The sequence below is a fragment of the Micromonospora sp. NPDC049240 genome (genome assembly GCF_040647835.1).
In the GTDB taxonomy this organism is placed as follows: Bacteria; Actinomycetota; Actinomycetes; order Mycobacteriales; family Micromonosporaceae; genus Micromonospora.
On sequence record NZ_JBEZCX010000009.1, the window covers coordinates 111,523 to 165,852 of the forward strand.

Here is a 54,330-nt window from a genome sequence, read left to right on the forward strand (position 1 = left end):
GGATCGCCCGGCTGATCCGGCTGGCCGAGACCACCGGCGCCGGGGTGCTGGCCCGCTGCGGCGGCTGGCGTCCGCCGTACGCGTTGCTGCGCGCGCTGCGGCCGAGCATCCGCTGGATGCTGTTCGGCGACCGCTGCGACCCGGCGGACATCCGGCTGGTCACCTCCGCGGTGGCGCGCGCCACGCTGCGCTCGATCGGTGGGTTCCGCGCCTCGATCGGCGCCCAGCACCGGCTGGAGACGTTGGCCGCGTTGGGCGGATTGCCGGCCGCCGCGCTGGTCGGCGACCGGGACCGGCTCACGCCGCCGCCCTGCGCCGAGTCGATCGCGGCGGCGCTGCCCACCGCGGAGCTGACCGTCTGCCCCGGCGCCGGTCACATGCTGATGATGGAACGGCCCGACGTGGTGAACGCCGCCGTGGCCGGGGTGCTGCGCCGGGTGCTGGCCGGCATCGCGGTTCCAGGCCCGGCCGCGGCCTGACGGACGGTCCCGGCACCGGTCCGGGCCGGCGCGGAGGCAGGCCCCGACGTGCGGCTTGCCGGCGGCCCGTACCCTCATTCAGCCCGTCGTGCCGTCCGACCACAGGAGCACCGCGTTGACCGACCAGACCACGCTGGACCGGGAGATCGCCGCCGAGCAGCGGCATCTCGACCGGGTGTACGCCCGGCTGGCCGAACTGCGCCGGTCGGCGGCCGACGCCGAGCGGGAGGGCTACCGGCTGGCCCGGGTCGGCACGTTCGGCGCGCTGGTCGAGCGGGACGCGATGGTCTTCCACGCCGCGCAGCGCCGGCACGTGCTGGACGCCGAGCACGAGGGGCTGGTCTTCGGGCGGCTGGACCTGCGCACCGGGCAGGTGCTGCACGTGGGCCGGCTCGGGGTGCGCGCCGACGACGCGGAGACGCTGGTGGTGGACTGGCGGGCACCCGCCGCCGCCGCGTTCTACCAGGCCACGCCCGCCGAGCCGCGCGGCGTGGTGCGCCGGCGCACGATCCAGTCCGCCGCCGAGCGGGTCACCCGGATCGAGGACGACCTGCTGGACCCGGAGGCCGCGCCGGCGGACATGGCGGTGGTCGGGGACGGCGCGCTGCTGGCCACGTTGTCCCGGGCCACCGGTCGCGGGATGCGGGACATCGTCGCCACCATCCAGCGGGAGCAGGACGAGGCGATCCGGTCCCCGGGCAGCGGCGTCACGATCGTCTCCGGCGGCCCGGGCACCGGCAAGACGGCGGTGGCGCTGCACCGGGCCGCGTACCTGCTCTACTCCGACCGGGCCCGGTACGCCGGCGGCGGCATCCTGGTGGTCGGCCCGTCCGGCGTGTTCGTCGAGTACATCGCCTCGGTGCTGCCCTCGCTCGGCGAGGAGACCGCCACGCTGCACTCGCTCGGGTCGCTGTTCCCGGGCCTGTCGGCGACCCGGACCGACCCGCCGGAGGTGGCGGCCGTGAAGGGTTCGCTGCGGATGCGCCGGGTGCTGGAACGCGCCGCGCGGGACGCGGTGCCGGACTCGCCGGCCGAGCTGCGCCTGCTCTACCGCGGTGAGCTGCTGCGGCTGGACCGGCCGGCGCTGGACGCGGTGCGGGACCGCACGCTGACCCGGGGCGCGCGTCGCAACGAGGTGCGTCGGGCCGCGTTCGACGCCGTGCTCGCCGCGCTCTACGCGCAGGCCCGGACGCTGCGGGTGGGCCGGCTGCCGGAACAGCCCGCGTTCGAGGACGAGATCATCGAGCGGCCGGAGTTCCGCGAGTTCCTCAAGGCCTGGTGGCCCCGGCTGCACCCGCGTCACGTGCTGGGCTGGCTGGCCCGGCCGGAGCGGCTGCGCCGGTACGCCGGCGGGGTCCTCTCCGCGGCCGAGATCCGGCTGCTCACCGACGCGTACCGGACGCTGGACACCGACGGGTTGACCGTCGCCGACATCGCGCTGCTGGACGAGCTGGACGCGCTGCTCGGCAAGCCGGTGCGGCGGGCCCGGCCGAAGCGGGACCCGTACCAGTTGGCCGGCGGCGTGCGCGAGCTGAGCACGTACGCCGATCGGCAGCGTGCGGCCCGGGCCGCCGCCCGGGAGCGCCCGGTGGACTACCGCGACTTCGCCCACGTGGTGGTGGACGAGTCGCAGGACGTCTCGCCGATGCAGTGGCGGATGGTCGGTCGGCGCGGCCGGCTGGCCTCCTGGACCGTGGTCGGCGATCCGGCGCAGACCGCCTGGACCGGCGATCCGCAGGAGCTGGACCGGGCGCGTGACCAGGCGCTGGGGCGGCGGCCCCGGCGTCGCTTCGAGCTGACCACCAACTACCGCAACTCGGCGGAGATCTTCGCGGTGGCGGCGGCGGAGATCCGCCGGCGGTATCCGGATCTGGCGCTGCCCGTCGCGGTGCGCTCCACCGGCGTGCCACCGGTGGAGCGGACGGTGGCCGCGGCCGAGCTGCCGGCGGCCACGGTCGAGGCGGTTCGGGCGCTGCTGGCCGAGGTGGAGGGCACGGTCGGCGTGATCACGCCGGTGCCGCGCCGGGACGAGGTGGCCGGTTGGCTGGGCGACCTCGACGCGGGCCGGCTCCAGGTGGTCACCAGCCTCCAGGCCAAGGGCATGGAGTACGACGGGGTGGTGCTGGTCGCGCCGAGCGAGATCCGGGCCGACCCGGGTTCGGGTGTCCGCACGCTCTACGTCGCGCTGTCCCGGGCCACCCAGCGCCTGACCACGCTCGATCCGGTGGGCTGACGCCACAGTTACTTGCACACATAGCGATGTGAGCATAGATTGGGCCCGTCCGGGATCCGGGGCGGGAGGGTGGGTGCGTGGGCGCAGGTCATGACCACAGCGCTGCGGTGGCCAACGCGGCGCACCGGCACTCCGGTCGGCTCTGGGCGGCGTTCGCGCTGCTCGCCGTGCTGATGGTGGTCGAGGCGGTGGCCGCCGTCACGACCGGTTCGCTCGCGCTGCTCTCCGACGCCGGCCACATGTTCACCGACGTGCTCGGCATCGGCATGGCGCTCGCGGCGATCACCGCCACCCGGCGCGCCCGGACCGACCCGCAACGCACGTTCGGGCTCTACCGGCTGGAGGTGCTCGCCGCGCTGGCCAACGCGGTGCTGCTCGGCGCCGTCGCGGTCTACGTCCTGATCGAGGCGGTACGCCGGTTCGGCGAGCCGCCGGAGGTGCTCGCCGGACCGATGCTGGTGGTGGCCGTGCTCGGCCTGCTCGCCAACATCGCCGCGTTCGCGCTGCTGCGCTCCGGCGCCCAGGAGAGCATCAACCTGCGCGGCGCGTACCTGGAGGTGCTGGGCGACCTGCTCGGCTCGCTCGGCGTGATCGGCGCCGCGCTGGTCATCGCGGTCACCGACTGGTGGTGGGCCGACCCGCTGGTCGCGGTGGCGATCGGTCTGTTCATCCTGCCGCGCACCTGGCGGCTCGGCCGGGCCGCGGTGCGCATCCTGGTGCAGGCCGCGCCGGAACACCTCCAGGTGACCGCCGTGCACGACCGGCTGACCGCCGTGCCCGGCGTGGCGGAGGTGCACGACCTGCACGTCTGGACGCTCACCTCCGGCATGGACGTGGCCTCGGCGCACCTGACCACCGATCCGGGCGCGGAGGTCGCCACCGTGCTGGCCGCCGCCCGGGCCGCGCTGCACGAGGACTTCTCGATCGATCACGCCACGTTGCAGATCGAACCCGGAGCGTCCGCCGGCGCCTGCGGCCCGACCGGCTGGTAGTTAGGACAGACTTAAATTCGAGTGGCTATTGTTAGCTTATGCCGGTTTTGCCCGGTATCCGGTTCCGGGTGACGGAGCCGGCTCCGGGCAACGCCGGTAGGCTCGGTCGCGGCCGACCCGCAGGCGTCATCCGGCGCCGACGGAGCGGCCGTCGCCTAATCGCCCGCGGGGCGAGCCGGGGAACCACGTACGTGGGGTGCATCCGCGTCAGCGGTAGGGATCTTCCGTCCCGAACCCGTCAGCTAACCCGGTCGGCGGTTGACGGAAGGACACGTGAATGCCCCCAGTGGCACCTGTACGACGGACGGCCGCCCGGATGGCGGCCCTGCTCGTCGCGATGCTGACCCTCGGCCTCGTGACGGCGCCGGTCTCCCCCGCCTCGGCGGCGCCCCCGACCGGCCGGCTCGCCGCCGCGCCCGGTGACGACGACGAGGGCGGCACGCCGGCGCTGCGCGCCAAGCTCGATGCCGCCAGCAAGGGCTGGCTGGAGGCCAAGGCCGCGCTGAGCCGGTCGGTGACCCGGCAGAAGCAGCTCAACGAACGACTCGTGACGATCGACGCGGAGCTGGTCGAGCGCGACGCCAAGGTCGGTGAGATCGCCGAGGTGGCGTACCGTACCGGCCGGATGGGCACCGCCGCGGCGCTGCTCGGCAGCACCAGCCCGGAAGGCTTCATGGACCGGGCCGCCGCCCTGGAGACGGTCGCCGCGCACGAGGACCGGACGCTGCGCGAGCTGATCACCACCCGCGACGAGGCGATCCGCACCCGTACCGCGCTCGACGGCGAGGTCCGCGAGCAACGCAAGCAGGTCACGGTGATGGCCAAGCGCAAGGAGCAGGCCGAGCAGGCGCTGGAGGAGGCCAACAACCGGCCGTCCGCCAGCAGCGGCGGCGGCAGCAGCAGCGGCAGCGGGATCCGGGGCACCTCCACCGCGAACGCGAAGCCGGCCAAGCGCAACTCCGACGGCTCCTGGCCGGCCGAGTCGTGCAGCGTCAACGACCCGACGCCGGCCAGCGGCTGCATCACCCCACGTACGCTGCACGCGCTGCAACAGGCCAAGGCCGCCGGCTTCACCCGGTACGTCTCCTGCCACCGGCCCAGTGGCTCCGGCGAGCACCCGAAGGGTCGGGCCTGCGACTTCGCGGCCCAGAAGAGCGGCTTCGGCGGCGTGGCCAGCGGCGGCGACCGGACGTACGGCAACAACCTGGCCGCGTACTTCGTGCGCAACGCCGACCCGCTCGCCGTGCTCTACGTGATCTGGTTCAAGCAGATCTGGCTGCCCAGCAGCGGCTGGAAGTCGTACAGCGGGGGCAACGGCGACCCGTCCAGCGACCACACCAACCACGTGCACCTGTCGGTCTACTGAGCACTACGCCCCACGACGTACACCGGGTGTCGTCGCGCGGCCCACGACGTGGGCCGCGCGACGGGGCGACGATCGGGACATGAGACGACTCTCCCCCGCCGGCCGCAAGGCGCTGCTCACCGCGCACCTGGCCACCTCGCTGGGCTGGCTCGGCACCGACCTGACGCTGCTCGCGCTCGGCGTCGCCGGGCTGCGGGGCGCCGATCCCGACGTGGTCTACCCGGCGGCGGCGCTGCTGGTCACCTGGCTGTTCGCACCGCTGAGCGTGGCGGTCTGGCTGATCGGGACCGCCAGCGCGCTGCTCACTCCGTGGGGCCTGCTGCGCTGGCGATGGGTGCTGGTGAAGTTCGCGCTCACCACCGTCATGCTCGGCCTGGTGCTGCTCCTGCTGACCCCCCGGGTCCGGCACCTCGGCGCGCTCGCCGGGGCAGCCGACGCGCACCTGCGGGTCGACCTGGTGGTGCCGCCGGCCGTCTCCACCACGCTGCTGCTGATCGCCACCGTGCTGTCCGTCTGGAAGCCGTGGGGGCGGATCAGGCGGGCCGGCCCTCCAGCGTCGCGCCGAGGCGGGCGGCGAGGCCCAGGTGAGCGGCCCGCGCCTGGCGGAACGCATAACCGAACAGCGGCGCCGGCGCGGTGAGCGTGATCTCCACGTCGATCCGCACCACGCCGTCGGGCTCGTCGCGCAGCCGGGTGTGGTTACGCACCGTCGTGGCCGGCTGCTGCCGGGCGACGGTGACCACCTCGTCCTCGGTGGCGACCAGCACGTCCGCCTGGTAGGTGACCGGGAAGTGCAGCGGACCGAGCTCCAGCCGGTCGGTGATCGCGAAGCTGGCCAGCGCGCCCGGTCGGGGCGGCAACTGCCGGACCCGCACGATCAGCGGATGCAGCTCGCCCTGCCGGCTCAGGTCGCCGAGCAGGGCCACCGCGTCCGCCCGGCTGCACCGGGCCTGCACGGTGTAGCTGAAGCTGTCGCTGCTCTGCAACCGGTCCCCCTCGCCGTCGTGGGTCCGGACGATCGTCCCGTACCGGGGCCGGCCTGGCAACGGGTCGAAGGTCCCCCGGCCGGCGAGGGGCCGGACGCAGGATCGGTGCGCGGGCGGGTGGCGCTCAGGCGCCGGGGAGCACCTCGGGAGCCTCGTCGGCGAACCAGGGCTCCGGCGCGCCGAAGAGACCGAGCAGGCCGGTCACCCAGAGCTGCCGGTGCACGAACCGGCTCGGCTCGGTGACCACGAGCTTGACGCCGCTGACCTCGCAGGTCTGGAAGCCGGCGACCATGGCGCTGATGCCGACCGAGTCGATGAACGTGACGAGCCGCATGTTCAGCTCGATCCGGACGGGACGCGCCTTGGCCAGCACCTCGGCGATCGCTTCCCGCACCTCGTACGCGGTGTCGACGTCGATCTCCCCACGGGGCGCGATCTGGACGACACCACCCGGACGCACCGATTTCACGATCGACAGGCTCACGCGAGCACCTCCACTCGCCCCAACGGGCGCCTCATCAGTACGCGGGCCGCGACCGAGAGTATTCCTCCAACGGCCCCGGTCGCCACCCCCCGGGATGAGCAATTCGCGGACTGGGCACACCTGGGTGAGCCCAAACCGCACCTCCGGGTTCCGATTTCCCCTTCGACGCGGACCAGCGACCGGCCGAACGACCGGACCGGGTCGGCCGATCCGCCGACCCAGGGTAGCGGGCCCGCGCATCCCGCAGGCACACCCGGTCCCCGGCGCGTACGGGTGATTCCGCCCACCCCGTCCGTTTCCCCGCCACTCGACTGACGGAGCGGGCGGGGTTTGGCGCGGGAGCGGGCGGGGCACTGCCCGGGGAAGAACCGTGACGCGCCGGATGACCACCGGAGTCCGACGTGGCCGCCGGGCTTCGGCACCCGAGGAGGTAGAACGATGTTCGGATCCAGCCTGTTGGACCGCCGCAGCAAGCCCGAGCGGGTCGCGGACCAGGCCTGGCAGCACCTGCTCGACGCGGTCGGCACCGCCGGTGACAGCGTGCGGGACGCCACCCGCGTCGCGCGTCGCAGCTCCTCCGGCCTGGCCGACGAGGCCACCGACCTGGTCGGCTCCGCCGCCGACGAGGCACGCCGCCGGGCCGGCCTCGCCTTCGAGGCGCTCGCCGGCCGGCGGCCCGCGCTGCCGTGGACGCTGCTGATCGCGGCGGCCCTGGCCGGCGCGGCGATCGGCTGGGCCGCCGGCACCGCCGCCCGCGCCGCCGGCAGCCGGGAGCGTGCCGCCGACGAGATCGAGTTCGTCGACGTCGACCGCCCCAACTCCCCCGCCGGCCTGGACGGCTGACCGCACCCGCACAGAACGAACGGTGGCCGTCCCCGACGAGGGGGACGGCCACCGTCGCGTCAGCGGGCTTCGATGATCATGAGGTTGACGGGCGGAAGAGCGCTGTCCAGTTCGGTCAACCTCATGGTCATCTCGTGGTACCGCCCGCGGAACCCGTCAGCGCGCGGCGCAGGAGACGGTCGGTGTCCGGTTGCCGTTGGGGGCGGTGGCGGTGAAGCCGACGGTGGTCGACGCGCCGACGCCGAGGTTGCCGTTCCAGCCGGCGTCGGTCACCGTGACCGCCGAGCCGGTCTGGGTGTACGTCCCGCTCCAGAGCTGGGCGATCCGCTGACCGTCCGGATAGGTCCAGGTCAGCGTCCAGCCGGCGATCGGCGTGGTGCCGGAGTTGCGTACCGTCACCTCGCCCTGGAAGCCGCCGGGCCAGGAGTTCGTCACCGCGTAGGTGGCGGCGCAGCCGCGTCCGGTCGGCGTCGGGGTCGGTGACGTCGGCGTCGGTGACGGGCCGGTCGGCGTCGGGGTCGGACTGGTCGGCGACGGGGACGGGCTCGTCGGGGTGGGCGACGGGCCGGTCGGGGTGGGGCTCGCCGACGTCGGCGTGGGCGTGGGCGTGCCGCCGAGGCGGTCCGCGACCAGGATGCCCCGGCCGTTGGTGCCCAGGTAGACCCGGCCCCAGACGCGCGGGTCGCCGGTGAGCGCCTCGCCCGCGTTGCCGTACTGGTGCTGGTCGTCGTTGATCCGGACCCAGGTCGCGCCCGCGTCGTCGGAACGGTGGACCCCGTGCGTGCCGCCCACCGTGCCGACGGTGAACAACGCCGGGTACGTCTTCCCGGGCGCCGCCTTGCCGAAGCCGACGTTCACCGCCGTGGACACGCCGGTCAGCTTCGTGAAGCTCGCGCCGGAGTTGGTGGAGTGCCAGAGGCCACCCTCGCCGGCCAGCCAGACGTCGCCCTCGACGCCTGGCAGCGCCTTGAACTTGACGCCGGTGGTGGGCAGGCCGGTCGCCGCGGTGGCGGTGAACGCCGCCCCGCCGTTGGTGCTGACGTAGAACTTCCCGGCGCTGACACCGTAGAACTTGTTCGGGTTGACCCGGTCGGACTCGACGACGGCGTTGGCCGGGATGCCGGTGGCGGCGGTCCACGAGTTGCCGAAGCCGACCGAACGGACCACCTGCTGGCCGGCGTCGCCGGGCGACCAGACGAACTGGCTGCCGTCGGCGGACGCGGCCACCGTGCCACCGTTGTTGATCCCGCCGGGCTCGGTGCCCTGGAACCAGTTCGCACCGCCGTCGGTGGAGAACGCCACGTGGCTGTCGTTGGGGCGGTCGGCGTCGGTGAAGTTGCCGGCCCGAACCATGACCGCCGGCTTGGTCTCCGCGTAGTCGAGGCTGGTGGTGCTGGTGAAGCCCGGCTGGGTGAACATCATCGGCGGCACCGCCGCGAGGTCGGTGTGACGGAAACCGCCGATGTCGCCGAGGCCGCTGATCAGCGGCGCGCCCGACGGCGGGCTGACCAGGTCGAGCACGGCGGTCTCCTCCAGCCCCTTCACCATCGGCGTGATGGTGAACGTGCCGCCGGTGTCCCACTTCGTCAGGCCGGTGGTGCCGTAGATCGTCGCGCCGGTGCCGTACATCATCCGGTCGCTGTCGAACGGGTCGATCTCCAGCGACTCGTTCATCCAGCCCAGTTTCGGGGTCTCCTCCGGCGGCGCCGGATTGGTGCCGAACGTCAGCCACGGCACCGAGCTGACGTCCATCGTGTACTTCTTGGTGCGGTTCGGGTAACTGGCCCAGTCCCAGATCCGGGTCCAGGTCGCGCCGCCGTCGGTGCTGCGCCAGAAGATCGCGTCCGGCCACCAGGAGACCTGGGTGGCGACCATCAGCGTGTTCGGGTGCTGGCGGTCGATGGTCAGGCCGGAGTAGCCGAAGTACGCGTCGCCGCTGGACGACGGCACCGGGCTGATCTGCGTCCACGCGCCGGTGGCCCGGTTGAACTTCCACACGTCGCCCTTGCCGCCGTCGTACGGGCCGCCGGTGTCGCTGGTGGCGAGGTAGAGGAAGCCGCCGACCGGGTCGACCACGCCCTTGTGCGCGAGGTAGCCGGTGGGCTGGCCGGGGATCCGTTCCCAGGTCGCGCCGGCGTCGGTGCTGCGGTAGACCGGGTTCTGCTTGTCCGCCACCCCGACGTAGATGGTCTTCGTGGCGGTGCCGGCCGTGCCGGTGCCCTTGTCGAAGCTGACCCAGGTGAGGCCCTGGTTCTGGCTCTGGTAGCCGCTGCTGTCGTTCGGGTCGGCCCGGTAGTTGCCCACGTTCGGGAAGTTGGCGACCTTGGCCCAGGTCGCGCCGTAGTCGGTGCTGCGCCACAGGCCGTTGCCGCCCTCGGCGCCGTAGTAGAGCACGCTGTTGCGGTTCGGGTCGACCGCCAGCCGCTCCCCCATGCCCCGGCCGGGCATGTTGCCGCCGTTCTTGAACGGCAGCTCGGTGGCCTGCCAGGTGGCGCCCTTGTCGGTCGAGCGCAGGATCGCCCCGTGGTTCGGGTCCCAGTCGTTTGTGTACATGCCGACCGCCGCGTACACCCGGTTGGTCTGCACCGGGTCGGTGGCGAGGCTGACCACCCCGTTCCAGCCCCACCGGTCCGCGCCGACCCAGTCCAGCAGCGGCGTCCACGACCGGGTGGCCTGCTCCCAGCGGTACGCGCCGCCGATGTCGGTCCGCGCGTAGATCAGGTTCTTCTCGGTCGGGTTGAAGACGATGCCGGGGACGAAGCCGCCGCCGTCGATCCGGACGTTCTTCCAGGTGTACGGCTCGGCGGCCGCGGCGGCGGCCGGGGGTACGCCGGTGGCGACGAGCGGCACGACGACGGTCGCCACGGTGGCGGCCAGCGCGACGGCCGCCAGGCCGGCGAGTTTTCTGCGCATGGGGCGGATCCTCTCGGTTGCCCTTGGGGGCGGGGAACGGGAGCAGGGGGTGGCGCTTCGAGGAGGGGAGCTGCCCGGGCTCCCCGTCGGCGTACTGGCTCCCGCAGCCGAGGGACCCTCAGCGTACGCCGATCAACCGCGCCATGGAAGCGCTCCCATGTCACCCGTTCCGGGTGCGGTGGGATCACCCGGTCGCGCGCAGGATCGCAGGGTGCGGGGACCGCCCCGCGCGTCGACCACCCACCGGAAGGAGAACCGGATGACCACCGGGACGATGACGCGTACCGACCGGGAGATCCGGTCCGCGGTACGCGACGAACTGGCCCGGGCGGGCCTCGACGGCATCGGGGTGAGAGTCGACGGCGGCGTGGTGACGCTGACCGGCCCGGCGGCCGATCCCGCCACGCGGTGGGCCGCCGAACGGGCCACGCACCGGGTGGCCCGGGTCCGCGCGGTCGCCGACGACCTCGCCGTCCCGACCGTCCCGACCGGCGCCGGCCGGGACGACGCGGGGCTCGCGCTCGCGGCCGTCCGGGCGTTGGAGTGGGACGCGTTCCTGCCGGTCGGGGCGCTGCGGGTGACCGTCGCCGACGGCTGGGTCACGCTGCACGGCGAGGTCGAGTGGGAGTACCAGCGGCGGGCCGCCGAGCGGTCGGTCGCCCGGCTCACCGGCGTACGCGGACTGAGCAACGGGATCACGGTGCGGCCGTGAACCGAACCACCCGGCCCGGGTGAGCCCGGCTCACCCGGACGCCCGGCAGGGTGGACGGTATGAGTGATCCGAACGGGCTGATCACGCCCGGGCAGACCGCGCCCGGGTTCACGCTGCCGGCGTCGCCCGACGCGCGGGAGGTGGGCCCCGGGCAGTTCCGTGGCCGGCCGGTCGTGCTGGCCTTCTACCCGGCCGACTGGACGCCGGTGTGCGGCGACCAGATGGCGCTCTACCAGGCGGCGCTGCCCGAGCTGGAACGGTACGACGCGGTGCTGCTGGGCATCTCGGTGGACAGCGTCGACTCGCACCGGGCGTTCGCGCAGAGCCGGGGCATCCGGTTCCCGCTGCTCGCCGACTTCGAACCGAAGGGCGAGGTGTCCCGCCGCTACGGCGCGTACGCCCCGCGCGGGCAGTCGGACCGGGCGCTCGTGGTGATCGACCCGGACGGCCGGGTGGCCTGGAGCCACCTCTCCCCGCCCGAGGTGAACCCGGGGGTGGACGGCATCCTCGACGCCCTGGAGCAGCTCGGCACCGATCGGCGGGTGAGCACGCGATGACCACCCCGTTGCAGGTCACCACCGCCCGGCTGCGGGTCCCGGTCAGCGACCGGGACCATGTCCGTGGTCCGGCCGACGCCCCGGTCACCGTCGTCGAGTACGGCGACTTCCAGTGCCGGTTCTGCGGCGCCGCATACCCGAACCTGGCCGAGGTGCTGCGCCAGCGGGCCGACGTGGTGCGGTTGGTGTACCGCCACTTCCCCATCACCAACGTCCACCCGTACGCGGAGCACGCGGCGGAGACCGCCGAGGCGGCCGGCGCGCGGGGCCGGTTCTGGGAGCTGCACGACTGGCTCTACGAGCACCAGGACCAGCTCGACCCGGTGCACCTGTCGCTCGGCGTCGAGCAGGTCGGGCTCTCACCCGACGAGATCGACGCGGAGGTGGGGCGGCAGGCGTACGCCGACCGGGTCCGGCAGGACTTCGTGGGCGGCATCCGCAGCGGCGTCAACGGCACGCCGACGCTCTTCGTCAACGACATCCGCCACGACGGCGGCTACGACCTGGCCGAGCTGCTGGCCGTGGTGGACGCCGTCGCGCCTGCCTGACCGGGCCGGGCCCGCCCGCGACCGGTCAGATCAGCCGCAGCTCGCGCGCCCGCCGGACCGCCTCCCGCCGGCGGGTCGCGTCGAGCTTGCGGTAGACGTTGCGCACGTGCGTCTTCACCGTGTTGACCGAGAGCGACAGCTCGGCGGCGATCTCCACGTTGGTCAGGATGCTCTGGAGATACCGCAGGATGGTCAGCTCCCGTTCGGTGAGCGGCTCGTCCAACGCCCGCGCCGGCCCGTCCGGTGCCCCGTCGGCCCCGGACGCGTCGACGCCCCGGACCAGGTCGCTGACGGTCGCCCAGTACGCGGTGCCGGAGTCCAGGTGGGCGGCGAGCAGGTCGCGTACCCCGGGCTCGGCCCGGGTGAACACGCGCCGGCAACCGTCCGGCTCGGCCAACGCCAGCGTCTCCTCCAGCAGCCGCCCGGCCCGCCGACCGTCGCCGGCCGCCCCGGCCAGCGCCGCCTCCAGCAGCCCCGCGCCCAGCCGGACCGGCAGCGGCCAGCCCTCCGCGCCCGGCCCGGTCCAGTCCGGCAGCGCCCGCTCGGCCGCCCGGGCGTCGCCGGCCCGCAGCCACAGCCGGGCCGAGACCAGTGCGAGCGCCGGATCGGTGGGATCGTCACCGGCCGCGTCCAGCAGCGCGCGGGCCCCGCCCGGGTCGCCCACCGCGGCGCGGAGCTGGGCCTCGCCGGCGGTCAACCACGCGCCCAGCTCGGGCCCCGGCGCGACCGACCGGGCCGCGGCGAGCGTGTGCAGCCCGGCGGCCGGTTCCCCGCCGTCGGCCAGCAGCCCGGCCCGGCAGAGCGCCGCCAGCGCCGCCCCGCCCGGCTCCGCGCCGGCCGGACCGGCGAGCGCGAGCTGCGCCGCCGCCTCCGCCGGCCGGTCCCGGTGCCAGGCCACCAACGCCAACGCCAGGTACGCGTAGCCGCAGTCCCGCCGCGACGACCAACCCTGGCAGGGCGGCATCGACAGGGCCGCCCGGGCGCGCTCCTCGGCGGTACGCAGCGCGCCCCGGGCCGCCTCCAGCAGCGCCGACCGGCTGGCGCAGAGCAGCTCGACGCGGGACCGGCCGGCCCGACGCGCCGCGACGAGCGCCGCGGAGAATTGTCCGCCCGCCTCCCGCAGGTTCCCCTCGGCGAGCGCGACCAGCCCGTGCGCGGCCCCGGCCACCGCCCGCACGTCGTCGGCGTCGACGGCTCGGGCACCGGGATCGGCGCCGGCGTCGGCGACGTCCGGGCTGGTGGGGTCGTCGTGCGGGGCGGTGGCGAGCAGCCGGTCGGCGGCGCGGCGTACCTCCGCGTGGTCCCCGGCGAGCCGGGCCAGGCTCAGCTCGACCGCGGTGGCCAGCCTGCGGAACCGGTCGCGGCGCGGTGCCGGCAGGTCCGTCGCGTGCCCGACCGCGCGCCGCAGCAGCGCGTCGGCGGCGGCCGGATCCCCGGCGTACGCCCGTTCGGCCGCCGCGGCCAACGCCAGCTCCGGGTCCCGGCGTACCGCCTCGGCCGGAGGCTCGGGCGGCGCCGGCGGGACGGGCCGGGCCGGCTCGTCCGGGGCCAGTTCCGGCCAGCGGGTGACCAGCAGCTCCGTGGCATCCGTCCACTCGCCGGCCGCCAGCGCGTGCCGCAGCGCCTCGGCCGGCCGGTCGTGCGCGGCGAACCAGCCGGCCGCCCGCCGGTGCAGTTCGCCCAGCTCGCCGACGGGCAGCCGGGCCAACTCGTCGCGGAGCAGGTCGGCCAGCAGCGGGTGCGGCCGGTACCAGGGCGGGCTGCCCCCGTCCTGCTGGACGAAGCCGCCCTCCCGGGCCGCCTCGGCCAGCAGGCGCCCGGCGTCGGCCCGCCCGGTCACCGCGGCGGCCAGGTCGGCGCGGACCGCGACCGCCACCGCGCTCCGGCGCAGGACGTCACACACCGCCGGGTCCAGCGGCGCGAGCACCTCGTCCCGCAGGTACGCGGCGATGTCCGGCTGGTCGCCGGCGACGTGCGCCACGGCCCGCGCCGGGTCGGCGCCCAACGCCAGGGTGGCCAGGCGCAGCCCGGCCGGCCAGCCGGCGGTCCGCTCGGCGAGCCGGGGCACCGCCTCGGCCGGCACCGGCACGCCGTACGCGACCAGCAGGTCGGCCACCTCGTCGGCGGTGAACGCCAGCTCGTCCGGGCCGAGCACGGTCAGCTCACCGGCCAACCGCCACCGGTGCAGGGCCAGCGGCGGTTCCCGCCGCGCGCCGGCCACCAGCCGGAGCCGCCCGTCGCCGTGCCGGAGCAGGAACTCCAGCCCGGCCAACGCCTGCGCGTCGGTCACCCGGTGCAGGTCGTCCAGGACCAGCAGCACCGGGTGCTCTCGGGCGGCCAGCGCGGCGGCGAGCGCTTCGAGCTGCGCCGGCCGGGGCGGGTCCACCGGGACCGGCGGGTCCGCCCCCGGGTCACCGGCGACGGCGGTGCGCAACGCCGCGGCCAGGTACGCCCACAGCCGCTCGGTGGTGTCGCCCTCCGCCACGGAGACCCAGACCGGCGCCGGACCCGCCCGTTCCGCCCGCGCCCAACCGGACAGCAGCGTCGTCTTGCCCCACCCGGCCGGGGCGAGAAGCAACGTGACAGGTCCCGCCACGCCCCGCTCCAGCCGGTCCAGCAGCCGGGGACGCCGCAGCAGCGGCTCGGGCGACGCGGGCGGCGCCAGCCGGGACGCCAGCAACGGCGGCCCCGGCCGCTGCGGCGGACCGGCGTCGGCGGTGAGCGGTTCCGGCGTCCCGACGGCCGTCGGCGCGTCCGCGTCGGTCGGCGCGGCGGCGAAGCGGACCCGGTCGACCTGCTCCGGCATGCGTCCCTCCCCCCGTCGGTGCGGGGGGCGGTTACCCGGACCGCGCCGGTTCACCCCTTCCGGGCGAACCCGCGTCACCCGGACCGCCGCCACGCTGGGGACACGCGGACGGCCGGCCGCGCACCGCCGGCCGCCCGGGTGACCCGCGACCTCGGGGAGGGCCTGTGACCCGGACCGGACGGCTGGCCGTCGGCGTACGCGCCCTGGCGGCCGGCGCACTGGCACTGGTCCACCGACGGCGGGCCGCAACCGGGGCCCGGCCCGCGCGCTGGCAGGTGGTGACCGTCTCCGGGCAGCCCGAACAGGTGCTGCCGGGCGGGCGGTGGCCCGAGCCGCTGCGCCGGCTCGACGGCGCGGTGGAGGTCTGGGCCCGCCCGGCGCCCGGCGGGCGCGGCACCGAGCTGGCGGTACGCCCGCTGGGCGGGACACCGGCGCTGGCCGGGTTCGCCGCGCACCTGGTCGGCGACGACCCCGGCCGGTACCTGCGGCAGGTGCTGCGGCAGACCCGGCAGCTCCTGGAGACCGGTGAGGTGCTGCGGGCGGACCGCTCGCCGCTGGACCGCCCGGCGGCGCGGCGGACCCGCCGACCCGGATCGGAGGCGACCGGGTGAGGGCCCTGTGCTGGGAGGGCACGGACGCGCTCGCCGTGCGCCAGGTCCCCGACCCGGAGCTGCGCAACGCCCAGGACATGATCGTCCGGGTGCGACGCAGCGCCACCTGCGGCGGAGACCTGCCACTGCTGGCCGGCCGGGTGCCCGAGGCGGCCACCGGTGAGGTGCTCGGGCACGAGTTCGTCGGCGAGGTGGTCGAGGTCGGTCCGGAGGTACGCCGGCACCGGGTCGCGGACCGGGTGGTGGTCGGCGCGGCGATCGCCTGCGGGGCCTGCTGGTTCTGCCGGCAGGGGCTGCTGGCCTGCTGCGACAACGGGACCAGCGACGCGGCCACCGAGCCGGAGTGGGGAGCGCCCGCCGCCGGGTGCTACGGCCGGCCGGCCCGCCTCGGTGGTTTCGCCGGCGGCCACGCCGAGTTCGTCCGGGTGCCCTACGCCGACGTGGGCGCGTTCGCCGTGCCGGACGGGGTCGACGACGACCGGGCGGTCTTCGCCGCGGACGCCGCGCCGGCCGGCTGGCACGGCGTCGAGCTGGCCGGTGTCGCCCCCGGAGACGTGGTGGCGGTCTGGGGCGCGGGCGCGGTGGGACAGCTCACCGCGGCGGCGGCCGTGGCGCGCGGCGCGGCCCGGGTGATCGTGGTGGACGAGCACGCCGACCGGCTGCGGATGGCGGCCCGGCACGCCGGCGCCGAGCCACTCGACCACCGGTCCGTCGACGTCCTCGCCGAGCTGCGGGAACGCAGCGGCGGCCGGGGGCCGGACGTGTGCGTGGACGCGGCCGGCCCGCCGACCGGTCCGATCCGCTGGCCGGCCGCCGGGCCGGACGCCGGGATGGCGCTGCGCGAGGCGGTGCACGCCTGCCGCAAGGGCGGCACGGTGGTGGTGCTCGCCGGCGGGGCGACGTTCGTGGACCGGTTCCCGCTCGGCGCGGTCACCGAGAAGGGGCTGGCGGTACGCGGCGGCGCCCGGGTCGGCCCGGACGCCATCCCGGCGCTGCTGGACCGGATGGCCCGGGACGAGCTGGTCACCGAGCACCTCGCCACCCACCGGCTGCCGCTGGACCGGGCCGCCGAGGGGTACGCGTTGTTCCGGGACCGGGCGGACGGCTGCGTCCGGGCGGTCTTCACGCCGTGAGTCCGGCCGGCGGGTGGCACACTCGGCGGATGCCCGCAGACCGCGCGTACGACCTCGTCCTGTTCGGCGCCACCGGCTTCACCGGCGGCCTCACCGCCGAGTACCTGGCCCGGCACGCGCCGGACCGGCTGCGCTGGGCGCTCGCCGGCCGCAACCCGGCCAAGCTGGCGGCCGTCCGCGACCGGCTGGCCGCCATCGATCCCGGCCTGGCCGAGCTGCCCCTGCTCACCGCCGACGTCACCGACGCGGCGTCGCTGCGGGCCGTGGCGGACAGCGCCCGGGTGGTCGCCTCCACCGTCGGCCCGTACGTGCACCACGGCGAGCCGCTGGTGGCCGCGTGCGCCGCCGCCGGCACCGACTACCTGGACATCACCGGCGAGCCGGAGTTCGTCGACCTGATGTACGTGCGGCACCACGCCGAGGCGGTGCGCACCGGGGCACGTCTGGTGCACGCGTGCGGCTTCGACTCGATCCCGCACGACCTCGGCGTCTGGTACACCGTCAAGCAGCTCCCCACGGACGGGCCGGTCACGGTGGACGGCTACGTGCGGGCCGGCGGCCGGTTCTCCGCCGGGACGTACCACTCGGCGCTGACCGCGTTCTCCCGCACCGGTGAGACGAGCCGGGCGGCGAAGGCCCGGCGGGCGGTCGAGCCCCGGCCGGACGGGCGGCGGGTGCGGGCGGTGCCCGGCCGGGTCGGGCGGGTCCGCGAGTTCGGCCAGTGGGCGGTGCCGCTGCCCACCATCGACCCGCAGATCGTGCGCCGGTCGGCGGCGGCCCGCCCCGAGTACGGCCCGGACTTCCGGTACCGGCACTTCGCCGCGCTGAAGCGGCTGCCCACCGTGCTGGTCGCCGGCGTGGGCCTGGCCGGCGTGGTTGGGCTGGTGAAGGTGCCGCCGACCCGGCGCTGGCTGCTCGGCCGGCTCGCCTCCGGTCAGGGGCCGAGTGCCGCGCAGCGGGCGAAGTCCTGGTTCCGGGTGCGGTTCGTGGGCGCCGGTGGCGGCCGGCGGGTGGTGACCGAGGTGGCCGGCGGCGACCCCGGCTACGACGAGACCGCCAAGATGCTCGCCGAGTCGGCGCTCTGCCTGGCCTTCGACGAGCTGCCGGAGACCGCCGGCCAGCTCACCCCGGTCGCCGCGATGGGCGACGCGCTGCTGGACCGCCTGATCCGCGCCGGCATCACGTTCCGCACGCTGAAGGCGTAAGGCGGGGCCCCTTCTTAACGCTTTCGGTAGAGGCGGGGCCCCCGCTTAACACTCGGACGTTGACCCTCGACCTGGTGCAGGGCACAGGATGGCGGCCGTGGAGAGCGAGCTTCGCAGCATCGGTGAGCTGGCCCGGGCCAGCGGGTTGACGGTCAGCGCGTTGCGGTTCTACGACCGCACCGGCGTGCTGACGCCGGCCCGGGTGGACCCGGTGACCGGCTACCGCTGGTACGCCGACGACCAGGTGGGCCCGGCCCGCCTGGTCGCCGGCCTGCGCCGGGTGGGCATGCCGCTGGCCGGCATCGCCGAGGCGCTGCGGCACCGGCGTCACCCGGCCGAGGTGCACCGCCTGCTGGACGCGCACCTGCGCCGGCTGGAGGACGGCCTCGCCGACGCGCGTCGCGAACTCTCCCGGATCCGTAGCCTGATCGACCCGGAGGAGACCACCGTGACCACCCGACTCGTGCTGTCCCGCACCGACCTCGCCGCCGCCGTGGACGCCGTACGCTTCGCCGCCGGCGCCGACCCGGACCTGCCGGTCCTGTCCGGCGTGCTGCTGGAGGTCGAGGCGGCCGGCGTACACCTGGTCGCCACCGACCGGCACCGGCTGGCGGTGGCCCGGGTCGACGCCACCGTCGACGGCCCGCCGGTGCGCGCGCTGGTGCCGGTGGCGGCGGTCGACGAGCTGCGCGCGCTGCTCGACGGCGGCGGGGCGAGCGCGGAGGTGGTCGTCGCCGCGGACCGGGTCACGGTCGCGGTGGCCGGGCGCACGCTGACCACCGCCCCGCTGCCGTACGACTTCCCGGACCACCGCCGGCTGCTGGGCGCGCGGCTCGGGGCCGCGCCCGCGTACCGGATCCCGGTGGACGGCGCGGCGCTGCGCGCGGCGCTCACCGCCGACGACGTGCGGGTGTGCCACCAGACACACGACGGCGTCGAGCACCCGGTGGTCGCGCTCGGCCTGGACCACGGTGGCGAGTTGCGGCTGGTCGACCCGGCCGCCGTCGGGGACCCGGACGGCGGGTTGCGGGTCGGGTTGAACCGGGAGTACCTGCTCGACGCGCTGGACGCCGGCGGCAGCCAGCTCGTGCTGGAGCTGGACGGCCCGATCACCCCGCTGGCGGTACGCCGGGCGGACGACGCGCACGCGTTCTCGGTCTTGATGCCGGTCCGACTCTGACCGCTTCGTCGCGCACGGCGGGCCGGTCCGGGCGGGAGAGCCCGGGCCGGGCTGGCGGGGCCGCGACGGTAGCATCTGTGGGTTCCACCTGACGGCCCGGACGAAAGGCGTACGAGCAGCATGCTCGACATGGAGTTGATCCGGAAGGATCGCGAGGCGGTGGCGACCGCGCTGGCGAAGCGTCTGGATCCCGCCGAGGTCACCCGGGCGCTGGACGACATCCAGCGACTCGACCAGGAGCGGCGCGCCCTGATCACGGAGATCGATGCCGAGCGGCAGCGCCGCAAGGCCGAGGCGCGCGCGTACGCGGAGGCGAAGCGCTCCGGCGCCACGCCGCAGCCCGCCGCGCCGGAGGCCGAGCGCAAGCAGCTCGCGGAGCTGGAGTCCCAGCTCGACGACGTGCAGTCCCGGCTGCGCTCGGCGATGAGCGAGCTGCCCAACCTGCCCGCCGACGACGTGGTCGCCGGTGGCAAGGAGGCCAACCGGGTGGTGCGGACGTTCGGCGAGGCGCCGGCCATCGAGCAGGTGCGCGACCACGTGGAGCTGAGCCGCGCGCTGGGTCTGGTCGACCACGAGCGGGGCGTGAAGCTGGGCGGCTCCGGCTTCTGGATGTACACCGGCGTGGGCGCCCGGTTGGAGTGGGCGCTTGTCAACTGGCTGATCGAGCGGAACATCGAGGCCGGCTACGAGTTCCTGCTGCCGCCGCACCTGCTGCTCGACACCGCCGGCTTCGCGTCCGGGCAGTTCCCCAAGTTCTACGACGACGTCTACCGCATGGACAAGCAGTCCGCCCCGCGCGGCCAGTTCCTGCTGCCCACCTCGGAGACGGCGATCCTCGGCGCCTACCAGGACGAGATCCTGGAGACGTCGAAGCTGCCGCTGAGGGCGTTCGCCTACACGCCGTGCTACCGGCGCGAGGCGGCCGGCTCGCACTCCGACGAGCGCGGCACGGTGCGCGGCCACCAGTTCAACAAGGTGGAGATCTTCCAGTTCACGCTGCCGGAGCAGGCCGACGCCGCGCTCCAGGCGATGGTGGGTCACGTCGAGGGGCTGGTCGAGCAGCTCGGCCTGCACTTCCAGACCAGCCTGCTCGCCGCCGGCGACGCCAGCGCCTCGATGAAGAAGACGCTCGACATCGAGGTGTGGATGCCGAGCACCGGCAAGTACAAGGAGGTGTCGTCGGTCTCCTGGGCGGGCGACTACCAGGCCCGCCGCGCGGCCATCCGCTACCGGGAGCCGGGCGGCAAGCAGACCCGCTTCGTGCACACGCTCAACGGCTCGGCGCTGGCCACCAGCCGGCTGTTCCCGGCCATCCTGGAGCAGTGCCAGCAGCCCGACGGCTCGGTGGTGGTCCCCGAGGTGCTGCGCGACAAGCTCGGCACCGACCGCCTCACCCCGACTCGCTGACGGCCTTCCGCGCGGGGGTCGCGCCGCTCGCGGGGGTCTCGCTGTCAAGCGGGGCCCCCGCCTCTACCGGAGGCGTTGACAGGGGGCCCCGCCTTACCAGCAACCCGAGCGCGAGCAGGGTGAGGGAGAGGGCGGCCAGGGGGGCGGGGCCGGCGGTGTTCAACGCGCTCACCAGCGCCTGCTGGACGGCGGCGGCAGCGCGTACCACCGGGTCGCCGAACGCGTCGTGGCGGCCCAGGGCCAGCCGCACCTCGTACCAGCCGTACCAGGCGACGTAGCCGCCGGCGACCAGCAGCACCAGGCCGCTCAGCCGGGACACCCACGCGCCGGCGCCGCGCAGCCCGGCCACCACCCGCCCGCGCAGCAGCGCCACGGCGAGCGCGGCCACGCCGGCCACCAACGCCATTCCGAGCGCGTACGCGCCGAAGAGCGCCAGCCCGCGCAGCGGCGAGCCGGCCCGCAGGCTGGTCACCACGATCGCCAGGAACGGCGCGATCGCGCAGGTCAACGACGTGAGCGCGTACGCCGCGCCGAACAGCGCCATGGACGGCCAGGTGCGGATGAGCCGGGGCGCGGTGCGCCACGGGCCGGGCGTGGGCAGCCGCCGGCCGGCGAGCAGCCACAGACCGGCCAGCGCCAGCAGCACGCCGAGCGTCACGGTCAGCCAGGGCAGCCGGGGGCGCAGCCAGTCCGCCGCCGGTGCCACGGCCAGCCCGAACGCGCCGAAGACGGCCGCGTACCCGAGCGTCAGCCCGGCCGTCGCGGTGAGCGCGCGGCCGACCGCGCCGCGCCCGTCGCCGGGGCCGGCCACCAGCACCGAGAGGTACGCGGGCAGCATCGCGAAGCCGCACGGGTTGACCGCGCCGAGCATGCCGGCGGTCAGCGCGAGCAGCAGCGCGCCGGTCATCCCCGAGCCAGCGTCTCGACCTGCCGGGTCAGCGCCTCGCCGTCGAGGAAGCCCTGGTGGACCACGGTGCCGTCCCGGTCGACGATGACGAACGTGCTCTGCTCGGTCACCTTGAACCGGCGCCACAGCGTGCCGGCGCGGTCGTCGAGCTGCGGCGTGCCGGCCAGGTCGAACTCGGTGACGAAGTCCCTCATGGCCCGTTGCTGGCCGAGGCCGGCGACGCCGACGATCGGCACGGTGTCCCGGTAGGTCGGGGCGATCTCGGCGACCGTCCACGCCTGGCTGGCGCAGGTCGCGCACCAGGGGGCCCAGAACCACAGCACGACCGGCCGCCCGGCGAGGGCGGCGGCGGAGAATGTCGTACCGTCGAGCGTCTTCGCGGTGAACGCCAGCGTCTCCGGCACCCGGGCCGGCGGCGTCGACGGCGCACCGGCGGACGGGGTCGGGGCGGACGCGGCCGGGGCGGTGGTCGACCCGGCGGTCGCCGCGCCGGCCGGCGTGGCCCGCTCGGGGCCGACCGCGCAGGCGGCCGTGCCGGCGAGCGTGGCGGCCAGTACGGCGGCGACGCCGAGACGGCGGGCGGTACGGGGTGGCATCGGCGCCTCCTGGGCGGGACGGCTACTCGGCCTTGACCAGCCGGAGCGCGAGTTCGGGGCAGACCTTGACCGCCTTGAGCGCGCCCTCGCGCAGCCAGGTCGGCACCGGGGTGGGCGGGAAGGCCGGGTAGCCGTTGCCGTCGAGCCGGATGAAGTCCGGCACCACGTGCGCGCAGAGCCCGTGCCCGTCGCAGCGGGACCAGTCCAGGGTGAGTCTCTGCGGGTTGCCGTCGGGCGCGCCGGGCAGGCCCATGGTGCCCTTGACGCGTTTGCCGCAGCCCTCCCCGGTGGCGTGCAGCCGCAGGTCGTCGGCGAACACCTCCATGGCGGACAGCGCGAACCGGGCGGTGCCGTCCGGGTGGCTGCACGCGCCGCGTCCCTTCACGTCGCCGGCCGCGGCCCGGACCAGCTCGATCGGCGCGCTGCCGGAGACCGCGAGGTCGACGGAGCGGGCCAGGTCGGGCAGGCCCATCTTGCACGGGCCGCACTGGCCGGCGGACTCCCCGGCCAGGTAGCGGACCACCTGGGCGACCTCGCCGAGCGGACAGGTGTCGGTGCCGAGCGGCACGATGATGCCGGCGCCGAGCGTGCCGCCGATCGCGGCCAGCCCGTTGCGGGAGACCTCGGCCCGCTCCGCCGCCTCGGCGGTGATCCACTTGCCGTGGTAGCCGCCCATCAGGATGCCCGGCCCGGGGGGCACCTCGCACAGGTCGAGGATCTCGCGCAGCGGGGTGCCGGCGGCGCACTCCACCACGGCCGGTCGCTTCGCCGACCCGGTGACGGTGAGCAGCACGGTGCCCGGCTCGTCGTCGGTGCCGAGCGCCGCGTACTCGTACGGGCCGATCCGGGCGGCGACCGCGAGCTGGGCGTACGTCTCGGCGTTGGAGAGCAGGGTGGGCAGCCCGCTGACGCCGGAGTCGCTTGACCGCTTCTTGGTGCCGGGTGGGATGTGCGGCAGCCCGTTGATGCCGTTGACGAGCGCGCCGCCCTCGCCGGAGATGAACCGGTGCGGCACGGTCACGATGGTGGTCGGCACCGGCATCCGCCGTTCCTGCAACGCCTCGGTCAGTGAGGGCCGGCCCACGTCGTCGTCGGCCACCCCGATCACGATCTCCTCGGCGTCCAGCGCGAACGCGGCGAGCGCGGCGCCGTCCAGGACGAGGTGCGGGGCCCGGGTGAGCAGCACCTTGTCCTTCCAGCTCGCCGGCTCGCCCTCGGTGGCGTTGACCACCACGACGGTGGCGAGGTCCTGCCGTTCGGCGGACTCCAGCACGGCGCGCATCTTGCGGGCGAACGGGAAGCCCGCCCCGCCCTTGCCCTTGAGGTCGATCGCCTCGGCGAGCCGGAGCAGCGCGGCCGGCTCCATCGGGCCGATCGGGCCGTGCACCTCCTCGTGGGCGAGCAGGTCGAGCCGGCCGAACTCGGCGAACCCGGCGGTGAGCCGGGGCTCTCCGACGCAGGCGACCGGGGGGACAGCCGTCCGCTTCACCGGGCCTCGCCCCGCAACCCGGCCCAGTACGCCCCGTCGACCGCGTCCGCGTCGGCCTTGCGCCGGCGGCTGGGGCGGCTGTCCTTGGTGGCCCGCATCGCCCGGCGGGAGGCGAGGTCGACAAGCGTGGGGGTGTCGTCGACGAACGCGTCGTCGTCGGCGGTGTATCGGGCCGGCGGACGCCAGTAGTCGGGCTCCTCCGGCACGTCCTCCTCGTCCCGGTAGCGTCGCCCGGTCCCGCTGCGCGGCTCCGCCGAGAACGGGGTGCCGGAGATCGGGCCGGCCGACACCGGGCCGGCCGAGATCGGCTCGCTCGCCCAGCGGCGCGGGCTGTCCCACGGCTCCTCGGCCTCGTCGGTCGGGCGCGGCGGGGCCGAGTAGCGGGCCACCTCGGCGGGGGTGGCGTAGCGGCCGCTGTCCGGCGGCGCGGAGTGCCGGCCCCCGGTGTCCGGCGGCGCGGAGTGCCGGCCGCCGTTCTCCGGCGGCGCGGAGTACTGGGCGGCGACCTCCTCGTCGACCCGGGACCGGCGGCTGACCCGCTCCTCGGTGTCCCGGCGGCGCCGACGGGACCGTTCCCCCTCGCGCCGGCCGGCGACCGGCTCCATCTCCTCGTCCCGGCTCCGGCGCACCGGTTCGCCTTCGGAGTCGCGGACCCGGGTGGAGGTGCTCACCCGCTCGGTGTCCCGGCTCCGGGTGGACCGCCGGGCGGCCGGGACCTCCTGCGTGCGGGCGCGCCGCGCCGGCTCGGCCGGCTCCTCGGCGCGCCGCCGGGCGGCGGCGGCGCGGACCGGCTCCCGCAGCGATCCGGGCTCCGGCACCACCGGTACGGCGAACCGCTCGGGGTCCCGCTGCCGGGCGGTGCCGGCGGGCGCGGTCCAGGTGGCGGTGGTCTCGGCCCAGCGCCCGCCCCGACCCCGGCCGGCGGCGCTCTCGTCCTTGTCCGCGGTCTTCTTGCGGGCCAGCGCCGCGAACACGCCGGTACGTTCCTCCCCCTTGCCGGCCATCGCCTTGTTTAGGGCGGCGGCCTGGTGCTGCTCGCGGCTGCGCTTGCCGAGATGGACGGAGAGGCGCACCAGCAGCGCCATCACCACGAGCAGCACGCAGGCGAGGTAGCTGAGCACCACCCAGCTCTTCGCGGTCCGGCCGGCGTTGAGGCCGTGGAACAGCGCGAACGGCCAGGACACGTACGCCATCGAGTGCAGCGCGCGCCAGAACCACTTGGGACCGACGCCGGCGAACCGGACCCGGATCAGCCCGGTCCAGAGCACGCCCACCATGAGCAGCGCGGCGACGGTGCCCAGCCCGACGTAGAGGCCGCTGCCGCCGAGGAACGGCACCACCGCGTCGGTCGGTCCGGCCCGGCCGATCGCGATCTTGGTGATGACGTGGAAGACCAGCCCGACCACGCCGAGCACGCCGGTGGCGCGGTGCGCGGACTGGAGCAGCACCCGGTGCCGGATGAGCAGCACCAGCCGGTCGGTGGCGAGCAGCCCCAGCATCACGGTGAGGCTGAGCGAGACCAGGGTGACCACCCCGGCGAAGAACTCGGTGAAGAAGAATCCGTACGCGTACACGGCGCCGCCGGCGCCGGCCAGCTCCACACCCGCCCACGCGAGGCCGAGTGCGGAGGCGGTGAGTGCCACCATCGCGGACTTCGACACGGTCCGGACACCACGGCTGCTGGTGGTGGTCCGGACGGTCGTCGCCTTCTCGTTCTGCTGTGCCCGGGCCATCTGCTCCTCGATCGTCTCGCGGCGGCGCCCCCACCGGCCGACCCTGCTCCCACCTCAGGTACGGAGCGACGGCTCGGACGGATCACCTCCGGTGGCGAATTTCTCGACCGGTTCCTCGAACCATCCGGGCCCGACGCGCGTTATAGCGCCCCACACAACGACGGATGCCCATGCGTTGACATTTCTTGCAACATGCTCGTAACCTTGCGGAAAATTTCAGTGCCAGCTGCAAGAAGCCGGCACTGAAGCCCTCCCAGGCTCCACTCCCCCACATCCCCCGTCCCGTAGGAGTCCTGATGCAACGACGTCGACGCCGCGCCGCGGCGCTCGTCCTCGGCCTCGCCGCCAGCCTGCTCGTCCCGACCACGGTGGCGGCACCCCCGGCCGCCGCCGCCACGCCCGGCGGCAAGAAGGTCATCGTCCAGCTCTTCGAGTGGAACTGGACGTCGGTGGCGAGCGAGTGCACCAGCACGCTCGGCCCGAAGGGCTACGGCTACGTCCAGGTGTCCCCGCCGCAGGAGCACGTCAACAGCAGCCCCTGGTGGGTGTCCTACCAGCCGGTCAGCTACCGGATCGAGTCCCGCAAGGGCACCCGCGCCCAGTTCCAGTCCATGGTGAACACCTGTCACAACGCCGGCGTCAAGGTGATCGTCGACGCCGTGGTCAACCACATGTCCGGCCAGGAGAACGGCGGCACCGGCTGGGCCGGCACGTCGTACGGCCACTACAACTACCCGGGCACCTACTCGGCGCAGGACTTCCACTACTGCGGTCGCAACGGCAACAACGACATCGCCAACTACAACGACCGGTACGAGGTGCAGAACTGCGAGCTGGTCAACCTGGCCGACCTCAAGACCGAGTCGGACTACGTCCGCACCCGGCTCGCGACGTACCTCAACGACCTGCTCTCGCTCGGCGTGGACGGGTTCCGGCTGGACGGCAGCAAGCACATGCCGGCCGCCGACATCGCCGCGATCAAGGCCAAGCTGTCCCGGCCGGCGTACCTCGTGCAGGAGGTCATCTACGGCGCGGGTGAGCCGGTCCAGCCGACCGAGTACACCGGCAACGGCGACGTGCACGAGTTCCGGTACGGCAAGGACCTGGCCCGGATGTTCAACAACGAGCGGCTGGCGTACCTGAAGAACTTCGGCGAGTCCTGGGGCTACCTGCCGGGCGGCTCGGCGGTGGTCTTCACCGACAACCACGACACCCAGCGCGACGGCGGCGTGCTCACCTACCGCGACCGCGGCGAGTACGCGCTTGCCAACGCGTTCATGCTGGCCTGGCCGTACGGCACCCCGGCGGTGATGTCGAGCTTCACGTTCAGCAACAAGGACCAGGCCCCGCCCTCGGACGGCAGCAACAAGATCACCAACACCACCTGCTACTCGGGCTGGGAGTGCGAGCACCGCTGGCCGGTCATCGCCAACATGGTCGGCTTCCGCAACGCCACCGAGGGCGCCGCGGTCGCCAACTGGTACGACAACGGCTACCAGCACATCGCGTTCAGCCGGGCCGGCAAGGGCTACCTGACGATCAACGACGAGGACTCCGCGGTGAGCGGCCGGTCCTACTACACCGGGCTGCCCGCCGGCCGCTACTGCGACGTCATCCACGGCACGTTCAGCAACGGGTCGTGCAGCGGTCCGGTGCTCACCGTGGACTCGTCGGGTTGGTTCGCCGCGACCGTCAACGCGCACGACGCCATCGCCATCCACGTCGGAGCGAAGGTGAGCTGACCTCGCCCGTACCCCGTGAAGCCCCCGTGCCGGCAGTTCCCGGCGCGGGGGCTTCGTCTCGGTTAGAGTCGCTTTCGTGCATTATGACCACGTCACCGGGCGGCGGATTCCCGGCTGGCTGTTCGCCGCGCTCGGCGTACCGCTGCTGTTGGCCACCGCGCTGCTGGTCGGTCACGCGCTCACCGGCACGCCGGCGCCCACATTGGTCGGCGCCGGACCGGCCCCGACCGGGCCGGCGTCACCGCGGCCGTCGCCTGTGGAGTCCGTGCCGCCCGCCGCGCCCGCGCCCGCCGACCTGCCGGTGGTCACCTACGACCCGGCACCACGCGGCTTCCCCGCCGACCCGACGCCGACCGACACCCGGCAGCTCCGCGAGGGGGCGCGGCCGGACCGGAAGATCCCCGCGTACGACGCGCCCGGCGGCCGTCCCCGGGCCTTCCTCGCGCCGACGATCAACGACGTCCCGCTGACCGTGCCGATCGTCGAGCGCCGCGCCGGGTGGACCGCGGTGCTGCTCCCCTCCGCGAACCGCACCGTCGCCTGGCTGCCGGAAGGCGGCTGGACCACGGTCGCGCTGCGCGACCAGATCGTGGTGGAACGCCGCACGCACCGGCTCACCTGGCTGCGGGACGGGCGCGCGGTGCACACCTGGCCGGTCAGCCTCGGCATGCCCGGACAGCTCACCCCGCTCGGCCGCACGTTCATCCTGGGCCGCACCCCGCCGCCGCAGGACGTCTACGGCGGCGTCGACATCTTCGCGCTCGGCGCGATCCCCGACGACCCGGACGCGGTGCCGACCGGCCTGCGGGGCGCGCACATCGGGCTGCACACCTGGTACAACGACGACACGCTCGGCAAGAACGTCACCAACGGCTGCATCCGGCTGACCCGCGCCGCCCAACGCCAACTCCTCGCCGAGCTGTCCCCCGGCACCGCCCTCGTCATCGTCGACCGCCGGTAAGGAGGGGCCCCCTGTTAACGCCTCCGGTAGAGAAGGGTTCCCCTCTCACACCGTGCGTTGACAGGGGGCCCTCCTTCAACCCAGCAACCAGCCGTTGGCCTCCGCGACCCGGACCGCGTCGGCGCGGTTGCGGGCGCCGGTCTTGCCGATGGCCGACGAGAGATGGTTGCGGACGGTGCCCTCGGAGAGGTGCAGCGTCGCCGCCAGTTCGGCCACCGTGCCGCCGCCCCGGGCCGTACGCAGCACCTCGGTCTCCCGCTCGGTGAGCGGACTCGCGCCGGTGGCCAGCGTCTCGGCGGCCAGCGTCGGGTCGACCACCCGCAGGCCGGCGTGCACCCGGCGGACCGCGTCGGCGAGCTGGCGGGCCGGGGTGTCCTTGACCACGAAGCCGTTCGCGCCCGCCTCCATCGCCCGACGCAGGTAGCCGGGCCGGCCGAACGTGGTCACCACCAGCACCCGGCATCCGGGCAGCGCCGCCCGCAGCGCCGCCGCGGCGGCCACCCCGTCCAGGCCGGGCATCTCCACGTCGAGCAGCGCCACGTCCGGGTGGGTACGCAGCGCCTCCGGCACCACCTCGTCACCGCGGCTCACCTCCGCCACCACGGTCAGATCCGGTTCCAGCGAAAGCAGCGCGGCCAGCGCGCCGCGGACCAGCGCCTGGTCGTCGGCGAGCAGCAGTCTGATCGGCGTGGTCATCCGGGTGTCCTTCCGTCGGGGTGCGGCACCGTGACCCGGAGCAGGAAACCGCGCCCGCCGGACGCCCGGGCCACCGTCACGGTGGCGTCCAACCGGGCCGCCCGCTCCCGCAGCCCGACCAGCCCGTGCCCGGCGCCCGCCGACTCGCCGGCCGGTCCCCGGCCGTCGTCGCGGACCTCCACCCCCGCCGGGTCCACCCGGATCACGCAGCGCCGCGCGCCGCTGTGTCGCACCACGTTCGTCACCCCTTCGCGGACCGCCCAGCCGAACAGCTCGTCCCGGTCCGCCGGCAGCTCCGGCACCGACTTCGGCAGCTCCGCGACGATGCCCGCGGCGGCCAGCGCCGACCGGGCGCCGGCCACCTCGGACGCCAGATCCACCCCGCGGTACGCCCCGACGGTGCCCCGCACGTCGGCCAGCGCCTCCCGGGCCAGCCGCTCCACGTCGGCGATCTCGACGGCCGCCCGCGCCGGGTCCAGCTCCAGCAGCCGGCCGGCCAGCTCGGCCTTCACCGCCACCACGGTCAGCGAGTGCCCGAGGATGTCGTGCAGGTCGCGGGCGGTGCGGGCGCGCTCCTCGGCCACCGCGAGCCGGCGGATCTCGGCCTGCGCGGCCTGAAGTTCGCCGTTGCGCTGGGCCAGCCGACTCACCCCGAACATGGCGAACGAGGCGAGCAGCACCGCGAAGACGACAGTGCTCTCCGACTCCCAGCCGGGCACCAGGCGCGAGGTGACCGGCGGGGTCGCCGCGGCCAGCACCACCACGACCAGCGCCTCCACCGACGGCAGCAGGAACACCGCGGCGGCGGCCACGAAGACCAGTGTGGTCAGCCAGTCGCCGCCGGTGCCCGGGATGCCGGCCAGACCGAGCGCTAGCAGCACCGCGATCAGCAGCCGGGCCCGGTCGGCCGGGATCGGGCGGTGCTGCTGCCGGCGGGCCCGACCCCACTCGAAGATCAGCACGTACGCCACGGCGAACGCGATCACCGAGGCGAGCCCGAGCAGCCGCCGCCACAGCTCCGGCTGGTGCAGGGCGGTGACGAACGGAATGTTGAGGAAGAACAGCCAGACCGCCGCCAGCAGCCAGCCGGTGAACCGCCAGTGGGGACGGTTCACCGGCCGGGCCGGGACGGTCGGCAACGTCACGCCCACCACGCTAGTGCTCGCCGCCCCGGTCAGACCCGGGTGGTGTCGCGGCGGAACAGGCGGGCCGCGCCGAGACCGAAGAACGCGGTCCAGGCGGCCACGTTGCCGACCGCCGCCCAGTCCACCCCGGTGCCGGTCAGCGGCGCGCGAGCGAGCTGACCGACCCCGTACACCGGGGTGAACGTGGCGATCTGCCGCATCACGTCGGGCAGCAGATCGAGCGGAACGAACAGACCGCCCAGCATGGCCAGGATGGCCAGTGCCGGGCCCATGAACTGCATGACGTTCTCGGCCGGGGCGAGGTAGCCGACGAACAGGCCGAACGCGGCGAAGACCAGCGAGCCGATCCACGCGGTCAGGCCGGACTCCAGCCACACGTGGGCCGGCAACCGCACCCCGGAGGCGGCGCCGACGCCGAACTCGACGAGCACGCCGAGCAGCCCGAGCACCATCGCGGTGGCCACCTTCGTCGCCACGTACGCGGCCGGGCGCAGCGGGGTCAGCCGCAACTGCCGGCTCCAGCCCAGCGCACGCTCGGTGGCGACGGCCGCGCCGGCGCTGGTGGTGGCCACCATGGCCGCGTACACGGCCAGGCTGATCATGATCCAGCCGGTGACCGGCAGGCCGTTGTCGAGCTTCTCGCCGCGCGACGGCAGGCCGAACAGGAGGAAGAAGACCGCCGGCATGACCAGGATGAACATCAGCGTGCGACGGTTGCGCAGGACCCGGCGGATCTCGATGGCGAGCACGGCGGTGGAGAAGCCCCCCAGGGCGGGCGGCCGGCGGTCGGGCCGGCGCGGGCCGGTGGTGGTGTCGGGTGAGGTGGTGGCGGTCATGCGAGGCTCCCGGGCAGGTCGGTCAGGCGGCGGTCAGGGCGAGGAACGCGTCCTCGAGGTTGCGTGAGGTGATCTCCAGGTCCCGGGCGTCGGTGCGGGTCAGCAGGTGCCGGGCGACGACGTCGGAGTCCTCGCTGTGCACGAGGATCGCGTCGCCGCGTACCTCGACGGAGCGGACGCCGGGCAGCGCGGCGAGCGCGGCCTGGTCGGCGCCGGGCAGCGTGGCCCGGACCACCCGGCCGGCGGCCAGGTTCTTGATCTCGGCGGTGGTGCCGTCGGCGACCACCCGGCCGGACCGGACCAGCACGATCCGGTCCGCGTACGCGTCGGCCTCGTCCAGGTAGTGGGTGGCGAACAGGACGGTCCGGCCGGAGCGGGCGTCGGCCCGGATCGCCTGCCAGAAGTCGCGCCGCCCCTCGACGTCCATGCCGGTGGTCGGCTCGTCCAGCACCATCAGGTCCGGGTCGGGCAGCAACGCCAGGGCGAACCGCAGCCGCTGCTGCTGGCCGCCGGAGCACTTGCCGACCGGCCGGTCGGCGATCTCGGCGATGCCGGCGCGCTCCAGCACCTCGGCCACCGGCCGGGTGTGGCCGTAGAAGTGCGCGGTCATCCGTACCGTCTCGGTGACGGTGAGGTCCTTGAGCAGCCCGCCGGTCTGCATCACGGCGGCGACCCGGCCGTGCCGGACGGCGTCGGTCGGGCTGCCGCCAAAGAGCCGGACCGTGCCGGCGTCCGGTCGGGCCAGCCCGAGCAGCATGTCCACGGTGGTGGTCTTGCCGGCGCCGTTGGGGCCGAGGAAGGCCACCACCTCACCGGGGGTGATCCGCAGGCTGAGCCCGTCCACGGCGGTCACCGGGCCGTAGGTCTTGGTGAGTCCGGCCAGTTCCACGGCCGGTGCGGTGTCGGTCATGCCAACGATGCTCCGGCCCGCGACGTCCGGGTCCCGGGAACAGGCGTCACCTTCCGCCCGTGACATTTGTCAGGCAGCCGCAGCCTCGTCCACTTACCGCGATCTTGGAGTTGCGGCGCCAGAGAATGTCGGTTTAGTGCCGTTATCGGAGGTGCCACAACTCCAAGATCGATGTGGGCTGGCCGGCCCGGGGGCGCCGGGTGGGAGTGAGGGCGGGCGGGTTGGGTAAGCCGCGGCATGGGGGTACCTACCGGACGCGTCGACACGATCGTGCTCATCCACGGGCTCTGGATGACGTCGCGGAGCTGGGAGCGCTGGGCCGACCGCTACACGGCGCGCGGCTTCCGGGTGCTCACCCCGGCCTGGCCCGGCATGGACCGTGAGGTCGAAGACCTGCGGGCCGACCCCACGCCGATCGCCGGCCAGCGGATCGCCACCATCGTCGACCACTACGCGACGATCATCCGGGAGCTGCCCCGGCCGCCGATCATCATGGGGCACTCGTTCGGCGGTCTGATCGCCCAACTGCTGCTGGACCGCCGGCTCGGCGCCGCCGTCGTCGGCGTGCACCCCGCGCCGGTCAAGGGCGTGCTCAAGCTGCCGCTGAGCACGTTGCGCTCCGGGTTCTCCATCCTGCACAACCCGGCCAACCGGCACCGCGCGGTCCCGTTCACCGCCGAGGACTTCCGGTACGCCTTCGGCAACACGCTCACCCGGGCGGAGTCCGACGCCGCCTGGCAGCGGTACGCCGTACCCGGCGCCGGGCACGTGCTGTTCGAGGGCTCGTTCGCCAACCTGGACCCGGACTCGGCCACCGAGATCGACAAGAAGCGCAGCGACCGGGCACCGCTGCTGATCACCGCCGGTGGCGAGGACCATGTGATCCCGCCGTCGCTGGCCAGCAGTCTCGCCAACCTCTACCGCGGTTCCACCGCGATCACCGGCTACCGGGAGTTCCCCGGCCGGTCGCACTTCGTCGGCGGCGAGCCGGGCTGGGAGGAGGAGGCCGACCACGCGCTGGAGTGGGCGGTCGAGGCGGCCAACGAGTTCTCCCCGACCGTGGTCAGTGAGGCGCCCCGACGCAACCGGGCCGGGTAGCGGTCACCGGGGATCACCAAGATGCTCCAGATCCCGCCGAACGCCACCCCGAACCAGCCGACGGCCATGACCGGCTTCGGACTGGCCGGGGTGAAGCCCTACTTCTGGCTGATCGACGGCGGCACGGTCGGCACGAACATGCACCTGGCCCTCACCGTCGACACCCGCGAGGATGTCGCCACCTTTACCGGGCCGCGCTCGACGCCGGTGCCACGTCACTGCTGACGCCCGCCGTGCATCCCGAATACCACGACGACTACCACGGCACCTTCGTGCGGGACCCGCACGTTCGACGTCCTCGTCGGTCACCCGGTAACCGCGCTCGGCCCACCGGGCCCGCAGCCCGTCCGCCCGCATCTTCCGTCGCAGGGCGTCCGCGATGAAGCCAGACATCCTGGCGGCTGAGCGCTCGACGTAATCGGCGACGTCGTCGGGCAGGCTGATCGTGATCCGCCGCGTCATGCTCCCGGCATCGTGGGTGCCTACCTCGTGGCGAGCGCGGCGCGCTGGGCCGTTCGGGACTGGTGTGGGCGCGGGTGGGGCGGGTATGACGGAGCGATGAGGGCGAGTTTCCGGCTCGGCCGGGTCGCGGGCGTACCCGTCGGCGTCAACTGGAGTGTCCTGGTCATCTTCGTGCTGATCGCCTGGACGCTGTCGGCCAGCCTGTTCCCGCGCTCGTACCCCGGCCACTCCACGATCGCCTACGTCGCGGCCGGCCTGGCCGCCGCGGTGGTCTTCTTCCTCGGGCTGCTCGCCCACGAGGTGTCGCACGCGGTGGTGGCCAAGCGCAACGGCATCGAGGTCGAGGGCATCACGCTCTGGCTCTTCGGCGGCGTCGCCGAGCTGAAGGGCGAGGCGAGGGATCCCGGCGCCGAGCTGCGGATCGCCGGCGTCGGACCGCTGGTCAGCCTGATCATCGGTGTGGTGTTCGGCGCGATCGCGGTGGCCGTCGCGGTGGCCGGCGGGCACGGTCTGCTGCTCGGCGCGCTCTCCTGGCTGGCCGGCATCAACGTGCTGCTGGCGCTCTTCAACGTGCTGCCGGCCGCGCCGCTGGACGGTGGCCGGTTGCTGCGGGCGGCGGTGTGGAAGGCCACCGGCGACCGGACCCGGGCCTCGGTGGTGGCCGCCGGCGCCGGCCGGGTGCTGGGCATCGTGCTGATCGGGCTCGGGCTGTGGCGGTTCCTCAGCGGCGCCGGGTTCGGCGGACTCTGGCTGGCGCTGATCGGTTGGTTCCTGATCGGCGCGGCCGGGCAGGAGGAGCGGCAGGCGCGCGTCGGCGACGCGCTGCGCGGCGTCCGGGTCGGCGACGTCATGACGCCGCAGCCGCAGACCGCGTCCGGCGACCTGACCGTGGCCGACTTCGTCGACCACTATCTGTTCGCGTACCGGCACTCGGCGCTGCCGCTGACCGCCGACGGTCGGCCGGTCGGTCTGGTCACCCTCGACCGGGTACGCGGTACCGCGCCGGACCGCCGCGCCTCCACCACGCTGGCCGAGGTGTCCTGCCGGGCCGACGAGCTGGTGCTCGCCCGCCCGGAGGAACAGCTCACCGACCTGCTCCCCCGGCTCAACGAGTGCACCGACGGCCGGGCGCTGGTGGTGATCGACGACCAGTTGGTCGGGATCGTCTCGCCCAGCGACATCAGCCGCGCGGTGCAGCGCGGCAGCCTGCGCCAGCAGACCTCCACCGGTCGCTGACCGCGCGCCGTGGGCCGTCAGTCGCGGGGGAAGTAGCGGTCCAGCTCCGCGGTGCGGAACTTCCCGGCCGGGTCGAACTCGCGCAGCAGCGCGACGAAGTCGGCGTGCCGGGGGTACGCGGCGGCCGGGTCCCGGTCGAACAGCTTGCCCCAGTGCGGGCGCGGCGCGAACGGGGCGAGCCGCTGCTCCACCTCGGCCAGCACCGGCGCGACCGCCTCCGGGTCGCCGATCCAGGTGAAGTGCAGCGCCAGCGTGTCCCGGCGGAAGTTCGGGCTCAGCCACAGCTCGTCGGCGGCCACCGTACGCAGCTCGCAGATCTGGAGCACGGCGGCGATCCGCTCGGCGACCGGGTCGAGCGCGGCGAGCGCCGCCGCCGCGTCGGCGCGGGCCACGTGCCACTCGGACTGCAACTCGTCGCCGCTGCTCGGGGTGAAGCCGAGCCGGAAGTGCGGCAGCCGCTCGTGCCACGGCCCGGGCTCGCCGAACTGGGCGGTGCAGTGCTCGGGTGACATGCCCGGCACCGGGTGCTGCGGCGTCTCGGCCGCCTCGGTGTCCAGCCAGTCGGCCGGCGGCGGCGCCTGGTCGGCACGCTGCTTGACCCACACCTGGTCGAAGCGCGCCGACCGCCAGCCGGTGAAGACGCTGACGCTGTACGCGGCGTCCAGCGCCTCGTCGAGCGCGGCGCGGGGCAGGCCGAGCCGGACGTACTGCCGGACCGTGAACGTGGGGACCATGTCGAGCGTGAGCCGGGTGACCACGCCCAGCGCGCCGAGGTTGACCACCAGGCCGGCGAACCGGCTGTCGGTCCGGTCGACGGTGAGCAGGTCACCGTCGGCGGTGACCAGTTCCAGCGCGGCGACGGCGGCGGCCAGGTTGCGGTTGGCGACGCCGGAGCCGTGGGTGGCGGTGGCGACCGAGCCGGCCACCGAGATGTGCGGCAGCGAGGCGAGGTTCGCCAGCGCGTACCCCTGGGCGTGCAGTGTGGTGGCCAGGTCGCCGTGGCGCAGGCCGGCGGCGACCGTGACCGTGCCGCGGTCGGGGTCGAGCGCGACGGTGGGCGGCAACCCGTCCAGCGCGACCTGGACGCCCGTGGTGTCGCCGAGCCGGTTGAACGAGTGGCCGGTGCCGACGGCCCGGACCCGGTCCGCCCCGGCGACCAGCCGGCGCAGTTCGTCGAGGGAGGTCGGCCGGTGCCGGGTCCGGGCCGACCAGCGGACGTTGCCGGCCCAGTTGGTGTCGGTCATGCGCTGCATCATCCGCCATCCGGCGCGGGCAGGGTTGCTTCGGGGTCGCAGCGGGAATCCTGGACGGATGAGCAGCTACCGCGACCCGAGCCTCCGCGGCGACGTGTACCCGTCGGAGGAGGAGATCGACCCGACCGGCGTCGGCCCCGACCTGGCCGGGGCCGGTGCGGACCTGACCGCGCCGGCGCCGACGCCGGAACCCGAGCCCGACCCGGTGCCCCACCCGGGGCCGCCGCCACGCGAGGGGCCGGGCCGGTCGATCGTGACCCGGCATCTGGACGGCTCCGTCGAGGTGGTCACCGACCTGGACGGCGACGGCGTGGCCGACGTGGTGCAGGTCGACCTGGACGGCGACGGTGTCCCGGACCTGACGTACCTGGACAGCGACCGCGACGGCCGACTCGACACGATCCGGCGGGCGACGGCGGGCTGACCGCCCCCGGCCCTGGTCGCGGGTCCGCGCTCAGAGCTGCGGCATCACCTCGGCGGCGACCAGTTCCAGGTGGTCCAGGTCGGTCAGGTCGAGCACCTGGAGGTAGATCCGGCTGCTGCCCGCCTCGGCGTACCGGCCGAGCGTGTCGACCACCTCGGCGGGCGTGCCGGCGGCGCCGTTCGCGCGCAGTTCGGCGGGCTCCCGGCCGATCGCCTCGGCGCGCCGGGCCACCTCGGCGTCGTTCCGGCCGCAGCAGAGCACCAGCGCGTTGGACCAGGTCATCGTGGCCGGGTCCCGGTCGATCTCGGCGCAGGCGTCCCGCACCCGCCGGAACTGGGTCGTCGTGTCGTCGACCGAGGCGAACGGCATGTTGAACTCGTCGGCGTACCGGGCGGCCAGGCCGGGCGTGCGCTTCGGGCCGCGACCGCCGAGCAGGACCGGTGGGCGGGGCCGCTGCACCGGCTTGGGCAGCGCCGGCGAGTCGGTGACCGGGTAGTACGTGCCGGGGAAGTCGAACGTGGCACCGGCCGGGGTGGACCAGAGTCCGGTGATGACCGCGAGTTGCTCCTCCAGTCGGTCGAACCGCTCGCCCACCGGCGGGAACGGGATGCCGTACGCGGCGTGCTCCTCGGCGTACCAGCCGGCGCCGATGCCCAGCTCGACCCGGCCGCCGCTCATCTGGTCGACCTGCGCCACGGTGATGGCGAGCGGCCCGGGCAGCCGGAACGTGGCGGCGCTCATCAGCGTGCCGAGCCGGATCCGGGTGGTGTCCCGGGCCAGGCCGGCGAGCGTGGTCCAGGCGTCGGTCGGTCCGGGATCGCCGCTCACCGAGCCCATTTTCAGGTAGTGGTCGGAGCGGAAGAACGCGGCGAAGCCGGTCTCCTCCGCGCGGCGCGCCACGGCGAGCAACTGGTCGTAGCTGGCCCCCTGCTGGGGTTCGGTGAAGATCCGCAGTTCCATGCCCCGAGCATAGGGACACTCTCTATGCCCACACAGACATATAACCCGTGTGGCATATTGGGTGGGTGCCCGTGGACACCTTCGCCGTACTGGCCGAGCCCGCCCGCCGCCGCATCCTCGACCGGCTGCGCCGGGCGGAGAGCAGCGTCGGCGACCTGGTGGACGCGCTGGGCATGAGCCAGCCGACCGTGTCCAAACACCTCCGGGTGCTGCGCGAGGCGGGCCTGGTCACCTGCCGCAGCGCGGCCCAACGGCGGATCTACCGGGTCGACACCGGGCCGCTGCGGGCGGTGGACGACTGGCTCGGGCCGTACCGGCTGATGTGGACCGAACACCTCGACGCCCTGGAGCGCCATCTCGACCGTCAGGAGTGACGATGCAGCGTGACAGTTTCCGCCCCGGCCCGCTCGCCGACGTCGACCGGGTTCCGGTCGACGACCGGTGGGACCTGGTCCTCGTCCGCGGCCTGCGGCACCCGCCCGAGCGGGTCTGGACCGCGCTGACCGACCCGGCACAGCTCGCCGAGTGGGCCCCGTTCCTGGCCGACCGCGACCTGGGCAGCCCCGGCGAGACCACACTCCGCACGGTCGACGGCGACCGGGCGCACCCGGCACCGGCCACGATCCTGCGCGCGGACCGCCCGCGCGTGCTGGAGTACACCTGGGGCACCGCCCTGCTCCGCTGGGAACTGACCCCGACCGACACCGGCACCACGCTCACGCTGCGGCACCGGATCGACCGGCCCGACCTGGCCCCGATGGTGGCTGCCGGCTGGCACCTCTGCCTGGACGTCGCCGGGCACCTGCTCGACGGCGACCCGGTCGGCCCGATCCGTGGGGCGGAGGCGAAGGAATTCGACTGGGCGGCGCTGCGCGACGCGTACGCCGAACGCCTGGACCGCCCCTGAACCTCAGGCCACGCGAGCGGCGTCGCCCACGACGGCGAAGGTCCGCCGGGCCGCCTCGGCGGCGTCCCGCAACTCCGCTTCCGACCACTCCCGCCCGGCCAGCGCGCGCCGGAAGTCCCGCCAGTCGCGCCCCGGCGAGCCCCCGCTGCGGCGGAAGAACCGGGTCGCCTCCCCCTCGGCCAGCCCCAGCCGGCGCTCCACCTCCGGCGCGATGACGCTGCCACCCAGGGCGCTGCCGAGCAGGACGTACCGGCCGCCGACCGCCCGGGCGAGGGTGTCGAAGCGGAGGCCCGACGAGCCGGCGACCGGCCGGTCGGGCGCGACACCGAGGGCAGCCAGGTCGGCGCGGAGCAACGCGGTGGCCCCGCCCAGCCGGGGGTCGAGCGGGAGCCCGGACCAGTCGGCGGCGGCGAGGTCCCGCTCCAACGGTGACCAGGCCGCGAGCAGCCCGACCAGCGCGGCGGCCAGATCACCTCGGGAGCGGATCCGGTCGGGCAGGCCGAGTCGCCGTTCCACGGCGGCGTGGTGGTCGCGGGTGCCGTCGCGCAGCGCGGCCAGCATCGGCGACGCCGCCGGGCGCCGGGACTGATCGGACATCCGGCGAGTATGCCCAGTCGGGCCTCGCGGCGCACATCGCCACCGCCATCCGGGTCGGCCGTTCACCGGTCCAGGTGGTCGGCGGGCGCGGTCTGCAACAGCCAGGCCAGCGGCATCCGGGCGTGTGCGGCGTACCGGCCGTCGCCGGTCAGCTCGTGGAGCGTGACGGTCTGCGGGCCGTCCCGTTCGACCACCCAGTAGCGCGGGATGCCGGCCGAGGCGTACTCCCGCACCTTGGTCACCGAATCCATCGCCTCGGAGCCGGGCGAGACGATCTCCACCGCCAGCACGAGGTCGGTCACGGGTGACCAGACGCCACGGCCAGGCGGCTTCCGCCACACCGTCAGATCGGGAATTCGGCCGCCATCCCCGTTCGGCCCGGGAACCCGGACGCCGACCGCCTGGAGCACCTGCTCGGCGGGCCAGCCGGCCATGATCAGCCAGGCGAAGAGGCGGCTCGCGATGATCGCGTGCTCCGAGTCGGGCGGCGGCATGACCGACAGGACCCCCTCGGGGCTGGTCTCGTAGCGGTGACCGTTCGGGTCGGCGGCGTTCATCGTCGCCACGTCGTCGAGCGTCACGACGGCGGGCATGTGCATGCCGACAGCCTCAGCGCTCATGCCGCCATCCTAGGCGAGCGAGCACCTCCTGTCGGTCGGCGGCGCGGTGTGCGTACCGGTGTCAGCGTCGTGTGCGGGCGCTACCAGCGGCGCCCGCCATGGTCGGTGCCATGAGTTACGCATTCGAGGCGGAGGGCCTGGTCAAGCGGTTCGGTTCGACGACCGCGCTGGCCGGGATCGACCTCGCCGCACGACGGGGGACCGTGCTGGGGGTGCTGGGGCCGAACGGCGCCGGCAAGACCACCGCGGTACGCATCCTCGCCACCCTGCTGCGCCCGGACTCCGGGCGGGCCACCGTCGGCGGTCACGACGTGGTCGCCGACGCCGCCCGGGTCCGCCGGCTGATCGGCCTGACCGGGCAGTACGCGTCGGTCGACGAGGACCTGACCGGTACGCAGAACCTGGTGCTGATCGGCCGGCTGCTGGACCTGAGCCGGCGCGACGCCCGGGCGCGGGCGGCCGAACTGCTCGCCTGGTTCGACCTGACCGCCGCCGCCGGACGGCCGGCGAAGACGTACTCCGGTGGCATGCGCCGCCGGCTGGACCTGGCCGCGAGCCTGGTCGGCCGGCCGGAGGTGATCTACCTGGACGAGCCGACGACCGGTCTGGACCCGGCCAAGCGCGAGGAGATGTGGGGGGTGGTCCGCTCGCTCGTCGACGACGGCTCGACGGTGCTGCTCACCACGCAGTACCTGGACGAGGCGGACGCGCTGGCCGACGAGATCTCGGTGATCGACCACGGCCGGGTGATCGCCCACGGCACGCCGGCCGAGCTGAAGCGCATCGCCGGCAGCCAGACCATCGTGGTCCGGCCGACCGAGCCGGAGCGGATCGGCGAGGTCGCCGACATCCTGCGCGCCGGCGCCGGCGCCGAACCCGAACTCCCCCGGCCCGGCCTGCTCACCGTGCCGGTGGAGGGCGACGCGGCGTTCACCGCTGTGGTGCGCCGGCTCGACGACGCCGGCATCGGGGTGGTCGAGCTGGCGCTACGGCTGCCCAGCCTGGACGAGGTGTTCTTCACGTTGACCGGCCACGGCGCCGAGCAGCCCACGGAGGTGGCGGCATGACCACGACCACGCACCCGGCGGCGACGCCGCCCCGGACCCGTGCGCCCCGGCCCGGCGCCCGCCCGTTCGGGCTGGTCCGGCACAGCCTCGCGCTCGCCGGCCGCAGCCTGATCAAGACGCTCCGCACCCCGGAGCAGCTCCTCGACGTGACGCTCCAACCGATCGTCTTCGTGCTGATCTTCGTCTACCTGCTGGGCGGCGCGATCTCCGGCTCGCAGCACGCGTACCTGGAGTTCCTGCTCCCGGCGATCATGGTGCAGACCGTGCTGTTCGCGTCCGTCGCGACCGGCGTCAGCCTCAACACCGACATCGAGAAGGGCGTCTTCGACAGGTTCCGCAGCCTGCCCATCGCCCGGTCCGCGCCGCTTGTCGGCTCGGTGGTCGGCGACCTGGTGCGGTTCGTGGTCTCGATCGTGGTGCTGTTCACGTTCGGCTACGCCATCGGCTTCCGGATCGGCACCGATCCGCTGTCCACGCTGGCGGCGTGCCTGCTGACCATCGCGTTCGCGTTCGCGGTGAGCTGGGTCGGGGTGCTGCTCGGCGTGCTGATGCGCAGCCCGAGCGCGGTGCAGGGGACCGCGTTCCTGGTGATGTTCCCGCTGACGTTCGGCACCAACATGATGGCGCCGACCGACACGATGCCCGGCTGGTTGCAGTGGTGGGTCGGCGTGAACCCGGTGGCCGACGTGATGACCGCGGCGCGGGGCCTGATCCTCGGCGGTCCGGTCGCCGGGCCGGTGACCCGGTCACTGATCTGGACCGTGGCGATCATCGCGGTCTGCGCGCCGCTGGCCGTACGGGCCTACCGGCGCCGCGCCTGACCGGCCGCATCGGGCCGCCGCTCGCGAACGCCGGGGCGGCGGCCGGCTCAGGCCGTCCGGACCGGGTCGCCGCTCACGGACGCCAGGGCGGCGGCCCGGCTCAGGCCGTGCCCCCGGGCGTACGCGGCGGCGTACCCGTCGTCGCCCAGCTCGGCGCGCAGCCGCTCGGCGAGCCGCTGCGCGTCCGGGTTGGACCGGTCCGGCCAGCCGCGCAGCGAGTCGGACGTGCCGAGCAGCTCGGCGGCCCGCTCGTACCGGCCCTCCGCCGCGGCGACCGCCACCCAGCCGACCGCGATGATCGCGACCACCGGCATGTCCCGGGCGGCGAGCCCTCGGGCGGTGGCCTCGGACAGGCAGCGACGCGCACCCGGCACGTCGCCCCGGGCGAGCGCGAGGTTCGCCATCGCGGCCAACAGCAGCCCACGAAACTGCGGCGCGACGAGTGGTGCCTCGTCCTGGCGGCGCATCGCCTCCGCGAAACACTCCGCCGCCTCGTCGAGCGAACCCTCGATCCGGGCGATGTCGCCGAGCATCATCAGCGCGAACGCGGCGTCCCGGCCCTCCCGGTCGGCCACCCGTTCGGCCACGAACCGGCGCAGTTCCGCCTTGGCGCCGGCCACGTCCCCGGACCGGGCCCGGATGGCCGCCAGCCAGATCAACTGGAAGCCCGGCTCGGCGCTCGGGTTCAGTTCGCGGACCAGCCGCGCCGACTCCTCCAGCGCGGCCGTGGCCGCCGGGAAGTCACCGCGCTTGGTCAGCGCGTCGGCGTACTGGCTCAGCACCATCGACAGGCTCCACCGTTCGCCGACCACCCGCAGCTCCGCGACCGCCCCGGTCAGGTCGCGCAGCATCCCTTCGGCGTCGCCGTCGTTCTCCCGGATCTGGCCGCGCATGGTGAGCAGCGTGCCGTCGGTCCACGGGTCGGGGTGCCCGCGGGCGCGGTCCACCGCCGCGATCCCGGCGGCGGTGTCGTCGGTGAACATCGACAGGGCCGGTTCGAGCAACGCCACCAGCGGGTGCCCGGTCCCCTGCGCCGCGCGGACCGCGTCGGTCAGCTCCGCGATCCGCTCCGGCGTGGGCTCACGGGCGCTGTGGAACATCTCGGTGATCATGCGGATGGCGAGCACCACGGCCCGCTCCGCCGCCGGCGCCGGGCCGGGCAGCGCGAGCGCGCGGGCCAGCACGTCGCCGCCGATCCCGCCGTCGTCACCCCAGATGATCAGCGGCAGCGCCAGCCCGGCGCCGATCCGCAGCGCGGTGTCGGCGTCCCCGGCGTCGCAGGCGAAGTGCAGCGCGCCGACGATGTTCTCCCGTTCCGCCGCCAGCAGCCGCAGCCAGGGGAGCTGGCCGGCGGTGCGCAGGTGCGGCTCCGCGGTCACCACCAGGTCCCGGAAGTACGCGGCGTGCGCGGCCCGCGCCTCGGCGGCGCCGCCGGCCGCGACGAGCCGCTCCAGGCCGTACTCCCGGATGGTCTCCAGCATCCGGAACCGCCCGTCGCCGACCACCTGGAGCAGCGACTTGTCGACGAGCGCGTCGAGCAGCGCGGCGGCGGCCGGGCCGGCGACGCCGGTCGCCGAGTCGGCGGTGACCGAGGCCGGGAACACGGCGAGCCGCTCGGCGAGCCGGCGCTCGTCGCCGGTGAGCAACCCCCAGCTCCAGTCCACCACCGCGCGCAGCGTCCGGTGCCGGGGCAGCGCGGTCCGGCTGCCGCCGGTCAGCAGCCGGAACCGGTCGTCCAGGCCGGCCGTGACCTGCCGCGGCGACAGCGTCCGCAGCCGCGCCGCGGCCAGTTCGATGGCGAGCGGCAGGCCGTCCAGGCGGCGGCAGATCTCCACCACGTCGGCGACGTTGTCGTCGGTCACCGTGAACCCGGCCCGCACGGCCCCGGCCCGGTCACGCAGCAACTGCACCGAGGGGTACGCGACCGCGTCGGCCGGCGACACGTCCGCCGGCGGCAGGCGCAGCGGCGGTACGGGATCCAGCGCCTCGCCGACGATGCCGAGCGGCTCGCGGGACGTGGCCAGCACACGCAGCCCCGGGCAGCGGCCGAGCAGTTCCTCGGCGAGCCGGGCTGCGGCCTCGACGACGTGCTCGCAGTTGTCCAGCACGATCAGCGTCTCGTCGGCGGCGAGCGCGTCGACCAGCCGGCCGAGCGTGTCGCGGATCGGGGTCCGGGCCGGTTCCAGCGTCCGATCCCGGCGACCGAGCGCGTCGAGCACGGCGCGTGGCACGTCCGCCGGGTCGGTGATCGGGGCCAGCTCGACCAGCCAGGCCCCGCCCGGTACGCCGTCCGCCAGCCGGCCGGCCGCCACGCTCGCCAGCCGGGTCTTGCCGGCGCCGCCCGGCCCGAGCAGCGTGACCAGCCGGTTGCCGGCGAGCAGCCCGGTGAGCCGACGCAGGTCGTCGTCCCGCCCGACGAACGTGGTGAGCGCGGCGCGCAGGTTCCCCCGCCGTCCGGTGGGTGCCGGTGGCGGGGCCGCCTCGCCCCGCAACAACGCCAGGTGCGCGGCCCGCAGCTCGGGCGAGGGGTCCACCCCCAGCTCCTCGGCGAGCCGCTGCCGGATCCGCTCGTACGCGGCCAGCGCCTCAGCCGGCCGACCGGCGGCGGCCAACGCCCGCAGGCGCAGCGCGGCCAGCCGCTCCCGCAGCGGGTACGCGGCGGTCAGCTCGTCCAGCTCGGCAACCAGCAGCTCCGGCCGGCCGATCCGCAGCTCCGCCTCGATCCGGTCCTCCTGGGCGGTGAGCCGCAGCTCCGTCAGGCGCGCCACGGCGGCGTCCGCGTACGAGGCGTCGGCGACCTCGGCCAGCGCGGGACCGCGCCACAGCGCCAGCGCGTCCCGCAGTGACCCGAGCGCCCGCTGCGGGTCGCCGTCGCGCAGCGCCTCCCGCCCCTGGCGGGCCAGCCGCGCGAACCGCTCCGCGTCCACGTCGTCCGGCGCCAGGTCGAGCCGGTACCCGGTCGGGCCGCTGCGTACCCCGAGCCCGGGCACCGCGCGGCGCAGCCGGGACACCAGCGTCTGCACGGCGTTCGCGGTGTCGGCGGGCGGCGCGTCCGCCCAGAGCGCCTCGGCCAGCGCCGGCACGCTCACCGGACGGCCCGGGTCCAGGGCGAGACGGATCAGCAGCGCCCGCAGCCGGGCACCGGCGACGGCGACGGCCTGTTCGCCGTCGCGGACCTCCAGCGGCCCAAGGATCCCCACCCGCACGCCGTCACTCTCTCATTCGCGTCCACCGAGTCCCGCGCGTCGTGGGAGGCCAGTCACGGAGGTCAGTCCGCCGTGCCCGGCCAGACCGTCACCCGGATCTTCCAGCCGGCCTCGATCGGTGCGACGAACTCGACGAACGCGACGTGGACGTCCTCCCGCGTGTGCACGCAGTATCGGCTGCCCTTGCGGTAGGTGGAGTCGATCGTCGCAAAGCCGTTGAGCAGGGAGACGCAGTCCTCCCGGGTCGGTGAGCCGGTGCGACTCCACCTGGCCAGGCCGGCCCAGATGGGAAAGCTCTGGATCGAGCCACCCCCGTCGTAAATGTCGATCTCGGGGTCCGGCCCGGTGGCCACCCTGGGCGGGTCGGCGTCGAGATCGACGCCGTTGTTGTTGAAGAGCAGTTCGAAGGGGCCGTCCCCGGCACTCTCCGGGGTGGCGGCCTGCGGTGGGGACGTCTCCGCGCCTGCCTCCCGGGGCGAAACCGACGGAGTGGGCGACCGCGTCGCCGGAGCGGAGGTGGAGCCGCCACCGGTGACCTGGTAGACGAATGCCGCGACGCCGACGAGCGCGGTGATCAGGCCGGCGACGGCGGTGAGTATCCCCGCCATCGACTGCCAGAACGACGTCCGTGGCGCGGTGCCGCGCTGTGGCTCGCTCACACGCCCTCCCGCCGGTGATCCCGGCATCGATCATCACACACGGCCGCTCCTTGACGGTGTCCCGCGCACGACCGACCCGGCGCGTGGGTCACTGGTCGCCGCGGACGCGGGCGTGCAGGTGCATGTCGTGTCGTCCGTCCGGGTGCACGGCGGCGTTGCGCCTGGTGCCCTCGGCCCGGAATCCGGCCTTGACGGCGACCCGGCAGGACGCCTGGTTGCGGGTCGAGTGGTCGAGTTCGAGACGGTGGAAGCCGGCGCCGAGCGCCCAGTCGCTCACCGCCCGCAACGACCGGGAGGCCACGCCCGCGCCGCGGGCGGCCGGCGCCACCCAGTACGCGCACACCGCCACCCCGTCGCCGAGGTCCACGGCGCCCAGCACCATGCGCCCCAGCGGCTCACCGCCGCCGTGCGTCATGGCCCAGCTCGCCGCCGTCTCCTGTCGCCACGCCTGGCGGTAGTACGCGAACCACTCGCGGACCTGGTCCTCGGAGTCGGGTCGGCGGGTGTGCCAGCGGCGGATCTCGGGATCCTGGTAGGCGGCGAGGAACGTCGACGCGTCGGACGCCTGCCACGGCCGCAGGACGAGGTCGTCGCCGACGGCGAGCGTCGGCTGCGGACCGGACGCGAGGGTGCCGGCGGGGATGGCGGGCGGCGTCGAGAGGGGAAATCTCACCCGCCCATCCTCCACTCGGCCGGCTCCTAGAATCGAGTGGTGAGCAGGATCGATCGGGCGCGCAGGACGATCGCCGCGGCGCCGGCGACGGTCTACGACGCGCTTCTGCACCGGGACGCGCTGGAGGCGTGGCTGCCGCCGGACGGCATGCGCGGGCGGATCGAGCGCTGGGATCCCCGCCCCGGTGGCGGCTTCCGGATGGCGCTCACCTATCTCGACCCCACCGGCAGCCCGGGCAAGACGTCGGACGCGACGGACGTCGTCGACGTCGGGTTCGCCGACCTGGTCCGGTCGGAGCGGGTGGTGCAGACCGCCGTGTTCGAGGCCGACGACCCGGCGTACGCGGGGATCATGACCCTGACCTGGCACCTGGCCCCGGTCGGCGACGCGACCGAGGTGACCGTCACCGCGACCGGCGTGCCACCCGGCATCGACCAGGCGGTGCACGAGGAGGGCATCGCGTCCTCGCTGGCCAACCTGGCCGCATACGTTGAATCGACGCGCTGACGTGCCGGCCGAACGCCCGTCTCGGCGCCCAGCCGGCACTTCCGTCCGAACTACAGGTACGGGCGGGTGATCAGCTCGATGGCGTGGCCCCCGGGGTCCTTGAAGTAGACACCCCGGCCGCCGTGCTCGTTGTTGATCTCACCGGGTCGACGCATCTGCGGATCGGCCCAGTGCTCGACGCCCTGGTCGCACAGCCGCCGGTACGCCCGATCGAACAGGTCGTCGTCGATCAGGAACGCGTAGTGCTGCATCTGGATCTCCACCGGCGGCTCGGCGAACTGGAGCAGCACGCCGTCGGAAAGCTGCACGTTGGTGAACGGACCCCAGGACGGCGCCTCCGGCAGCTCCAGCAGCTCCCGGAAGAACCGGGCCGACGCGTGGCGGTCCCGGGCGGCGACGATGGTGTGGTTGAACGAAACGGTCATGCGGTTGACCTCACGGTGCTCGACACGAATGGGAACCATCGGTGCGCGAGCGGCGGGGAGGTCCGCGGGCCCGACCTGGCGGGTGCCCGTGGCGCACCCGCGGCGCGGTCAGACCTCCACCGGATCACCAATCCGTGCATGGCCTCGGGCCGGTCCGGTGTTCACGAACGCTGACGCTAGTCGGCCCGGTCGACAGCCGCAATCGTCACGCCGGCCGGACCCGCCGGCCGGGGGGCGCCGCGGCGTCGTACGACTCGCGTGCGTCGAGCAGCTCGTCCCAGTGCCGCTCGGTCCAGGCACACGCCACCGCGATCGGTTCGAGCATGCTGCGGCCCACCGGCGTCAGCTCGTACTCGACGGCGCGTCCGGCGTGGACGGTGCGCGTCACCAGACCGTCCCGTTCCAGGGCGCGCAGCGAGCCGGTGAGCACCTTCGGTGTGACGCGGCGCAGCGGCACCCGCAGCTCGGAGAAGCGCCGGGGCCCGCCTTCGAGGCAGCGGATGATGAGCGCCGCCCACTTGTCACCGAACCGGATCGGGTTGAGCGAGGACGGGCACAGCTCGTCGAACATGTCGGCGGGCAACGGTTGCCTCATGCCGCTCACGATAGCCGGTATCCCCGAGGTAACCAGGCCCGTCGATACCGTCGGCGCACCGGCCGGGCACAGGGCTCCGGCCCTGGTGAGAGGCGTCTTCTCATGAACATCGTGATCTTCGGCGCCGGCGGTCGCGCCGGACGCCGGGCCGTGGCCGAGGCGCGGCGGCGCGGCCACCAGGTCACGGCGGTGGTACGCGACCCCGCCCGGCACCGCGACCCGATCGACGCGCCGGTGGTGGCCGGCGACGTCACCGACCCGGGCAGCGTGGCGCGGGCCGCCGCCGGGCAGGACGCGGCGATCAGCGCGGCGGCGGACCTGACCGTGCCAGCGCAGGACTTCTTCCCCGCGTCGTCGCGCGCGCTGGCCGCCGGGCTTACCGAGGCGGGCGTACGCCGCCTGGTGGTGGTCGGTCTCGCACCGGTCCTGCCCGGGCCGTCCGGCACGCCCCTGATGGACGAGCCCGGCTACCCGGACGAGTACCGCCCGTTCTTCCTCGGCCATGCGGCGGGCCTCACCGAGCTGCGACACTGCGACCTCGACTGGTCGTACGTGGCACCGGCGGGCGACTTCGACCACGACGGCGTCCGCACCGGCCGCTACGAGTTCGCCGCGCACGGCGATCCGGCCAGCCGGATCAGCTACCAGGACTTCGCGATCGCGCTGCTCGACGAGATCGAGGCGCCCCGCCACCTACGGGGGACCGCGAGCGTCCGGGAGGCGTGAGCCCCGAGCCGGCCGGGCCCCGTCCCGACGAGGCTGGTCAGTGTTCGCGGTTGAGGGCCGACAGGCCCCAGAGTTCGGCGATGCGTCCGTCGCGTACCCGGAGGAACTCCAGCATGGTCGACGGCGGCTGCCCGGGCACGCCGTGCACGCTGGTGCGGACCGCGACCCGGTCCCCCTCGACGACCGTGTCCTCGACGACGACCCGGACGTCGGGGACCGCCTCGTGGAACCGCCGCCAGGCCGGAGCCACGTGCTCCGGCCCGGTGGTCCCCAGCGGATGACTGCGGAAGTCCACCGCGAAGATCCCCGGCACGGCGTCGTAGTCACGATTGTTGAACGCCGCGTACATGCGCCGGGCCACGGCGCGCCCGTCGTCGGTCACCGGCCGTCCGGTTCGGTCGCGTTGGCGCGGACACGGTGCAGGACGCGCCGCACGGTCTGCCGGTCCCGTGCGGTGACGCCGTCGAGCAACCGCTCCTGGTACGCCTGGTGGGCCCGCACCAGGTCGTCGGCCACGCGTACGCCGGTGGGGGTCAACGCGGCCAGGGTGTAGCGGTTGTCCGCCGGGTCGAGACGGCGGCCGACCAGCCCTTCGGCCTCGAACTCCTTGACCAGCCGGGTGATGCTCGCGCCGTCGACGCCCAACGCCCGGCGCAGGTCGCGGTGACTGGTCTCCCCCGCGCGTCGCAGCCGGACCAGCAACTGCACGCGCTGCGGGCTGATGCCCACGTGTCGGGCGAACGCCTGCCGCAGCTCGGCGCAGGTGCCGCCCAACTCCCGGAAGAAGGCGTCCTCGGACGTCTCGTCGGTCACGGTCTCTTTATATCGTCAACTCTTGATAGCATCAAGAGATCATGCGACGAGGGGGCGACCGATGACATTGCCGGTGGCGGACCTGCTGGCGATCCACGAGTTGTTGGCCCTGCACGGGCATCTCGTGGACGCCGGCGAACTCGACCGGATGAGCGAGCTGTTCACCGCCGACGTGGTCTACGACGTGACGTCCTTCGGATTCGGCGAGTTGCACGGCCCCGAGGCGATCAGGAGCGCGGCCCTCGCCCTGGGGGACCGCAATCCGGTCGGGCACCACGTCACCAACGTCCACGTGACCGAGGACGCGGACGGCACGGTCCGAGCGGTGTCGAAGGGGATCGGCATCCACGCCGACGGGTCGGTCGGCAGCGTCGTGTACGAGGACGTCGTCCGCCGCGAGGGTGCCGGGTGGCGGATCGCGCACCGGAAGGTGATCCCCCGCCGCACGCCCCTGCGACCCTGAGTCAGTCCCCCTCGACGCCGGCGGCCCGCAGGATCTGCCGGACCCGCTCGCGGCTGTAGCCGGTGCGACGAATGAGATCTACCTGGCGGGCACCGGCCCGGTACTCCGCCACCATGACGCGATGCAGCTCGACGCGGGCCGCCTCGACCCGGGCGCGAGCCTCGGCCTTGATCTGCCGGGCGGCCTGCGCGGCGCGCTCGTCAGCACCGGGCAGCGCCTCTTCGGCGTCCCGCAGTGCCCGCATGGCCCCATCGAGATCCACTAGGCCATCTTCGTCGGCAACCCTTTGGGCCAACCATGCTGGGGCACAACATAGGCCAAGTCACACTAACATCTATTTGGCCTATCTGATGTAGCATCAACTTGGCTTCAGCGGGACGCCATCCCGGCTCGCGCCGGGCCGCCGGCCCGGGACTTCATCGCATCGGAGGTATGCCCCGTGCGCGACCTACCGTTCAAGCTGGCCGATTGCGGAGCGCCCGCAGCAGGCCGGATCGAGATCTACAGCGACCTCCTCACCGAGTCGCTGGACGGCATCGCCTACGTCTGCCATACCCACCCGGAAGCGGCTACGCATGCCATCACGGCCGCCGGGCTGACCGCGTCTACGTCATGGGGGCCTCCCTCCGGACATGGTGCGGAAGTGCGGATACGTTCACCTCTTCCCCACCGGCATGTTGGGAGCAGACGACCGGCATCCCCGGTGGTGCGACCGGCACGACTGCGCCCAGCGGGGAGAGCACCGGTCGCGGGTTTCAGAGATCAACACCAGCCGGCCGGAGGCGTACCTGGTCACCGTGGCGCTGGTGCAGGCCGGTCACGCCGCTGCTGAACCGGTGGTGATACTGAGCGCGACAGACGACACAGGAGGCGCCCAGGTGGCGTTGTCGATCGCTCAGGTACGCGCGTTGCGGTATCGGCTGGGCAAGTCGCTCGACGCTGCCGGGCGCAGCCGGAGATGACCTGCTGCCGCCTGCGACTGGCCCCGGTCGCCACGGTCAGGGACGAGATGGCGGCTGGCCCGAGCAGACCTCAGCGCCCGGCGGCCTCCCGCGCGTTCCGCTCCACCATGTCCCGATGCTCAGCCATGGCCGCCGGGTCCAGGGCCGGCATGTTCGTCATGGTGGGGAGCAGACCGACCGCGCCGTCGATCAGCTCGCGGACGATGTCGGCGTGACCGGCATGGCGCTGCGTCTCGGCGGTCACGTGCACCAGGACGTGATGCAACGTCACGTCGCCGCCGTCGCCCCACCACGGCACCCGACCGACCGCGTCCAGCGGCAACGCCTCGATCGTGGCGTCCGCGTGCGCCCAGGACCGTCGGTACAGCTCGATGACGGACTCGCGCGACTCGGTCGGCAGGGCCCACGCCTCCCACGTCTCCTCACCCGCCGGCCACTGTGGAACGGCGTCGCTCGGCCGACCGAAGGTCTCACCGAAGTAGCCGAACTCGCCTCGGGCCGAGTGCTTGACCAGGCCCAGCAGGTTCGTTCCGGTGGGCGTCAGCGGGCGGCGGATGTCGTACTCGCCCAGCCCGTCGAGCTTCCACACCAGCACGCTGCGCGCCCCGCGCAGGTAGTCGAGCAGGTCGGCCTTGGGGTCGAAGATCGCCATGGCGGACAGCATGCGGCATCCAACTCCGGCGGCGCAGCCCCGGCCCCGACGATCGCCGCTAGGGTGGGTCGGTGGCTGAGCTGCTGGCGATCGTGCTGGTCGTCGGTGTCCTGGCGGCCATCCTGGGGTCTCTCGCGTGGCTGGCGGCCCGGGTCCGTCGCCGGGGCGTCGGCGACAACGTCATGGGGCCGTTCGAGGAGATCTGGCATCCGGCCGCGCACCGTTTCCGGGCCGAGATCCAGGTGTACGAGGAACGCACGGTGCCGTTGCCGCCAGTGCAGGATCCGAGACGGCGGGGTGACGAGCCGGCGGGGTGACGAGCCGGGGCGCCCCCGGCCGGCTGACCGTTGACTCCTGTCTCTCGTCGTAGGCAGACAGCGGCCACGACTGCCGCCCGTCACCGACGAAGGTCGATCCCACGGGGCAGTGCGGTCTGCCCGCTCTCGGTAGCATCTCCATGTTTTTGCCTACAACGGGGAGGACCATCCACGTGCGATGGAAGTTGTCGGCCGGCGTCCTGGTGGCGCTGGCCTTTTTGATTCCGGCTGCGCCGGCGGCGGCTCAGGCTCAGGTGCCCGGGTTGGACCCGGCCTGCCAGACGATCGAGCGCAAGGTCTACAAGGACTTCCGCGAGCTCATCACCATCGATGTGGGCACCGCCACCAACGCCGAGTTGCGGTTGTTGGCCTACCGGCTCCTGGCCGAGGCCCAAGCCGAATCGTTGCTCGTGCTGCCCAAGGCCATCGAGGACCGGCTGAACGGCACCGCGGATGATCTGCGTGCGTTCCTCAAGTCGGACGTGCAGGGCCGTTGGCAGACGGACCTGCGGGTCAAGACGAACCAGGCCATGACCGGCGCCGGCCCCAACGTGCGGGCCGCGACGCAGAAGGCCCTCGACGACGGGTCCATCGACGTCCTCCTAGCCTTCCTGAACACCGGCCTGTACGACGCCCGTGCGCTCGACTGCGCGGCTCAGCCGACGGCTACGGCGACTCCGACGGTTCAGCCCACGCCGACGGCGAGCGCCACGCCCAGCGCCTCGACGACGGTCGTGCCGACCACTGCCCCCTCCGTCAGCCCGGGTGCTCCCGGCGGCGAGGGCGGCGGGCTGCCGGTGACCGGTTCCGACACCGCGACCGTCGCCGGCATCGGCGGCACGCTGCTGCTCCTCGGTGGCGTGGGCTACGTGATCGGGCGCCGGCGCCGCGCCCGTTTCGTGGCGTAGCCCGCGCGACGCGCCCGGCCCGATTCACCGTCGGGCCGGGCGCGATCAGCGCCGTTGACCTGGGCGTTCGGCGTGGTGGGGCGGGCGGGGTTCGAACCCGCGACCGAGGGATTACGAGATCGAGATGGTCGCCCCGACGACCTGCACAATTTGGCTGCTACCAGCGGAAGTGCCTCTCGACATCTCACCACTCCCCCGCCATCCGCCGGCCTCTTGCGGACCAGATACGGACTGCTTGCCTGCCGGCGGCTCGTCGTGCGTCAGGGCCCGTACACAGTTTACGTCTGGGCAAGACTGCACAGGTCTGCGGCCTCTGTAGCCTCTTGCGCGACCGGGGTAATGTCGTCCCGAACCTTCCGCAGTTCGGATGACTAGGGGGAATGGTGCTACGGCGGTTCCTGTACCTCAACAACACATCGGTAGACAGCTACCTCGGCGTGCTTGAGGGTGGTTTGAGCGACGAGAGGACTCGCCGCACGGGAGAGCGCGGGATCCGGGGCGGTGACGCTGGGCTCAGCTTCAGCCCCGTATCGGGAAAAATCTCTGGACAGCGTGAGCGCAGCGAGGAGGACGAACGTGTCGTGCGCGACACGCCCGAGCTGCGCTTCGACCGCCTAATGACCGCCTTGGAGGCAGAGTCAGAGCGGTGGAACTACGAGCGCGTCCTTGAGTCTGACGGGCTATTCGAGCGTTCTGCGATCGGAACCCTTATCAGCGTGGACTGCGAGGTCGAGGTTCCACAAATGAGCCTCCTCCTTGCACAGCCAGAACAACTTGGCGAGATGCTCGACATGATTGAGATCTTTGGCCCCATGGCGAGTGCTTTCGGAGCAAACACAGCGGGCATGCCCGATCCCGAAAAGATCAAGGCGGCGCGAGGATTCACCAAGATGAAGGCCGACATGATCGTTGTCGGCGACATTGACGAAGGGGCTCCCCGGCTGGCCGGCAAGCTTGAACGCCAACACGTGCGCGACATCCCCGACGGGGAGGCCACGGTGGTCGGCAAAGTGGCTCGCCGATGGAAGCAGGGTGAGCACTATTCACTCATGGCCCTTCCTGGTGCGGCATTGATGAGTCGGGCGCAGCGACGAAAGGCCCAGCCCGTTGATCCCGATGACGAGAATGTGTTGCACGGCCCGGCTTTGACGCTCGATATACTCGCGATCTTCCGCTAATCTGCGCCTGCTGGAACCATGGCGGCTCGGATCAGCGGATCTCCTCATCAGGCAGTCGTAGACCGTCCCGCCCTTCCCGTACGGGGACAAGGTGGAGCCTCCTGCGTACGTAAGACCAAGGAAGAATCCGGGGTCGACGTCGAGGTGACGGGGATTCTCGGCAATCCGAAGCACATCATGGCCTACAGCGACGGCAAGATTCGGCAGCAATTCTCAATCTGCTTCCGCGCTCGCTATTTGGGCGGTGAAACGACACCAAGTAGCGAATCATCAGAAGTGCGTTGGGTGGCCAAGGAAGACCTGGACACGCTGCCGATTCATCCGTCCATGCGTGTCCGCATCAAGCACGAATACGAGGGACCTCCACATGAGCCCTACATCGGCTAGAACCGACTGGCGGAAAACCACTCCTCTGCGCGACGTATTGTAGCGATGAGATCCGTCTCCGCACGGGCCCAAAACGGGTCACCACATGACCAGGTCCGCAACGAGGCCGAATTTCGGCCAAACGTTCGTAGAAGGTCATATCCTGCCCATCAGGACCTGTGATCATATCGGCATACCAAAGAACATCGCGCACAACTGAACTCTCGCCTCCGAATTCTGCGCTGAGTTCTTGATGCAGGTCGCGCTCCTTCGCTTCATAGAGCGCACAGGAATGATAGGCAACAAGCGCCCGCCACCCGTTCATCGAATCCCATGCGGCGTAGCCAGCGGGCACCGTCAAGTGCATGCAGGCCAGAGACGCGAACTTCCTGAGCGTATCCGACGTCGTGCAGCCAAGCTGCTTCGACAAGAACTCGCCGCTCAGCGTCACACAACGATCCGGCCATGCCGCTTGCTTCCGCCGCTACCGCCTGCACATGCCGCCGCCGCGGCGCTAGCTAGCAGCCTTCTTGCGATAACCTCTGCCTCTCCTGCAGGCTTCATCGCTACAAGGCTAGCCGCCGAGCAGGAAGAGCAGCTCCCTCGGCGTCCACCAAGTGCCACTTGCGGCGTTCTGAGTAGAAGACCACTTCCACTACCAGTGGTACTGGACTGCCCCATGTTCAGCATGCCTGGTCTGCAGGCAAACCACTGCTAACGTATGCCTCTCATCACTAAAAGCCACGAGGATGCAGAGACAAAGATGAAGCTCAGAACGGTCGAATTATGCGACTTTAAAAGCGTTGCTCATACCGAGTTGCTTGATTGCGAAGACTTCAACGTACTAGTTGGCAAGAACAACTCCGGCAAATCAAATATTCTTTCTGGAATAGTATTCTTCTTCACCCATTTACACGCCGACTCCCTGGTCTCCGCAATCGAAGAAGCACTCAAACCCTCGCTAT

58 protein-coding genes, 1 pseudogene and 1 riboswitch (2 of these 60 cut by a window edge) are annotated in these 54,330 nt (G+C 73.7%); of the genes and pseudogenes, 33 read left to right on the forward strand and 26 right to left on the reverse strand.

Annotation, left to right across the window (positions count from 1 at the left end; all coding sequences use genetic code 11):
• The 5 genes from AB0B02_RS15660 to AB0B02_RS15680 all read left to right on the forward strand — a co-directional run.
• A protein-coding gene (locus tag AB0B02_RS15660; RefSeq protein ID WP_281936994.1) for an alpha/beta hydrolase crosses the window boundary here: on the forward strand, positions 1-479 show its 3' portion. Its footprint begins 448 nt before the window's first position; the window shows 479 of its 927 coding nt (coding positions 449-927); its start codon lies beyond the left edge, outside the window; it ends in the stop codon at positions 477-479.
• A gap of 115 nt (positions 480-594) precedes the next feature.
• Positions 595-2,712 carry an AAA family ATPase gene (locus AB0B02_RS15665; RefSeq protein WP_281938531.1) on the forward strand — a complete coding sequence of 706 codons (2,118 nt, stop codon included), beginning with the start codon at positions 595-597 and terminating at the stop codon, positions 2,710-2,712.
• 77 nt (positions 2,713-2,789) lie between these two features.
• The gene (locus AB0B02_RS15670) at positions 2,790-3,704 is read left to right on the forward strand and encodes a cation diffusion facilitator family transporter (protein ID WP_281936996.1); all 915 of its coding nucleotides are present in this window, start codon (positions 2,790-2,792) and stop codon (positions 3,702-3,704) included.
• Between the two features lie 142 nt (positions 3,705-3,846).
• A riboswitch (cyclic di-AMP (ydaO/yuaA leader) is annotated at positions 3,847-3,977 on the forward strand.
• Positions 3,978-3,981: 4 nt separating this feature from the next.
• On the forward strand, positions 3,982-5,070 hold the full coding sequence (locus tag AB0B02_RS15675; protein ID WP_357300737.1) for a hypothetical protein: 1,089 nt from the start codon (positions 3,982-3,984) through the stop codon (positions 5,068-5,070).
• A gap of 79 nt (positions 5,071-5,149) precedes the next feature.
• Positions 5,150-5,710 carry a hypothetical protein gene (locus tag AB0B02_RS15680; RefSeq protein ID WP_357300739.1) on the forward strand — a complete coding sequence of 187 codons (561 nt, stop codon included), beginning with the start codon at positions 5,150-5,152 and terminating at the stop codon, positions 5,708-5,710.
• Here AB0B02_RS15680 and AB0B02_RS15685 read toward each other — a convergent pair.
• Both AB0B02_RS15685 and AB0B02_RS15690 read right to left on the reverse strand, forming a co-directional pair.
• Positions 5,604-6,116 carry an SRPBCC family protein gene (locus AB0B02_RS15685; protein ID WP_281937002.1) on the reverse strand — a complete coding sequence of 171 codons (513 nt, stop codon included), beginning with the start codon at positions 6,114-6,116 and terminating at the stop codon, positions 5,604-5,606. The two genes, AB0B02_RS15680 and AB0B02_RS15685, sit on opposite strands and share 107 nt — an antisense overlap.
• Before the next feature lie 64 nt (positions 6,117-6,180).
• Positions 6,181-6,540 (reverse strand): STAS domain-containing protein, encoded by a 360-nt coding sequence (locus AB0B02_RS15690; RefSeq protein WP_107155819.1) that lies wholly within the window; start codon positions 6,538-6,540, stop codon positions 6,181-6,183.
• A 438-nt stretch (positions 6,541-6,978) separates the two neighbouring features.
• Here AB0B02_RS15690 and AB0B02_RS15695 point away from each other — a divergent pair, with 438 nt between their 5' ends.
• Entirely contained in the window at positions 6,979-7,383 is a 405-nt protein-coding gene (locus AB0B02_RS15695) for a hypothetical protein (protein WP_357300742.1), read from the forward strand.
• Positions 7,384-7,539: 156 nt separating this feature from the next.
• Here AB0B02_RS15695 and AB0B02_RS15700 read toward each other — a convergent pair whose 3' ends face one another.
• Positions 7,540-10,296 carry a cellulose binding domain-containing protein gene (locus tag AB0B02_RS15700; protein ID WP_357300744.1) on the reverse strand — a complete coding sequence of 919 codons (2,757 nt, stop codon included), beginning with the start codon at positions 10,294-10,296 and terminating at the stop codon, positions 7,540-7,542.
• Between the two features lie 259 nt (positions 10,297-10,555).
• Between AB0B02_RS15700 and AB0B02_RS15705 the strand changes: the two are divergent.
• The 3 genes and pseudogenes from AB0B02_RS15705 to AB0B02_RS15715 all read left to right on the forward strand — a co-directional run.
• Positions 10,556-11,005 (forward strand): annotated as a pseudogene (locus tag AB0B02_RS15705) (BON domain-containing protein); the annotation flags it as partial.
• Between the two features lie 62 nt (positions 11,006-11,067).
• Entirely contained in the window at positions 11,068-11,565 is a 498-nt protein-coding gene (locus AB0B02_RS15710) for a redoxin domain-containing protein (protein ID WP_281937011.1), read from the forward strand.
• On the forward strand, positions 11,562-12,113 hold the full coding sequence (locus AB0B02_RS15715; RefSeq protein WP_281937012.1) for a DsbA family protein: 552 nt from the start codon (positions 11,562-11,564) through the stop codon (positions 12,111-12,113). The genes AB0B02_RS15710 and AB0B02_RS15715 overlap by 4 nt, the downstream gene beginning before the upstream one ends.
• 25 nt (positions 12,114-12,138) lie before the next feature.
• Here the strand turns inward: AB0B02_RS15715 and AB0B02_RS15720 are convergent, their stop codons facing one another.
• A complete protein-coding gene (locus AB0B02_RS15720) occupies positions 12,139-14,997 on the reverse strand; it encodes a LuxR C-terminal-related transcriptional regulator (protein ID WP_357300747.1) in 2,859 nt (952 codons plus the stop codon).
• A 140-nt stretch (positions 14,998-15,137) separates the two neighbouring features.
• On the opposite strand from AB0B02_RS15720, the gene AB0B02_RS15725 reads away from it, so the two are divergent.
• The 5 genes from AB0B02_RS15725 (at position 15,138) to serS (ending at position 20,455) form a co-directional block, all read left to right on the forward strand.
• Positions 15,138-15,530 (forward strand): hypothetical protein, encoded by a 393-nt coding sequence (locus tag AB0B02_RS15725; RefSeq protein ID WP_357300989.1) that lies wholly within the window; start codon positions 15,138-15,140, stop codon positions 15,528-15,530.
• On the forward strand, positions 15,527-16,663 hold the full coding sequence (locus AB0B02_RS15730; RefSeq protein WP_357300749.1) for an alcohol dehydrogenase catalytic domain-containing protein: 1,137 nt from the start codon (positions 15,527-15,529) through the stop codon (positions 16,661-16,663). The genes AB0B02_RS15725 and AB0B02_RS15730 overlap by 4 nt, the downstream gene beginning before the upstream one ends.
• Before the next feature lie 29 nt (positions 16,664-16,692).
• Positions 16,693-17,868: a saccharopine dehydrogenase NADP-binding domain-containing protein gene (locus AB0B02_RS15735; RefSeq protein ID WP_281937017.1), complete on the forward strand. Its 1,176-nt coding sequence runs from the start codon at positions 16,693-16,695 to the stop codon at positions 17,866-17,868.
• A gap of 88 nt (positions 17,869-17,956) precedes the next feature.
• The gene (locus tag AB0B02_RS15740; RefSeq protein ID WP_357300751.1) at positions 17,957-19,048 is read left to right on the forward strand and encodes a MerR family transcriptional regulator; all 1,092 of its coding nucleotides are present in this window, start codon (positions 17,957-17,959) and stop codon (positions 19,046-19,048) included.
• A gap of 120 nt (positions 19,049-19,168) precedes the next feature.
• On the forward strand, positions 19,169-20,455 hold the full coding sequence (serS, locus tag AB0B02_RS15745) for a serine--tRNA ligase (protein ID WP_357300753.1): 1,287 nt from the start codon (positions 19,169-19,171) through the stop codon (positions 20,453-20,455).
• Here the strand turns inward: serS and AB0B02_RS15750 are convergent.
• The 4 genes from AB0B02_RS15750 to AB0B02_RS15765 are packed head-to-tail and all read right to left on the reverse strand — an operon-like array spanning position 20,439 to position 25,180.
• Positions 20,439-21,362 (reverse strand): cytochrome c biogenesis protein CcdA, encoded by a 924-nt coding sequence (locus AB0B02_RS15750; protein ID WP_357300755.1) that lies wholly within the window; start codon positions 21,360-21,362, stop codon positions 20,439-20,441. The genes serS and AB0B02_RS15750 overlap by 17 nt on opposite strands.
• Positions 21,359-21,958 carry a redoxin domain-containing protein gene (locus AB0B02_RS15755; RefSeq protein WP_357300757.1) on the reverse strand — a complete coding sequence of 200 codons (600 nt, stop codon included), beginning with the start codon at positions 21,956-21,958 and terminating at the stop codon, positions 21,359-21,361. The genes AB0B02_RS15750 and AB0B02_RS15755 overlap by 4 nt, the downstream gene beginning before the upstream one ends.
• A gap of 22 nt (positions 21,959-21,980) precedes the next feature.
• Complete coding sequence (locus AB0B02_RS15760; protein ID WP_357300759.1) at positions 21,981-23,447, reverse strand: NADH-ubiquinone oxidoreductase-F iron-sulfur binding region domain-containing protein; 1,467 nt, start codon at positions 23,445-23,447, stop codon at positions 21,981-21,983.
• Positions 23,444-25,180, reverse strand: a complete 1,737-nt coding sequence (locus AB0B02_RS15765) for a ferric reductase-like transmembrane domain-containing protein (RefSeq protein WP_357300761.1) — start codon at positions 25,178-25,180, stop codon at positions 23,444-23,446. The genes AB0B02_RS15760 and AB0B02_RS15765 overlap by 4 nt, the downstream gene beginning before the upstream one ends.
• A 296-nt stretch (positions 25,181-25,476) precedes the next feature.
• On the opposite strand from AB0B02_RS15765, the gene AB0B02_RS15770 reads away from it, so the two are divergent.
• Together AB0B02_RS15770 and AB0B02_RS15775 are read left to right on the forward strand one after the other, a co-directional pair.
• On the forward strand, positions 25,477-26,922 hold the full coding sequence (locus AB0B02_RS15770; RefSeq protein ID WP_357300763.1) for an alpha-amylase family protein: 1,446 nt from the start codon (positions 25,477-25,479) through the stop codon (positions 26,920-26,922).
• Positions 26,923-26,998: 76 nt separating this feature from the next.
• On the forward strand, positions 26,999-27,883 hold the full coding sequence (locus AB0B02_RS15775) for a L,D-transpeptidase family protein (RefSeq protein WP_281937035.1): 885 nt from the start codon (positions 26,999-27,001) through the stop codon (positions 27,881-27,883).
• A 75-nt stretch (positions 27,884-27,958) separates the two neighbouring features.
• On the opposite strand, the gene AB0B02_RS15780 is transcribed toward AB0B02_RS15775, so the two are convergent.
• Genes AB0B02_RS15780 through AB0B02_RS15795 form a run of 4 tightly spaced genes read right to left on the reverse strand, consistent with a single transcriptional unit; the run spans position 27,959 to position 31,470 of the window.
• Entirely contained in the window at positions 27,959-28,579 is a 621-nt protein-coding gene (locus tag AB0B02_RS15780; protein WP_281937037.1) for a response regulator transcription factor, read from the reverse strand.
• The gene (locus AB0B02_RS15785) at positions 28,576-29,724 is read right to left on the reverse strand and encodes a sensor histidine kinase (RefSeq protein ID WP_357300767.1); all 1,149 of its coding nucleotides are present in this window, start codon (positions 29,722-29,724) and stop codon (positions 28,576-28,578) included. Before AB0B02_RS15785 ends, AB0B02_RS15780 begins: the two co-directional genes overlap by 4 nt.
• A 29-nt stretch (positions 29,725-29,753) precedes the next feature.
• A complete protein-coding gene (locus AB0B02_RS15790) occupies positions 29,754-30,560 on the reverse strand; it encodes an ABC transporter permease (RefSeq protein ID WP_281937041.1) in 807 nt (268 codons plus the stop codon).
• Positions 30,561-30,582: 22 nt separating this feature from the next.
• Entirely contained in the window at positions 30,583-31,470 is an 888-nt protein-coding gene (locus AB0B02_RS15795) for an ABC transporter ATP-binding protein (protein ID WP_281937043.1), read from the reverse strand.
• A 237-nt stretch (positions 31,471-31,707) separates the two neighbouring features.
• Between AB0B02_RS15795 and AB0B02_RS15800 the strand changes: the two genes are divergently transcribed.
• The 3 genes from AB0B02_RS15800 to AB0B02_RS15810 all read left to right on the forward strand — a co-directional run bounded on the left by AB0B02_RS15800 (position 31,708) and on the right by AB0B02_RS15810 (position 34,266).
• On the forward strand, positions 31,708-32,568 hold the full coding sequence (locus tag AB0B02_RS15800) for an alpha/beta fold hydrolase (RefSeq protein WP_357300770.1): 861 nt from the start codon (positions 31,708-31,710) through the stop codon (positions 32,566-32,568).
• A 21-nt stretch (positions 32,569-32,589) separates the two neighbouring features.
• Entirely contained in the window at positions 32,590-32,793 is a 204-nt protein-coding gene (locus AB0B02_RS15805; RefSeq protein ID WP_357300772.1) for a hypothetical protein, read from the forward strand.
• A gap of 333 nt (positions 32,794-33,126) precedes the next feature.
• Positions 33,127-34,266, forward strand: a complete 1,140-nt coding sequence (locus AB0B02_RS15810; protein WP_107155793.1) for a site-2 protease family protein — start codon at positions 33,127-33,129, stop codon at positions 34,264-34,266.
• Positions 34,267-34,283: 17 nt separating this feature from the next.
• Here the strand turns inward: AB0B02_RS15810 and AB0B02_RS15815 are convergent, their stop codons facing one another.
• Complete coding sequence (locus AB0B02_RS15815; RefSeq protein ID WP_357300774.1) at positions 34,284-35,510, reverse strand: FAD-binding protein; 1,227 nt, start codon at positions 35,508-35,510, stop codon at positions 34,284-34,286.
• 67 nt (positions 35,511-35,577) lie between these two features.
• Here AB0B02_RS15815 and AB0B02_RS15820 point away from each other — a divergent pair, with 67 nt between their 5' ends.
• Entirely contained in the window at positions 35,578-35,943 is a 366-nt protein-coding gene (locus tag AB0B02_RS15820; RefSeq protein ID WP_357300776.1) for a hypothetical protein, read from the forward strand.
• 30 nt (positions 35,944-35,973) lie between these two features.
• Here AB0B02_RS15820 and AB0B02_RS15825 read toward each other — a convergent pair whose 3' ends face one another.
• Entirely contained in the window at positions 35,974-36,903 is a 930-nt protein-coding gene (locus AB0B02_RS15825; RefSeq protein WP_357300778.1) for an LLM class F420-dependent oxidoreductase, read from the reverse strand.
• 65 nt (positions 36,904-36,968) lie between these two features.
• Here AB0B02_RS15825 and AB0B02_RS15830 point away from each other — a divergent pair, with 65 nt between their 5' ends.
• Entirely contained in the window at positions 36,969-37,277 is a 309-nt protein-coding gene (locus tag AB0B02_RS15830; protein ID WP_281937052.1) for a metalloregulator ArsR/SmtB family transcription factor, read from the forward strand.
• Between the two features lie 2 nt (positions 37,278-37,279).
• Positions 37,280-37,810, forward strand: a complete 531-nt coding sequence (locus AB0B02_RS15835; RefSeq protein WP_357300781.1) for an SRPBCC domain-containing protein — start codon at positions 37,280-37,282, stop codon at positions 37,808-37,810.
• Between the two features lie 3 nt (positions 37,811-37,813).
• On the opposite strand, the gene AB0B02_RS15840 is transcribed toward AB0B02_RS15835, so the two are convergent.
• Both AB0B02_RS15840 and AB0B02_RS15845 read right to left on the reverse strand, forming a co-directional pair.
• On the reverse strand, positions 37,814-38,407 hold the full coding sequence (locus AB0B02_RS15840; protein ID WP_281937055.1) for a biliverdin-producing heme oxygenase: 594 nt from the start codon (positions 38,405-38,407) through the stop codon (positions 37,814-37,816).
• A 62-nt stretch (positions 38,408-38,469) separates the two neighbouring features.
• The gene (locus tag AB0B02_RS15845) at positions 38,470-39,027 is read right to left on the reverse strand and encodes a Uma2 family endonuclease (RefSeq protein WP_357300784.1); all 558 of its coding nucleotides are present in this window, start codon (positions 39,025-39,027) and stop codon (positions 38,470-38,472) included.
• Positions 39,028-39,137: 110 nt separating this feature from the next.
• On the opposite strand from AB0B02_RS15845, the gene AB0B02_RS15850 reads away from it, so the two are divergent.
• Together AB0B02_RS15850 and AB0B02_RS15855 are read left to right on the forward strand one after the other, a co-directional pair.
• Positions 39,138-40,094, forward strand: coding sequence for an ATP-binding cassette domain-containing protein (locus tag AB0B02_RS15850; protein ID WP_281937056.1), 957 nt, complete (start codon positions 39,138-39,140; stop codon positions 40,092-40,094).
• Entirely contained in the window at positions 40,091-40,915 is an 825-nt protein-coding gene (locus tag AB0B02_RS15855) for an ABC transporter permease (protein WP_357300786.1), read from the forward strand. The genes AB0B02_RS15850 and AB0B02_RS15855 overlap by 4 nt, the downstream gene beginning before the upstream one ends.
• Before the next feature lie 47 nt (positions 40,916-40,962).
• On the opposite strand, the gene AB0B02_RS15860 is transcribed toward AB0B02_RS15855, so the two are convergent.
• The 3 genes from AB0B02_RS15860 to AB0B02_RS15870 form a co-directional block, all read right to left on the reverse strand.
• Positions 40,963-44,121, reverse strand: coding sequence for a BTAD domain-containing putative transcriptional regulator (locus AB0B02_RS15860; RefSeq protein ID WP_357300788.1), 3,159 nt, complete (start codon positions 44,119-44,121; stop codon positions 40,963-40,965).
• A 62-nt stretch (positions 44,122-44,183) separates the two neighbouring features.
• Positions 44,184-44,780 (reverse strand): hypothetical protein, encoded by a 597-nt coding sequence (locus AB0B02_RS15865; protein ID WP_357300790.1) that lies wholly within the window; start codon positions 44,778-44,780, stop codon positions 44,184-44,186.
• An 88-nt stretch (positions 44,781-44,868) separates the two neighbouring features.
• A complete protein-coding gene (locus AB0B02_RS15870; protein WP_357300792.1) occupies positions 44,869-45,453 on the reverse strand; it encodes a GNAT family N-acetyltransferase in 585 nt (194 codons plus the stop codon).
• A gap of 39 nt (positions 45,454-45,492) precedes the next feature.
• Between AB0B02_RS15870 and AB0B02_RS15875 the strand changes: the two genes are divergently transcribed.
• Positions 45,493-45,960 carry an SRPBCC family protein gene (locus AB0B02_RS15875; RefSeq protein WP_357300794.1) on the forward strand — a complete coding sequence of 156 codons (468 nt, stop codon included), beginning with the start codon at positions 45,493-45,495 and terminating at the stop codon, positions 45,958-45,960.
• A gap of 50 nt (positions 45,961-46,010) precedes the next feature.
• Here the strand turns inward: AB0B02_RS15875 and AB0B02_RS15880 are convergent, their stop codons facing one another.
• Together AB0B02_RS15880 and AB0B02_RS15885 are read right to left on the reverse strand one after the other, a co-directional pair.
• On the reverse strand, positions 46,011-46,385 hold the full coding sequence (locus AB0B02_RS15880; protein ID WP_343445688.1) for a VOC family protein: 375 nt from the start codon (positions 46,383-46,385) through the stop codon (positions 46,011-46,013).
• Positions 46,386-46,590: 205 nt separating this feature from the next.
• Positions 46,591-46,980, reverse strand: coding sequence for a helix-turn-helix domain-containing protein (locus tag AB0B02_RS15885; RefSeq protein ID WP_357300797.1), 390 nt, complete (start codon positions 46,978-46,980; stop codon positions 46,591-46,593).
• A 102-nt stretch (positions 46,981-47,082) separates the two neighbouring features.
• Here AB0B02_RS15885 and AB0B02_RS15890 point away from each other — a divergent pair, with 102 nt between their 5' ends.
• Entirely contained in the window at positions 47,083-47,706 is a 624-nt protein-coding gene (locus AB0B02_RS15890; protein ID WP_357300799.1) for an NAD(P)H-binding protein, read from the forward strand.
• A gap of 37 nt (positions 47,707-47,743) precedes the next feature.
• Here AB0B02_RS15890 and AB0B02_RS15895 read toward each other — a convergent pair whose 3' ends face one another.
• On the reverse strand, positions 47,744-48,088 hold the full coding sequence (locus AB0B02_RS15895) for a nuclear transport factor 2 family protein (RefSeq protein WP_357300801.1): 345 nt from the start codon (positions 48,086-48,088) through the stop codon (positions 47,744-47,746).
• Positions 48,085-48,519: a MarR family winged helix-turn-helix transcriptional regulator gene (locus AB0B02_RS15900; RefSeq protein WP_357300803.1), complete on the reverse strand. Its 435-nt coding sequence runs from the start codon at positions 48,517-48,519 to the stop codon at positions 48,085-48,087. Before AB0B02_RS15900 ends, AB0B02_RS15895 begins: the two co-directional genes overlap by 4 nt.
• Before the next feature lie 61 nt (positions 48,520-48,580).
• Between AB0B02_RS15900 and AB0B02_RS15905 the strand changes: the two genes are divergently transcribed.
• Complete coding sequence (locus tag AB0B02_RS15905; protein ID WP_357300805.1) at positions 48,581-48,982, forward strand: nuclear transport factor 2 family protein; 402 nt, start codon at positions 48,581-48,583, stop codon at positions 48,980-48,982.
• Position 48,983: 1 nt separating this feature from the next.
• Here AB0B02_RS15905 and AB0B02_RS15910 read toward each other — a convergent pair whose 3' ends face one another.
• Positions 48,984-49,244 (reverse strand): hypothetical protein, encoded by a 261-nt coding sequence (locus tag AB0B02_RS15910; RefSeq protein ID WP_357300807.1) that lies wholly within the window; start codon positions 49,242-49,244, stop codon positions 48,984-48,986.
• A gap of 412 nt (positions 49,245-49,656) precedes the next feature.
• Between AB0B02_RS15910 and AB0B02_RS15915 the strand changes: the two genes are divergently transcribed.
• On the forward strand, positions 49,657-49,944 hold the full coding sequence (locus AB0B02_RS15915; protein ID WP_357300809.1) for a hypothetical protein: 288 nt from the start codon (positions 49,657-49,659) through the stop codon (positions 49,942-49,944).
• A gap of 70 nt (positions 49,945-50,014) precedes the next feature.
• On the opposite strand, the gene AB0B02_RS15920 is transcribed toward AB0B02_RS15915, so the two are convergent.
• Positions 50,015-50,596, reverse strand: coding sequence for a DinB family protein (locus AB0B02_RS15920; protein WP_357300811.1), 582 nt, complete (start codon positions 50,594-50,596; stop codon positions 50,015-50,017).
• Between the two features lie 71 nt (positions 50,597-50,667).
• Between AB0B02_RS15920 and AB0B02_RS15925 the strand changes: the two genes are divergently transcribed.
• From AB0B02_RS15925 to AB0B02_RS15940, 4 genes are all read left to right on the forward strand, one after another.
• Positions 50,668-50,913: a hypothetical protein gene (locus AB0B02_RS15925; protein WP_357300813.1), complete on the forward strand. Its 246-nt coding sequence runs from the start codon at positions 50,668-50,670 to the stop codon at positions 50,911-50,913.
• Between the two features lie 173 nt (positions 50,914-51,086).
• Positions 51,087-51,821 carry an LPXTG cell wall anchor domain-containing protein gene (locus AB0B02_RS15930; RefSeq protein WP_357300815.1) on the forward strand — a complete coding sequence of 245 codons (735 nt, stop codon included), beginning with the start codon at positions 51,087-51,089 and terminating at the stop codon, positions 51,819-51,821.
• 380 nt (positions 51,822-52,201) lie between these two features.
• Positions 52,202-52,999, forward strand: coding sequence for a hypothetical protein (locus AB0B02_RS15935; protein WP_357300817.1), 798 nt, complete (start codon positions 52,202-52,204; stop codon positions 52,997-52,999).
• A gap of 18 nt (positions 53,000-53,017) precedes the next feature.
• Positions 53,018-53,386, forward strand: coding sequence for an NUDIX domain-containing protein (locus tag AB0B02_RS15940; protein ID WP_357300819.1), 369 nt, complete (start codon positions 53,018-53,020; stop codon positions 53,384-53,386).
• 254 nt (positions 53,387-53,640) lie between these two features.
• Here the strand turns inward: AB0B02_RS15940 and AB0B02_RS15945 are convergent, their stop codons facing one another.
• A complete protein-coding gene (locus AB0B02_RS15945; RefSeq protein ID WP_357300821.1) occupies positions 53,641-53,832 on the reverse strand; it encodes an HDIG domain-containing metalloprotein in 192 nt (63 codons plus the stop codon).
• 254 nt (positions 53,833-54,086) lie between these two features.
• On the opposite strand from AB0B02_RS15945, the gene AB0B02_RS15950 reads away from it, so the two are divergent.
• Positions 54,087-54,330, forward strand: partial view of an AAA family ATPase gene (locus AB0B02_RS15950; RefSeq protein WP_357300823.1) — the start only. Its footprint extends 1,997 nt past the window's final position; 244 of the gene's 2,241 nt are visible here — the first part of the coding sequence; its start codon is at positions 54,087-54,089; the stop codon falls past the right edge of the window.

What these genes read in the sequence shown, in the direction of transcription:
- AB0B02_RS15740 (WP_357300751.1), top strand. Translation starts at nt 17,957, where the DNA reads ATGGCGGCCGTGGAGAGCGAGCTTCGCAGCATCGGTGAGCTGGCCCGG.
- AB0B02_RS15920 (WP_357300811.1), bottom strand. Translation starts at nt 50,596, where the DNA reads ATGGCGATCTTCGACCCCAAGGCCGACCTGCTCGACTACCTGCGCGGG.
- AB0B02_RS15680 (WP_357300739.1), top strand. Translation starts at nt 5,150, where the DNA reads ATGAGACGACTCTCCCCCGCCGGCCGCAAGGCGCTGCTCACCGCGCAC.
- serS (WP_357300753.1), top strand. Translation starts at nt 19,169, where the DNA reads ATGCTCGACATGGAGTTGATCCGGAAGGATCGCGAGGCGGTGGCGACC.
- AB0B02_RS15700 (WP_357300744.1), bottom strand. Translation starts at nt 10,296, where the DNA reads ATGCGCAGAAAACTCGCCGGCCTGGCGGCCGTCGCGCTGGCCGCCACC.
- AB0B02_RS15765 (WP_357300761.1), bottom strand. Translation starts at nt 25,180, where the DNA reads ATGGCCCGGGCACAGCAGAACGAGAAGGCGACGACCGTCCGGACCACC.
- AB0B02_RS15715 (WP_281937012.1), top strand. Translation starts at nt 11,562, where the DNA reads ATGACCACCCCGTTGCAGGTCACCACCGCCCGGCTGCGGGTCCCGGTC.
- AB0B02_RS15675 (WP_357300737.1), top strand. Translation starts at nt 3,982, where the DNA reads ATGCCCCCAGTGGCACCTGTACGACGGACGGCCGCCCGGATGGCGGCC.
- AB0B02_RS15755 (WP_357300757.1), bottom strand. Translation starts at nt 21,958, where the DNA reads ATGCCACCCCGTACCGCCCGCCGTCTCGGCGTCGCCGCCGTACTGGCC.
- AB0B02_RS15850 (WP_281937056.1), top strand. Translation starts at nt 39,138, where the DNA reads ATGAGTTACGCATTCGAGGCGGAGGGCCTGGTCAAGCGGTTCGGTTCG.
- AB0B02_RS15845 (WP_357300784.1), bottom strand. Translation starts at nt 39,027, where the DNA reads ATGAGCGCTGAGGCTGTCGGCATGCACATGCCCGCCGTCGTGACGCTC.
- AB0B02_RS15790 (WP_281937041.1), bottom strand. Translation starts at nt 30,560, where the DNA reads ATGACCGCCACCACCTCACCCGACACCACCACCGGCCCGCGCCGGCCC.
- AB0B02_RS15810 (WP_107155793.1), top strand. Translation starts at nt 33,127, where the DNA reads ATGAGGGCGAGTTTCCGGCTCGGCCGGGTCGCGGGCGTACCCGTCGGC.
- AB0B02_RS15890 (WP_357300799.1), top strand. Translation starts at nt 47,083, where the DNA reads ATGAACATCGTGATCTTCGGCGCCGGCGGTCGCGCCGGACGCCGGGCC.
- AB0B02_RS15940 (WP_357300819.1), top strand. Translation starts at nt 53,018, where the DNA reads ATGGCGGCTCGGATCAGCGGATCTCCTCATCAGGCAGTCGTAGACCGT.
- AB0B02_RS15695 (WP_357300742.1), top strand. Translation starts at nt 6,979, where the DNA reads ATGTTCGGATCCAGCCTGTTGGACCGCCGCAGCAAGCCCGAGCGGGTC.
- AB0B02_RS15885 (WP_357300797.1), bottom strand. Translation starts at nt 46,980, where the DNA reads ATGAGGCAACCGTTGCCCGCCGACATGTTCGACGAGCTGTGCCCGTCC.
- AB0B02_RS15855 (WP_357300786.1), top strand. Translation starts at nt 40,091, where the DNA reads ATGACCACGACCACGCACCCGGCGGCGACGCCGCCCCGGACCCGTGCG.
- AB0B02_RS15905 (WP_357300805.1), top strand. Translation starts at nt 48,581, where the DNA reads ATGACATTGCCGGTGGCGGACCTGCTGGCGATCCACGAGTTGTTGGCC.
- AB0B02_RS15770 (WP_357300763.1), top strand. Translation starts at nt 25,477, where the DNA reads ATGCAACGACGTCGACGCCGCGCCGCGGCGCTCGTCCTCGGCCTCGCC.
- AB0B02_RS15880 (WP_343445688.1), bottom strand. Translation starts at nt 46,385, where the DNA reads ATGACCGTTTCGTTCAACCACACCATCGTCGCCGCCCGGGACCGCCAC.
- AB0B02_RS15805 (WP_357300772.1), top strand. Translation starts at nt 32,590, where the DNA reads ATGCTCCAGATCCCGCCGAACGCCACCCCGAACCAGCCGACGGCCATG.
- AB0B02_RS15935 (WP_357300817.1), top strand. Translation starts at nt 52,202, where the DNA reads ATGGTGCTACGGCGGTTCCTGTACCTCAACAACACATCGGTAGACAGC.
- AB0B02_RS15820 (WP_357300776.1), top strand. Translation starts at nt 35,578, where the DNA reads ATGAGCAGCTACCGCGACCCGAGCCTCCGCGGCGACGTGTACCCGTCG.
- AB0B02_RS15840 (WP_281937055.1), bottom strand. Translation starts at nt 38,407, where the DNA reads ATGTCCGATCAGTCCCGGCGCCCGGCGGCGTCGCCGATGCTGGCCGCG.
- AB0B02_RS15815 (WP_357300774.1), bottom strand. Translation starts at nt 35,510, where the DNA reads ATGACCGACACCAACTGGGCCGGCAACGTCCGCTGGTCGGCCCGGACC.
- AB0B02_RS15915 (WP_357300809.1), top strand. Translation starts at nt 49,657, where the DNA reads ATGTTGGGAGCAGACGACCGGCATCCCCGGTGGTGCGACCGGCACGAC.
- AB0B02_RS15825 (WP_357300778.1), bottom strand. Translation starts at nt 36,903, where the DNA reads ATGGAACTGCGGATCTTCACCGAACCCCAGCAGGGGGCCAGCTACGAC.
- AB0B02_RS15795 (WP_281937043.1), bottom strand. Translation starts at nt 31,470, where the DNA reads ATGACCGACACCGCACCGGCCGTGGAACTGGCCGGACTCACCAAGACC.
- AB0B02_RS15735 (WP_281937017.1), top strand. Translation starts at nt 16,693, where the DNA reads ATGCCCGCAGACCGCGCGTACGACCTCGTCCTGTTCGGCGCCACCGGC.
- AB0B02_RS15800 (WP_357300770.1), top strand. Translation starts at nt 31,708, where the DNA reads ATGGGGGTACCTACCGGACGCGTCGACACGATCGTGCTCATCCACGGG.
- AB0B02_RS15835 (WP_357300781.1), top strand. Translation starts at nt 37,280, where the DNA reads ATGCAGCGTGACAGTTTCCGCCCCGGCCCGCTCGCCGACGTCGACCGG.
- AB0B02_RS15750 (WP_357300755.1), bottom strand. Translation starts at nt 21,362, where the DNA reads ATGACCGGCGCGCTGCTGCTCGCGCTGACCGCCGGCATGCTCGGCGCG.
- AB0B02_RS15780 (WP_281937037.1), bottom strand. Translation starts at nt 28,579, where the DNA reads ATGACCACGCCGATCAGACTGCTGCTCGCCGACGACCAGGCGCTGGTC.
- AB0B02_RS15945 (WP_357300821.1), bottom strand. Translation starts at nt 53,832, where the DNA reads ATGGCCGGATCGTTGTGTGACGCTGAGCGGCGAGTTCTTGTCGAAGCA.
- AB0B02_RS15710 (WP_281937011.1), top strand. Translation starts at nt 11,068, where the DNA reads ATGAGTGATCCGAACGGGCTGATCACGCCCGGGCAGACCGCGCCCGGG.